This is a genomic window from Leucobacter sp. NPDC058333 (genome assembly GCF_042726155.1).
In the GTDB taxonomy this organism is placed as follows: domain Bacteria; phylum Actinomycetota; class Actinomycetes; order Actinomycetales; family Microbacteriaceae; genus Leucobacter.
Map to the genome: position 1 here is coordinate 827,361 of NZ_JBHXHV010000001.1, position 53,050 is coordinate 880,410.

Consider the following 53,050-nt stretch of genomic DNA (forward strand, 5'->3'; position numbering starts at 1 on the left):
GCCCCGCCCCCCCCTCCCCGCGTCCCCCACTCCCCAACACCCCCCCCACGTCTTATTCACCCAGCCCAGCCCCCCCCCCCGCCAGGGGTGGTCGAAGGGGGGAGGGTCGAAGGGGAGAGGGAGTGGGCGGCGCCGTGGCGCTCCTACGGGAGCCGCGTGCGGCCCTCGAACTCTACGATGAGGCCGTCGGCGAGGAGCGAATCATAGGCGCGGCGGGGCTGATCCGCGTCGCGAACGCCGCCCTCCATGGCCGCCGCGAGCGCTGCCGCAGGGTCGATGGGTTCGGTTGCGCGCCTGAGCAGCGCCATGATGCGCCCGCGCACCTGCCGGTCGCTGCCAGCGAACGCGGCCTGGCGGGGACGTTTTTCGGGAGCGTTGTCTGGGTATCCGGCGCCGCGCCACTCGCACCACGCTGCGATCGGGCACGCGTCGCAGCGTGGTGCGCGAGCCGTGCAGACGACCGCGCCGAGCTCCATTGCCGCAGCGTTGAAGATCGCGGCGGCGGAGTCATCCGCGGGCAGCAACGCCGCCATGTCATCGAGATCGCCGGGCGCCGGCATCCCCGCCGCGGCCCGGCCGTGCACGAGCCGGGCGAGCACGCGCCGCGTATTCGTGTCGACGACCGGGTGTCGCTCGCCGTACGCGAACGTCGTTACCGCGCGCGCGGTATACGGGCCAACGCCGGTGAGTGAGAGCAGAGTCTCGACGTCTGCGGGCACGACGCCGCCGTGCTGCTCGGTAATCTCGACCGCCGCGCGATGCAACCAGAGCGCGCGCCGCGGGTAGCCGAGCCGATCCCACGCACGCACCGCTTCGCGGGGCTCGTCTGCGGCGAGCGCCGCCGGCGTCGGCCATCGTTCCATCCACGCGAGCCAGCGGGGCAAGACGCGGTCGACCTGCGTCTGCTGCAGCATGAATTCAGAGACGAGGATCGCCCACGGCGTGACTTCCGGATCTCGCCAGGGCAGATCCCGGGCCGTCCGCGTGAACCAGTCGTTCAGCGCCTGGGCGAGGTCGGCGGGGGAGTGCGTTCGAACCATCGGCCCCAGTCTAGAGCGACGCAGAGAGGCGCTCGCGTTGCCCGTCGACTGAGTTCACTGAGTTCACTGAGTCGCGGCGAATTGCGGTGCGCAGCACGAAGAACAGCAGCACGATGGCCGCGGTGATCGACATGTGACCGAGCCCGGCGATGCCCGCGATCATTTTCGATGATTCGGCGCCGACCACCGTGAGTGACCCGTGCACGAGCATCATTGCCGAGGTGATGATGATGCCAGCGTGGTAGAGCCAGAGGAACCAGCGGTAGCGCCGAGTCGCAGCCGAAAGCTGGAAGATGCGCTCAAGCCCGAGCAGTATGAGGAACGGGAAGAAGCCCAGCGAGAGCAGGTGCGTATGCACGAGGCCGAGCTGGGTGAATTCGCCGGCTGGAAAGTCGTTGAGCTTCGTGAACTCACGGTAGAACAATCCGGAGGCGACACCGACGCCGCCGTAGACGAATGCAGATATGAGGAGATGATTGAGGGAGCGTTTCACCCCTCCAGCATTCTCGCGCGACGAAGCTGGCGCGTCATCACAAAGGACGAGATCGGCTCCGTGGGCTCGCGCGGGCGTGAAGCATCCCCCAGAATCAATGAGGACAGGTGCGCCGTGAGTGCGGCGCGGAGCGAGTGAAACGGGGTCGCGTGCAAGCGGACGAGCACGATCAAGCGCTGCGGATCGCGCGGGGCGGGTTGCACCTGCTGGTCGTGGTGCTCACCGGCGTCTCGCTCGTGCGCGCGCTCCAGGCCGCCACCGGCGCCGGAGGCAATACCGACGCCGAGACCGGCAACCCTCACGCGGCAGCCTGGACAGTCTGCGTCGCGGCAGCCGCGCTCCTCGCGGTGTACCTCGGCGGCCGGTGGGCGTCGCGCGCAGGCCGCCTGGGCGCGACGCTCTGGCTCTGCGCGCTCACGATTGTGTGGATTCTGGCCCTGGCGTTATCACCCGAATTCGTCTGGTTGTCGTTTCCGATCCTGCTCATCGGCGGTCACCTGATGCGCCCAGTCGCCGGACTGGGCTTTGGGGCAGTGGTGATTGGCGCGGCCGTACTGGTTCCCGCGGCTCACCGAGGCGGGGTCACGCTGCCCGAGGTGCTCGGGCCGGTGATTGGCGGCGTCTTCGCGCTCGGGATCGCGCGAGCGTACACCTCGGTCCTCGCCGATGCCGCGGAGCACCGTCGCCTCGTCGCCTCGCTGGTGAGAGCGCAGCAGCAGGCGGAAGAGCTTCAGGGTGAGCTGGTGATCGCGCAGCGCGCGGCTGGCGCACTGACGGAGCGAACTCGCATCGCGCGCGACATCCACGACACGATCGCGCAGGAATTCTCGTCGATCACTTTGCTCGCACGGGGCGCACTGCAGCGCGGGGAGACGTCAGAGACGCTCGTGCGCGTAGAGCGGATGGCGAGTCGCGGCGCTGAAGACGCGCGACGCATCGTTCGTGACCTGTTGCCCGCAGAGCTCGAGGTTTCGGCACTCGCGGAGTCGCTGCGGCGCCTCACGCGGTCATTCGCCGACGAATCGGGCGTTTCGGCTCACTGTGAGGCCGACGCCATCGGCCCGCTCGGCACCGGTGCCGAGATTGCACTGCTCCGCACGTTGCAGATGGCGCTCGGCAACGTCAGGCTGCACGCGCACGCCAGTCGCGTGGGTGTCGAACTGCGCGTCGTTGGCGACGCGGTTCGACTCGACATCGTCGATGATGGTGAAGGATTCGACGCCGGCGAGTGGGAGGTGCACCAGGGCGGCGGCTCGTCGGTCGGGCTGCGCGAGGCGCGCGCCCGGCTGCAAGAAATGGGCGGCGGCCTCGCAGTCGAGAGCACCCTCGGTGAGGGAACCGCGCTCTCGGCTTGGGTTCCGCTCACTCACGCCGGATCACCATCCGCCGACCCCATCGCGGGTGAACTGAGCGTAGGGGATCTGAGCGTAGGAGATCTGAGCGCGGGAGCGCAGTCATGATCACCGTCATGCTCATCGACGACCATCCGATCGTGCGTGCCGGGGTGCGCGCAGTGCTCGACACCGCAACGCACGTCACCGTCGTCGGCGAGTCAGCGAGCGGCGAAGAGGGAGTGGCCGCCGCCGCTCTGCTCTCACCGGACGTCGTGCTCTGCGACCTGCGACTCGGAGCCGGCATCGACGGAATCGAAACCACGCGCCGACTCCGAGCGCTCGCGGCCCCACCGGCTGTACTCATATTGACGACATACGACCGCGACGTCGATATTTTGCGTGCGATCGAAGCGGGTGCGGCAGGGTACCTGCTGAAGGATGCGCCGACCGTAGAGATTCTTGGGGCGCTCGCCGCAGCCGCGGCCGGGGAGACTGTGCTCGCACCAGAGCTCGCTCGCCGCGCGGGAGCGTTGCGGCATGATCCCGAACTTACGAAGCGCGAGCTTGAGGTTCTGAAGCTGGTCGCCCGCGGCGACTCCAACCGGGACATCGCCCGTGCGCTGTTCGTGTCAGAAACGACAATCAAGACGCACGTCGCCCACATTCTCACGAAGCTGGGAGTGGTGAACCGATCACACGCGGCTGCGGTGGCGCGCGAACGCGGACTGATCGAATGACACCTCACCTCACCTCAGCCCTGCCCTGCCCGCAGGTAGGCTGAGTGGGTGACGAATTCCCCCGCCGTTCCCGCCGTTCCAGCCGTGCTGCCCGCCCAGGGCGCCATTCTGCTCGTTGACAAAGCGGAGGGCTGGACGAGCCACGACGTCGTCGCGAAGTCGCGTCGCGCGCTCGGAACCCGCAAGGTAGGGCACGCGGGCACGCTCGACCCGATGGCGACCGGCCTGCTCGTGCTCGGCGCTGGCCCTTCGACGCGCCTGCTGACGCACCTCGTCGGGCTCGACAAGACCTACCTCACGACGATCCGGCTCGGATCGGCGACGGTCACCGACGATCGCGAGGGCGACCGCATCAGCACGGCCGACCCCGCCGCTGTCGAGGCGCTTACCGACGACCGCATTGCGCGCGCCGCCGCTGAGCTCACCGGTGCGATCGAACAGGCGCCAAGCGCCGTGAGCGCAATTAAGGTCGACGGCCAGCGTGCCTACGACCGTGTGCGCGCGGGCGAGACGGTCGAACTCAAAAAGCGTCCGGTGACGGTGTACGCCTTCGAACTCGGAGAACTGGTGCGCACGACCGACGCAGACGGTGCCCCCGTTGTGGATATCGAGGCAACGGTGCGGTGCTCGACGGGAACCTACATTCGGGCGCTCGCGCGGGATCTCGGGGCCGCTCTCGGGGTCGGCGGTCACTTGACGGCACTGCGTCGCACTCGCGTCGGCCCGTTCGATGTCGCTGATGCCGTCGAAACGGCCGCGCTCGCACAGGGTGACCCACTGCCGCTCCTCGCGCCGACCGTCGTCGCCACCACGCTGTTTCCGCGCCTTGATCTGACGGCTGAGCAGGCCGTTGATCTCGGAAATGGCAAGAAACTCGAGTTCACTGAGGCTGGTGACGCGGTGCCCGACGCTCCGCTGGTCGCGGCGATCGCCCCGGATGAGCGTCTCGTCGGCCTCGTTGAACTGCGACGTGGCCGCGCGCGCGTTGTCACGAACTTTCCGGTGGCCACGGAGCCGAGCGCATGATCCTCTGGTTTGCGGTCGCGGTGATCGCGTTGGCGCTTGTCGCGGCGGTGCTGTGTTTGGTCGAGGGGCTGCGGAAGCGCGCCCCCAACGACTACACGATGGGCGCAACGCTCGTGATCGCGTTGCTGCTCGTCGTCCAGGTCGTCGTGTCGATCGTCGCGCCGATCTCTGGAAATCTGCCCGTGGGCGATCCGCTCGAATTTTGGATGTATTTGATCGTGGCACTGCTGCTCGCGGTGGGCGCTGGCTTTTGGGCACTGGTCGATCGCACGCGCTGGGCAAACCTCGTGCTCGCGGTAGTGCACCTCTCGGTCGCGGTCATGACGTATCGCATGCTCGTCATCTGGGGATGAGTCCCCGGGGCTGTGCATACGATGAAGCGCACCCTTGGGTGAGCAATATCTGTCGTTTCGGGCACAGTTCCGACACGCCAGCGTGTCCTCCACCCTCAATACGTTATTGAGGGTTTAGACTCCTCAGCTTGACTTGAGCGAATCACAACGGTGTAATTATGTGAGCGCGGTTGCGAACACGGGCCGCTGAAGTCGAGGAAGGGACGGTACGTTGAGCGATACTTCGCACACGCCGGTACCCGGCAACTGGTTCGTTGATCCGGTATTTCTCGGCACCCCCGGGATCCGACGCGACGAGGAAGAGGCGCTCTCGTGGCAGACCGACGCCCTCTGCGCGCAAACTGACCCCGAGGCATTCTTCCCCGAAAAGGGCGGATCGACCCGCGAGGCGAAGCGCATTTGCGACGGCTGTGAAGTGCGGTCTGACTGCCTGGAGTACGCCCTCGAGAATGATGAGCGTTTCGGTATCTGGGGCGGTCTCTCGGAACGCGAGCGTCGCAAGCTGCGTCGCGAAGCGATCTGATCAAACCGCGGCTTGCCTCCGAGCTGCGCACATCTCTCGCACCTAGACTTGCCGGGTGATGCGCACCCGAGTTACCGCCATTCTGGTCGCCCAGCGGGGCGGAGACTGGCTCGATCAAACCATCGCCGGCATTACCGGCCAAACGCTGACGCCCGCGAATATTATCGCGGTGAACAACGGCGGCGCTGACGACGTCAGCGAGCAGCTGCTGTCGAGTGGTGCCGAGCGAGTTGTGGGCGTGCCTTCGCGTGTTTCGTTCGGTCAAGCGGTCGCCAGGGCAGTCGACACCCTCGCTCCGGCGGGCGAGTCCACCGACGAGTGGATATGGCTACTCAGTGAAGACTCCTGCCCCGAACCGGAGGCGCTTGAGCGCATCGTGAACAGCGTGCAGCGCTCACCATCGGTGGTCGTTGCGGGTCCCAAGCTTGTTGACTGGGACCACCCCGACCGCATCATCGAGCTCGGTCAAAGCCTCACGCGATACGGCTCGCGCTGGACCCTGCGCCGCCAGGAGCTCGATCAGCAGCAGTACGACCACATGCAAGACGTGCTCGGCGTCGGCCCGGTCGGCATGCTCGTGCGGCGCGATATCTGGGAGCAGCTCGGCGGCTTCGACCCCGCGCTTCCCGTCTACGACGATGGCCTCGACTTCTGCGTGCGAGCGCGCCTCGCGGGTCACCGCGTTGAGGTGTCGCCAGCGTCGCGGGTCCGCTTCGCGCAGAGCGGCGTTGCCGGGCCGCGTATTGACCGCCGCCGTTCGGTGCTGCGCCAAGCGCACCGTCAAGCACGCACCTCTCATCTGCATCGCCGTATTGCGTACGCGCCGGCGATCGTTGGATTCTTCGCGTGGCTCGGTCTGCCGATCTACGCCGTGCTGCGCGTGCTCTGGGCGCTGATCCGGGAGCAGCCCGGCTACATGCTCGGCGAACTCGTCGCCACTTTCTCCGTCTTCTTCCGGCCGCACGCCATCATCGCGTCGCGGCGCCGCATCAAGGCGCACTCGACCGCCGGCTGGTCTGCCGTGCGACAGTTGCGCATCGACCCGAAGAGCGTGCGCACCGCGCGCATGATTGACCGCGAGGCGATTCTCGCGTCGTCGGGGCGGCAGCGTCGCGAAATGCACTTCATTTCGACCGGCGGGCTCGCAGTGCTCTCTGCGGCGGCCGTTGCGGCGATTCTGCTCACGTGGTGGGCGTTCTCTCAGACCAGCCTGTTCGGCGGCGGGCTCGCGCCGCTGAGCCCGCTCGATCAGTTGTGGGCCAATACGCGCCCGGTCAACGGCGTTCCAGCCGATCCATTTACCTGGATGCTCGCACTCATCGGTTCGCTGACGTTCTGGAATCCCTCCCACGCCGTCGTCCTGCTGATGATCGTGTCGATTCCGCTCACCGCGCTCGGCGCCTGGATCTGGGCCGCGCAGCTCACAGAATCGAAGGCCGGTCGAGCGCTTCTCGCCCTGGGATTCGCGCTCAGCCCGGTGCTGCTCGGATCGCTCGACGCGGGTCGTCTGCAGACGTTGGTGCTCGCTGTCGTGCTGCCGTGGCTGTTGCTCGCGGCTTCGCGCTGCCGTGAATCGTGGAGCTGGGCAGGCACGGCGTCGCTGCTCGCCGCCGCCGCTCTCGCGGCCGCGCCGATCTTGATTCCCGCCGCCGTCATCATGCTGGTCATCGGCCTCTTTACTACGCTGCGCGGCGTCGCGCGCGTGCTGACGACGGCGCTCGTGCCAGCGATTTTGTTCGCGCCGAAGATCTTCACGAGCCTCCTCGCTGGTCGCCCGCTCGACATCCTGCTCGATCCGGGTATCAATGCACCATTCGAGCCCGGTTCGACCTGGCACCTGCTGCTCGGCTTCCCCGAATTCGGGCTTGAGGGCTGGGCCAACATCCTTGACGGCATCGGGCTGGGCGGGCCGCCCGCGACGTTGCTCATTGGCGTACTCATGCTGCCGATCGCGCTGCTTGCGCTGCTCGGCCTCTTCACCGGCCGCGTCGCGGTGACGCTGCTGCACTCGGTGCTCGGTGGTCTTGGCCTCGCGACTGCGATCGCCGCGGGTCAGCTGCACCTCACCGCGTCGGGGGATGCGAGCATCGCCGTGTGGACTGGCTCGGGCCTCGCCCTGTACTGGATCGCTTTGCTCGGCTTGGCGGCGGTCGGCGCGCAGGCGCTGCGCCGCGGGGCCGCGCCGGTCGTGGCCGTCGCGCTCGTCGCCGCGGTCGTCGCCGTCACCCCCGTGGCCTCCCAGCTGCTGCTCAACCGTGTGCCGTTCGCGTCTGCGACCGCGCAGATGCCCGCGCTCGTGCAGGCCGCGGGCGAGACAGACCCGGGCGTGCGCACGCTGGTGATCTCTGCCGAGGGCGACCACGCCGTGCGCGCCGAGCTCGTGACCGGTAGCGGTCTCAGGCTCGACGAGATTCGCACCGCGCTCACGACGCCTGAAGAGCGGGCCGAGGATCGGCAGATCGCCGAGCTCGTCGCCGGTCTCGCCAGTGTTGGCGGCCCAGACGTCACCGATGCGCTGAGCGAAGCCGGTGTCGGATTTGTGCTGCTGCCCGCGGGTGGCGACGACCTTGAGCGCTCCGAGCTGCAGCGGGTCTTCGACCAGCACCAGGCGCTCGCGAGCGCCGGTCTGACCGACCAGGGCCTGCTCTGGCGTGTGCAGCAGGCCGAAGAGCAAGACGCAGAGACCGGCGATTCTGGCACGCGCCTGGGTGGCACGTCGCTCAGCGGCACGACCATCTGGGCTGTGCAGCTCGCGGTGCTGTTCGGTGTGCTGCTGCTCGCACTGCCGACCGCCGAGGTCACGTGGCGCCCCGAGAAGCGGCGCCGACGCCCCTCGCGTCGCAAATCACGGGCGGATCGCGACCGCGGCGCTGCCCCGGTCGCAGCGCAGGGCCACCAGGGCGCTGCCCAGGTAGCCGAGCAGGGCAATCAGGACGCGCAGGGTGTGGCGGCTGAGCCTATTGCGCCCGCTGAGCCTGCCGCCGAGCCGCTTACTGCGTCAGCGGACGAGGCGGACCCGGTTGATCCGGCGCCTCGTGTGACTGACGCATCCGAGCCCGCTACTGATGACGAGACGAACGGAGAGCGCCGATGAGTGATCATTCACGTCTGCTGCGCGGCGGGGCTCGCGCGGTCACCGGCCTGCTCGTGGTCGCCGCAGCCGGCGCCGCCGTGTTGTTCGCTGGCACCGTAACGCTGCCAGCGGTCGACCGGAAACCGCTCGCGATGACCGTCGACACGACGCAAGACACCACTCGGACGCTGGTGTGCGCTGGCTCATTCTCCGAGCTCGGCGCTGACCCGACACGTCCGGGGGTCGCGATCCCGGTCGGCGACGCGACGACCGCGATTTCGGGCAAGCCCGCTGGCACTGCGACGCTCACGCGCAGCGAGGGTGGCGGGCTGCCGAGCGTCGTGTTCGCACCGATGGCGAAGCCGCTCGCGGCAGCGCAGTTCCAGGCGCTCGCAACTGAGAGCGCGCGAGGCGCGGCTGCGAGTAGCTGCGCCGAACCACTGAATGAGCAGTGGCTGCTCGGTGGCGCGTCGTCGCTCGGCTTCTCGACCACGCTCAGTCTTGGCAACCCCGGCACCGTGCCGGCCACGGTCGCCATCACTGTGTACGACGAGAACGGGGAGGTCGACGCGGTGCAGACCGCGGGCGTGCTGGTCGCGCCTGGCACGGTGCAGACTGTGTCGCTCAACGGCTACGCACCCGACCGTGACCGCCTCGCCGTTCGCGTTGAGAGCACGGGCGCACCCATCGCCGCGCACCTCGGTGTCTCGCAGAGCTCCGGGATCGACCCTTTCGGGCTTTCGGGTGTGACCCCGCAGACTGAGCCGAGCGAATCACTCGTGATCCCCGGCATTGAAAATGCCGACGGCGCCGACCGTGGCCCGAATGATTCCGGCGAGGGCGACGCGTTCCCCGTAGTCGTGAGGGCGCTCGCGCCCGGCGATACCGCCGGAACCGCGACAGTGACCGCGATCGACAAGAATGGCAAGAGCACCGAGGTTGGGAGCATCAAGCTCGCACCGAACGCCATCGGCGAGCTCAATGTAGCGACGCTTCCGGCGGGTGCCAATGCACTCGTACTGAACGCGGACGTCCCGATCATTGGCGGTGCGGTCGGCTCGGCCGACAACACCAAGGAGCACGACTTCGAGTGGTTCGAGCCGGCCCCGGTCATCGCGGCAGACGCGAAGGCCGCGGCGCCGGTGGTCAGCGGCGGACGGCTCGTTATCGCGAATACCGGCGACGCAGATGCGAAGGTGACGATCGAGAGCGCGAGCGGCAAGGGCAAGACGCAAACCTCTAAAGTCGGTGCCGGGGCAGCGGTCGTGGTGTCTGCGCCTGCCGACGCGCTGCTCACAAGTTCTGAGCCCATTCACGCGGGTGTGCGGTTCGTCTCGCCGACGGCAATCGCGGGCTACCCGGTTCTGGCCCCCGACCCGCGCGACGGCACCCTCACGGTCTACCCGCGCTAGCGCCCCGCGCCCGCTGCCCGCCCGCGCCCGCGGGCGTCGCTGAACACGAGGGTTAGCGCCGAGCGCGAGGGAACTTTCGGCAAGAAACCGTTCGTGCTCGGCGCAACCCCTCGTGTTCAGCGGCGGCGCGGCGCTCAGCAGCGGCGGCGCGGCGCTCAGCCGCAGCGGCGCGGCGGCCGCGACCGTCGACGCGTAGACTGGCGGTATGTTCGGACGTCGTCGAGTGCCGCGTGATCCCGCGCCGGTGTCGCCACAGGTGCCCTCGCGCAGAAGCGCCTCGCGGCACGGTCGGCGGCCAATTCGCTCGTCGATCACCGGGCCGTCGCTCGCTGATCCCGAGAGCCGCCTGCGGCGCTTTGAGATCGACGCCCGTGCGGCAGTCGCGGTTGTGAACGGTTATCTGCCCGACGAATTGCGCGGCGTGCACTTTGGATTTCAGACGGCTCCGACGGGCACGGGCGAGAGCCAGTTGCCGCTCCTCTACACGATTGACAGGCCGTCGAAGAGCATCCTGCTGTATCGCATGCCGATCCAGCGCGCGAAGAGTCTGCACGTGGACGATGCTGAGCATCGGCGAGCGTTTCTCGAGTACTGCGTGTATCGGGCTGTGTGCGAATATCTCGGCGCGGATCCCTGGGATCTGATTCCCGGCCGCTTCGAACACTACTGAGCACGGCGCAATCTGCCGAGGGGTGGGCCGCCGCACCGCGGCTCGAACTCCGAGTAAACGCGGCTCCCCGAATCCTGCGGCTTTCCCGACATAATGGGAACCATGAGCGCGCGCATCTTGGTGGTTGACGACGACAGGGCTCTGGCGGAGATGCTGGGGATGGTGTTGCAGGGAGAGGGCTTTGCGACCGAGCACTCGGCCGACGGCGCCGAAGCGGTCGAGAAGTTCCGTGAGATGCGCCCAGACCTCGTGCTGCTCGATGTGATGCTGCCGGGTCTCGACGGCATCGAGGTCGCCGAGAAGATCCGCGCCGAGTCGGGAACTCCGATCATCATGCTCACTGCCCGCACTGACACGCGTGACGTGGTGCGCGGGCTTGAAGCTGGCGCAGACGATTACGTCGTGAAGCCCTTCAACCCGGCCGAACTCATCGCCCGCATCAGGGCCCGGTTGCGCGAACCGCAGCAAGACAGCGTCGAATCACTACGCATCGGCGATCTCACGATCGACGTCTCTGCGCACGAGGTGCGGCGCGGGTCGCAGCCGATCCCGCTCACCCCGCTCGAGTTCGACCTGCTCGCCATTCTCGCCCGCAAACCACAGCAGGTATTCACGCGCGAGGTGCTGCTCGAAAAGGTCTGGGGCTATCAGTACAAGGCAGACACGCGCCTCGTGAACGTGCACGTGCAGCGCCTGCGGGCAAAGATCGAGCAGGATCCCGATCGCCCGACCATCGTCACCACGGTGCGCGGCGTCGGCTATCGCGCCGGCACTCCCATCGACTAGGACTCTGATGTCGAGCTCCCGCCGCTCGCGCATCGTCCTCGCGCTGCGCCGCATTCGGCTGCGCTGGTTGCGCGTCACCGAGCCACTGCTCGGCCCGTTCCGCGCGCGCTGGCGGCGCTCACTCATGGTGCGCACCATGACCGTAACCGGTCTGGTGACCGGGCTGATTGTGCTGACGGCTGGACTGTTCATTCTGGGGAGCGTGGCGAGCGATCTCTATTCCTCGCGACAACAGCAGGCCCTGCAAGACTCCGCGCGTGCAACGCTCGCGGCGCAGCGGCAAATCGATGCCTCTGATGCCGCGGATCGCGGGGCGCTATCAACACTCGCGGCCTCGGTGCGGCGCACCGTGCAAGATACCTCATCGAGCCAGATGGTCTATCTGCGTCGGCAATCGGGGCAGGATCCGTTCGCTGACGCGCCTCCGCCGTCGTTCACGAGCGCGATGCTCCCGGAGGCCGTGAGCACCGAGCTCGCACGGGCGGTTGAAGACGGCAGCGAGGCGCAGCACTGGCAGCCCGTGACGTTCACGGCTGAGGATGGCACGCCGTCCCCGGGCATCATTGTCGCGTCGAGCCTCGCCTTTCCATCTGGCGCGGGCACGTACGACCTGTTCATCGGCTACAACCTCGCCGACACTCAAGATACGCTCGCGTTCGTACAGCGGACCCTATTGATCACGGCTGCCGCGATGATGGCGTTTATTGGGATCCTCGTCTGGATCATGACGCGTATCGTGTTCCGGCCGATCCGATCGGCCGCGGCCGCCAGCCGCCGCCTCGCTTCGGGCGAGAGCGAGGCGCGCATGCCCCTGCAAAACGACGAGCACTTCGACGTGCTTTCAGAGGGGTTCAACGACATGGCCGAGACGCTGCAAATGCGCATTCAAGAGCTCGACCAGCTGTCAGAGATGCAGCAGCGATTCGTATCTGACGTGTCGCACGAGCTGCGAACGCCCCTCACCACCGTGCGACTCGCCAGCCAGGTGTTGCAGAGCAGCGCTCACGGGCTTGAGCCTGGGCAGCAGCGGGCCGTTGAGGTGCTCGGAGGGCAGATTGATCGGTTTGAATCGCTGCTTGAAGACCTGCTCGAAATCTCGCGGTATGACGCTGGCCGCGTGACCCTTGAGACCGAACCTACGAATCTGGTGACTCTCGCCAGCGGCGTTGTCGAGAGCCTGCAGCCGCTCTCGACCGGCATTATCGAGGTGCGTGCGCTCGGCGGGTACGCGCCGATCGATGTTGACGCACGGCGCATTCGGCGCATTGTGTCGAACCTCGTTGGTAATGCGATTGAGCACGGCGAGGGTAGACACATTGTTGTCACGGTTGATTCGAACGCCTCGGCGATCGCGCTCGCCGTGCGCGACTGGGGTGTTGGCATGCGGCACGAAGATCTTGAGCACGTATTTGATCGCTTCTGGCGGGCAGACCCGTCACGCAAGCGGACGCTTGGCGGTACCGGCCTCGGGCTCGCCATCGCGCAGGAGGACGCGGCCGTGCACGGCGGTATCGTCGAGGCGTGGTCGCGCATCGGCGAGGGCACGAACTTCCGACTCACGCTGCCGCGCGGTGATGGCATCACGAGCTACATGTCGCCGCTGCCTCTGGTGCCCGACGACGTCGTGAGCGAGCAGGGCGATCCGCAGGCGACGGGTGGCTGGCTGAGGCGTCCCGGGCGTTGGATTCGCAAGGAGGGCCGCAAGTGAAGCACTCGAAAATGCGCGCTCGGGCAGTGGCCGTTGCGGTCGCCGCGGCTGCCGCGCTCGTGCTGAGTGCGTGCAACGCGATTCCGAGGTCGGGGCCCGTGCAGGTCGGGCTCGATAACCTGCAGCAGGCGGAACAGCCGGTGCAGTTCAACGCGGTCGGTCCGTCACAGGGGTCGTCGCAGGAGGATGTCGTGCGCGGCTTCGTGCTCGCGGCGGTGTCGAGCTCGGACGACTATGCCACGGCGCGCGAGTTTCTCTCGCCCGACTACGCAAAGCAGTGGGACCCAAACTCCGATGTGCTCGTTGATGACGGCAGCCGCCCGTACACGACAAACAAGGATGGCTCGGGCACCCTCGAGGTCTCAGCCTCCGCGAAGGTCGACGACACCGGGCTCATGCTCCCCGTCGAGCCGGGCGAAAACACTGAACTGAGATTCGAGCTCGAACGCGTCGGCAAGGAGTGGCGCATTAGCTCTGCTCCGAACGGGATCATTCTGGACACCACCACGTTCACCACGATCTGGTCACCTCACCAGCTGTATTTCGTCGGGCCGGGGGAGATCCTCGTCCCGGAGACCCGCTGGTTCATGACGCGAGCCGCGCTGCCCACCGAGATCGTCGGCGCACTCCTCGAGGGGCCCGGAGCCCGACTGTCAGGAGTCGCGCACAGCGGCTTCCCGACCGGCACAGCGCTCGTGACGAACGCCGTACCCGTGGTTGACGGGCGAGCACGGGTTGACCTCACGGGCAACCTGCTCGAGGCGAGCCCCACGGCGATGGCTGAGGTGCGCCAGCAGCTGCGGCTCAGCTTGCAAACCGTGCAAAACGTCAACGGTTTCGATCTTTCAGTAGAGGGAACGCTGATTCGGCCAGGATCGGGCGAGACCGCGTCTGAACCGCGACTCGTCAACGACGTCACCGACCCGGCCGTGCTCGAAGGAGACAAATTCGGCATGATCGTCGCGGGCGAGTTCGTCGAGATGGAGTCTTTCGCGACCACGCTCGGTGGGTACGACCCCACCGCCATCACCCTCAACCCGAGTGGTACGGCGGCGGCCATCCGAAATGCTCAGGGGGTGACGCGCATCGACGATACCGGCGTCGTGCCCATCGACGAGCGGTCGGGTCTGCTTGAGCCCTCGTACGACGTTTTCAACTTCATCTGGACAGTGCAGGCATCGTCCCCGCAAACCCTGCAGGTGACGTCTCAGGACAACACCGTGACGCAGCTGGCGGCGCCGTGGCTCGCCGGGCGGTCACTGGTTGCGCTTCGCCTGTCACCCGACGGAGCGCGCGTCGCCGCGCTCGTGCGCGATGAGCACGGGAGCCAGGTGCTCGTGGCCGGGGTCGAGCGCGACAATGATGGAGTGCCCGTGCGCACAACCGACGAAGCCGATGTGCAGCTGTGGACGAGCGGCACCCCAGTCGATCTTGACTGGGTCGGCCAGACTCGCTTCGCTGTGCTCTCCGACGCGTCGTCGACGAGTCGGGTGACGATTGGCGGAGTCGGCCTGCTCTCGACCGAGCAGGGCTCCGTGCAGGGCGGTGTGCACCTCGCTGGCGGCGCAGCACGGTCACAGTTGCGCGTGCTCGGCTCGAAGGGCGACCTGTACGCGTCTCAGGGGAGCGGGTGGCAGCGCACGACGACCGGGGTGTCGGTGCTGGCGAAGCGGGGGTAGGGCGTCGGGCGTCGAGCGTCGGGCGCGCGTTCGGCAAGTGATCCGCGTTCGGCAAGCTCGTTTGCCGTGGATTGGTGTTGCTGAACGCGGATCACTTGCCGAACGCCGTGTGCTCGCCGGCCAAACGCCGCCCGAGCGCCGTGCACAAGGTAGTCCCGCGCTCGCCGCGGGCGAGTTCTCCACAGATTGCGTGAACGCCGCCCGCTCCCTGTACTCGCGTCCGATGCTTGAGTATGGCTATTTTCCAGTACGAAGCACTTCGCGAGATTGCACTCGACCTTGCCGCATTATTCTGGCCGACGGCGTGCGTCGTATGTGGCGCCGCTGACCGCGACTGTTGCCGGGCGTGCCTGGCAAGGTTGCGTGCCCCGCCTGCAGACTTCGAGATCGATCTCGGCGGGCTGCCCTGTCTCGTGCGCGGCCGTTACGCCGGAGCATTGCGCGCCGTGCTTATCGCGTATAAGCACGAAGGGCGGGTCGGGTTCGCGTCACCGCTCGGGCAGCAGCTTAGGGGTCCGCTCGTGAGGGTAATCGAGGGTGCAACGCAAATTGACGGAAACCCTCCGCTCATTGTCGCGGTACCGTCTCGTCCGGTCGGAGTGAGGAAGCGTGGGTACCGGCACGTCGAGTTGCTCATCGCAAAAGCACTCACGGGCGGCTTCGGCGGGCGCTTTCGCTGTCAACCGAGCCTCCATCCGAGTGACCACGCGGGTCGTCGGCGCGAGCGGGCAAAGTCTGTCCGGGCGCTGCGTACCACGAGGGGCCGGCGTGGGCAGGTGGGGCTGACGCCCGCGGAGCGGGAGCGGAATGCGCACCACGTTGCGGTGCGACGGTCGGCGATTGGGCGCGTGCGAGATCGTCGCGTCGTGCTCGTAGACGACATCATCACGACGGGTGCGAGCGTGCGCGCGGCACGATCTGCGCTCGAACTCGCAGGCGCGAAGGTGGTGGCCGTCGTGGCGCTGTGCGCGGCAGAGCGCCGAGACGCGCTGGGTGAATCCGAGGGCGTTACTGCGAAGTTGACGGCGAAATTGGACTGAGGTGGAAGTGCGCAGCGCGAGTGGAGTAGAGTTCGAGAAAGGCGTAACGGTGCGCCAGATGGCACACCCGCCCGAGTCTCCAGGGAGGTCACCATGGACGTGAACATCCGCGGCAAGAACGTCGGAATTACCGATCGTTTTGAGAACTATGTCGAAACGAAAACGGAAAAAGTGGAGGGGTTGCTGCCCCGGGCACAGGCGTTCGAAGTGAGAGTCTCTCGGCAAAGCGACCGGAGCCCTCAACACGGCGACCACGTCGAGATCACGCTCATCGGGCCGGGCCCCGTGATCCGTGCGGAATCCGCGGGTGGAGACAAATATTCGGCGTTTGACATCGCTTACGGGCGAGTGCTCGAGCGCATCCGTCGCATGAAAGACAAGCGCAACGACCGACGCGGCCGCGGCCGCGTCTCACTCGGAGATGCCGCAGCAAACGACTTCGACACGATCGACGTCACCCCCGCCCCGCTCGAGGTGCTTGAGGCAGTCGCGACCGGTGAGATCCGGACCGTTGAGGCCGACGAGCAGAACTACTCGCCGGTGGTCATTCGCACCAAGGAGTTCCCGGCAGAGCGCATGAGCGTCGAAGACGCCGTCGACCGGATGGAACTCGTGGGGCACGACTTCTTCCTGTTCATTGAAGAAGAAGCCGGAACAGCGAGCGTTGTTTACCGCCGCAAGGGGTGGAACTACGGCGTTATCTCGCTCTCAGACAACGAATAGGCAGTAACCGACTGACAGACCAGCACGCGCGGTTTCGCTCAATCAGCGGAACCGCGCGTGCTGCGTGTTGCGTGTGTGCTGCGTCGTGGGTGCGTGATGCGCGAACCGCGGCGCAAGAGCCAGCCCCACCGCACCACATTCACGAACGCCTCGAAGACGATGCCGATCGACATCTTCGAGCGCCCGTCGCTGCGTTCGATAAAGGTAATGGGCACCTCGATGATCGGGCACCCGAGGCGTTCCAGGGTCCACGCGGTCTCCACTTGAAAACCGTACCCCTGAGAATCCAGCGCATCCAGATCTACGCGGCGCAGCCATTCGACCTCGATCACGCGGAAACCGCTGGTCAGATCGTGCAACCGCGAACGCAGCAGCGTACGGGCGAACCAGGTGCCGCCACGCGAGATCCAGCGCCGGTATCTCGGCCAGTTGACGATGCGCCCGCCAGCAATCCAGCGCGTGCCGATGGCGAGACCCGCCCCAGTGTGTGCAGCCGCAATTAGCGCCGGCAGATCCTCCGCTCGATGAGAGCCGTCGGCGTCCATGGCCACCACATACTGATAGTCGCCCGAAATTGCGACCCCGAAGCCGTAGACATACGCCGTGCCCAGACCGAGCTTTCCGCCTCGGTGATGCACCCGCACGTTCGCGTCAGCGCGGGCCAGCTCTTCGGCCAAATCGCCCGTGCCATCGGGACTTGCGTCATCGATGATGAGCACGTCAGCGGACGGCAGGTGACGACGAATGCCGGCCACGGCCGCTGCGAGGGACGCGCGTTCGTTGAACGTCGGCAGCACCACGAGCAACTCGCGCGCGGATTGCGGCATGGCGTCCTTTCAATTCGGAGATGCGCGTCGCGCGACCCGGCCGTCGGCGCAGGCCATGAGACTCCGTTCCTCCATCTTGGCATCTCCCCAGCCGGGAATGAGCCTGCGATTGCTAAGCTGAGGAGTTGTCACAATTTGGCAACGGCGGTGATCCCGAATCATGGGAAATTTCACCGCGCAGAACGTACAGGAGAGACAACGTGGCGACAGTTCTCGAAAAGCTTCTTCGCGTCGGCGAAGGACGCATCCTGAAGAAGCTCGAGCGGCAGGCAAAGCTCGTAGCGAATCTGGAGAGCACCTTTGCAGAGCTCAGCGATGAAGAGCTGCGCGACGAGACCACAGAGTTCCGTGAGCGGCTTGAAAAGGGCGAAACCCTCGACGATCTGCTCCCGGAGGCCTTCGCAGCGGTGCGAGAGGCCGCGAAGCGGACGATTGGCCTGAACCCCTTCCCAGTGCAGATCATGGGTGGCGCGAACCTGCACCACGGCAATATCTCCGAGATGAAGACCGGTGAGGGCAAGACCCTCGTGGCGACGATGCCCGCGTACCTGAACGCGCTCGCGGGCAAGGGCGTGCACATCGTTACGGTCAACGATTACCTCGCGAGCTACCAGAGCGACCTGATGGGTCGTGTCTTCCGCGCGCTCGGGCTGACCACCGGTTGCATCGTATCGGGGCAAGATCCCGCGAAGCGCCGTGAGCAGTACAACGCAGACATCACGTACGGCACGAACAACGAGTTCGGTTTCGACTACCTGCGCGACAACATGGCGTCAGACGCCTCGGAGCGTGTGCAGCGCGGTCACTTCTTCGCCATCATCGACGAGGTCGACTCGATTCTCATCGACGAGGCGCGTACGCCGCTCATTATCTCGGGTCCCGCTTCGGGCGAGGCTAACCGCTGGTTCGCCGAGTTTGCGCGCATTTCGCGCAAGCTTGAGGCGGGCGTCGACTACGAGGTTGACGAGAAGAAGCGCACCGTCGGCGTCCTGGAACCGGGCATTGAAAAGGTCGAGGATCACCTCGGCATTACCAACCTCTACGAATCGGTAAATACCCCGCTGATTTCGTTCCTCAACAACTCGATCAAGGCAAACGCTCTGTTCACGCGCGACAAGGACTACGTCGTGCTCAACGGCGAAGTGCTCATCGTCGACGAGCACACCGGCCGTATTCTCGCCGGTCGTCGTTACAACGAAGGCATGCACCAGGCCATCGAGGCGAAAGAGGGCGTGCAGGTCAAGGCCGAGAACCAGATGCTCGCGACCGTCACGCTCCAGAACTACTTCCGCCTGTACGAGAAGCTCTCGGGTATGACCGGCACCGCCGAAACCGAGGCGAGCGAGTTCATGTCGACGTACAAGCTCGGTGTGGTGCCGATCCCAACGAACCGCTCGATGCAGCGTAAAGATCAGCCCGACCTCGTGTACAAGAACGAAGAGTCGAAGTTCGCGCAGGTCGTCGTCGATATCGCCGAGCGCTACGAAAAGGGCCAGCCCGTGCTGGTCGGCACAACGAGTGTCGAGAAGAGCGAATATCTTTCACGCCTGCTCGCAAAGGCCGGTGTGCGCCACGAAGTGCTCAACGCGAAGAATCACGCGCGTGAGGCCGCGATTATCGCGCAGGCGGGTCGACTCGGCTCCGTCACCGTAGCGACCAACATGGCCGGCCGCGGTACCGACATCATGCTCGGCGGCAACGCCGAGTTCCTCGCTGTGCAAGAGATGGCATCGCGCGGGCTGTCGACCGAAGACGATCCCGACGCCTATGAGGCCGCATGGGACGACGTGTTCGCGGCTGTGAAAGAGACGGTCAAGGGCGAAGCAGACAAGGTCGTCGAGGTCGGCGGGCTCTACGTGCTCGGCACCGAGCGCCACGAGTCACGACGCATCGACAACCAGCTGCGCGGTCGTTCCGGCCGACAGGGTGACCCGGGCGAGAGCCGCTTCTACCTGTCGCTCGGCGACGACCTGATGCGTCTGTTCAACTCGGGCGCCGCCGCTGCGCTGATGAATCGCGACAGCTTCCCCGACGATCTCGCGATCGAGTCGAAGGTGGTGTCTCGCGCCATCCAGAGCGCGCAGAGCCAGGTCGAGCAGCGTAACGCCGAGATTCGCAAGAACGTGCTGAAGTACGACGATGTGCTGGATCGCCAGCGCAAGGCGATCTACAGCGATCGTCAGCAGATTCTCGACGGCGAAGAGATCGAACCGCGCATCGATGCGTTCCGTGAGCAGACGATTGACGCGATCCTCGACTCCCACGGGCACGACAACGAGTGGGACTTCGACGCACTCTTCACTGACCTGCGCCAGGTGTACCCCGTAGGCCTCACGGTAGACGAGCTCGTTGCCGAGGCTGGTGGATCCCGCCGTGTCGAGCGTGACTTCCTGCGCCGAGAGATCCTCTCCGACGCTGAGGTTGCATACGAAAAGCGCGAAGAGACGCTCGGTTCCGAGGCGATGCGCGAACTCGAGCGACGCGTCGTGCTCGCGACGATCGACCGCCGTTGGCGCGATCATCTCTACGAGATGGAATACCTCAAGGAGGGCATCGGGCTGCGCGCGATGGCACAGCGCGACCCGCTCGTCGAGTACCAGCGCGAGGGCTTCACCATGTTCGAGGGCATGATGGGACAGATCAAGGAGGAGTCCATGGGGCTGCTCTACAACCTCGAGGTGAAAGTGCGCCCCGCCGAGGGGCCGCAAGATCACGTGCACCTCGAGGGTGGCGGGCTCGATGCAGCGCAGTCCACCGATCAGACGAAGCTCAGCTACAGCGCGCCTGATGAAGACGGCACGCCCGCTGTCAGCGGTGTCGAAGCGCAGGAGTCAGCCGCAGCGAAGCCTGCAAAGCAGGCACGCGGCGCGTTCGGCCAGCAGTCTGGCAACGGCAGCACGGGCAACAGCAACAGCAGCACGGGCAACCGAGCCGATCGTCGCTCCTCGAAAAAGAAGTAAGGCGCTCGCGCCCTCCAACTTGATCCGTGATTCGCTTCGGCGAACCGACTGAGAGAAATTCATGGCAAACGAGACGAACCCCCGTCCCACAAAGAACGAGCGTCGCGCGCAAGCGCGCGTCGAGGCCGCGGCGGCGCGCGAGCAGGAGAAGAAGCGCGAAAAGCGCAATCGTCTCTTCCTGCAGGGTGGCATCGCCCTCGGCGTGATCGCCGTGCTCGCAATCGTCGCCCTCGTGCTGACACAATCGGTCAAGCCGGCGGGCCCTGGCCCGGAGAACATGGCTTCGGGCGGCGCAGTCTTCACAAAAGACCTGAAGGTCGTGAAGGGACCGGCGCTGCAGGCTGGCGACAAGCGCGTCGCCCCCGAGGTCAACCGCGATGAGCTGCCCATCGACGTGACGGTGTACGCAGACTACATGTGCCCCTACTGCGGTCAGTTCGAGCAGCAGTACGGCACGATGCTCGAGAACTACGTCGGCTCGGGTGATGTGCAGCTCAACATCTACCCGCTGAACTTCCTCGACAACGCGTCGCTCGGAACAAAGTACTCGACCCGCGCGGCGAACCTCTTCTCGTGCGTTGTTGAGCAGCAGCCCGACTACGCGTTCAAGTTGCACAATGCGCTGCTCAGCGCCGATGTACAGCCCGCAGAGAGCACCAGCGGCCTCACTGACGACCAGCTCATCGAACAGGCAGAGGCTGCGGGTGCTGAAGCAACGACTGAGCTGCGCCAGTGCGTGAAGGATCGTAGGTTCGCGAACTTCATCTCCGCAAACTACAAGCAGGTGAGTGAAGTGGGCATCCAGGGCCTTGAAAAGGGCGCTCAGCTGTTGGACGCCGACGGTGTGACGCTGCAAGACGCCGATAAGCCTCAGCGCCTCGTCAGCACGCCGACCGTGATCGTGAACGGCCAGCAGTGGAACCAGAACCGTGACGGCGAGCTCGAAGCGTACCTGCTGAAGCTCAAGGCCGAACTCGAAAAGAAGGACTCGTCAAACAAGTCCGACGACACCGAGTAAGCTAGTCCGGGGCGGTGAGCAATCACCGCCCCACACGCCGCCTTAGCTCATCTGGTAGAGCAGCGCCCTTGTAAAGCGCAGGTGGTCGGTTCGAGTCCGACAGGCGGCTCCAATAAACACCTGGTCATCGGCCAGATCGCAATTCGCAACTGAGGCTCAATTTGTCCGCGTGGGGCAAATCTGGGGCAGAGGCAAATACGAAACGCCCCCACCGTCAGCTCGGTAGAGCCGCGGTGGGGGCGTGTTCTTTGTCGGTGGTGCGGCGTATCGTGCTGCGCATGAGTAGACCTGCACCGATCCGTATCGACGCTGACACGTGGGCGATCATGCGTGAGCCCGTTGATCGTCCGGTGGCGATGGTGCATCGCGTGACGGACGTATCGGGGGAGGCGCGGTTCCTGGTGTTGAAGTGGAATGTCGACCCGGCTAAGCGTCGCCTCACGGGCCTGTATCCCACGTTCGAACTCGCTGAGGCGTCGGTGTTGTACCAGTTGCCGAAGATGCCTGATCCGAGCAAGCCGCCGAATGGTGGCGGGAGGCTGCCGTAGCGAGTGACAACGTCGCGGCGTACGATGCTGCCATGTGTGCTTCGTATGGGCTCGGCGGGCCCGGCTCTCTCCCGCTCGACATGGAACCGTTGAGCGAGCCCGGGAACCTCACGCTGCTCGAGGAGTGGATGGAGCAGCGCGGCGGCGGGGCGAAGATCACCGGCAAGAACGCCCTCAACCTGAACCCGATCATCCGTGCAGACGGCGACGGACGCCGACTGGATCTCGCGTGGTGGTGGCTGTGGCTTGACGGGTCCGGGCCGGTGAAGTTCTCCGCCTTCAACTCGCGCGACGACAAGCTACTGCGCTCCTGGAAGCGCCCATTCCAGCACCGCGCGATCCTCCCCGCGACTTGGTACGTCGAGAAAAAGGGCCGCTTCCATCTGCCCCACCATGAGGGATTCGGGATCGCCGCGCTCACGTCGACGGTCACACGGGACGACGGCACCGAGCTCGTCACCTATGCGATGGTGACGCGCGACGCTGTCGGCGAGGCGGCGGAGTACTGGCCGCGGATGCCGCTCGTGCTGCCGCGCGACATGCACGATGAATGGCTCGACCCGGAGCGCGCCGGCGACGCCGAGCTCGTTGCCGAGGTGCAGCACGGGTCTGACGAGATCTCGCGCGCGCTGACTGCCGCCTGAAACGACGAAACACCCCCTCTCCCGGGCCGTAAGGCTCAGGAGAGGGGGTATTCGTGCGAATCAGCGAAGGTTCAGAGCTTCGCGCATTGTCGTCCTCATGTGTCGTTCTGCTGCGGCTATCTCTTTCGGATTACGGTCACGAAGAGCCTTTGCAGTCGCGTCAAGCGACCGCGCAACTTTGTCGGGTCCAAGAACTTCGATTGGAGAAAGGATGCTCGGCGCGTTTAGTTCGCTCTCTTCCAACCTCAGTCCGAGGGCGTCTAGTTTCTCACCGATTTGCTGGCTTCGACCGTCGACAGCGATGCCCTCTTCCAGCGCACGATGTACCAATTCGACAGCTTCTTCATGCTCGGCTTTCACATCATCGAACTCGCTCAAAATAACTTTGAGCGACAACAACATCGTCAGCGCATTTACGTAGGCCTCAAAGCGCTGCTCGCGAACCCACTTATTGTGTTCACGACGTGACGATAGCCATGCGCCGATTAGAGTGCCCGCTGTCACGAGCGCAGCGGCTCCGAGAACTGTAAACAAATCATGCGGCGACGGAAACTCTTGCATCCGTCAAGGTTAGACGTTGCCCTGGAAACGTGAGCGGTTCTTATCCATTGATCTTCGCGTAGCGAGGCTCGTAGTGTGGGCGGGCTGAGTTGCCGAGCATCCACTTTTCGATGTTCGGCCAGCGGTCGCCGAGCCACTGCGCGATCTTCTGATAGAGCAGGACCGCGGCGGCCGTGATTGCGGCCTGGATGAGCGCGAGCGTGCTCGTCCCGCCGTACCCGGCCTCAGCGAATACGCCGTCGGCCCACGCGATCACGCCCGCGACGACGGGTACGAGAGCGACGAGGCGCACGATGAGCACGCCGACGAGGGCGGCGATGAATGTTCGGGTGGTCTGCGGGGTCATCTTGTCCCTTTCCGTGGGTCGATGGTGTCTTCGATGTTGGATACGCGAGAGCTCAGGTCGGCGTCGCCGGATTCCATGAGGTGTTGCAGGCCCGACAGTTTTTCGTCTTGCCCGTTGAGCTGGCTCGCCTGGCGTTGCTGTTCGGCCTCAACTCGTTGCAGCGCATCATTCATGGAGGTGCCAGTGTTGGGGCGCACCTCGTGGTGGATCTCGTCGAGCAACTTCAGCTTTGCCGGGAGTGCGGAGAGCGCGTTCACCGTCGCGACGAACTTAGTGAACGCCGGCCACAGCTTCACGACGGCCGCGATGAACGCGATCGCTGCGGCTGCCCAGATGATCGCCTTCACTACGGTGAGGTTGCCGAAGATAAGTTCGAGCTGGTCTTCAATCATCGGTGCCGCCGAACGATCAGCTCCCGAACCACGACGATCAATCCGAGGATCGCCAGTACCACGCCCGCTGCGAGGAGCACTGACGCTGCGATGCTCACAGCTTGTACCAGGTGCCGTCGTGCCAGTACTGCCCCTTGCGGGCGCCGGCGGCATCGTTCGCGACCGAGAGCGGGATGCCGTTCATGAGCAGCATCTTGTTGAAGTCGGCGACGCGGTACTGGTCGACGACGCCGCTCGGGTTGTAGCGTGCTGCGGCGAGGTCGGCGGAGTCGGTCTGCTGGATGTGCCGGATCGTGCGGTTGTCGATGATGTAGACGTGCCCGCTGCCGCGGGAGGCGATGACGCTCTGTGACATGAGGAGTCTCTTTCTGGTCGGTGCGGCGGCCGGGTTTGGTGCCGTGAGGTTGGTGCGGGGGCGGAGGTAGCCGACGAGCCCGCGAGTGATGAGCCGCGCCCGCGACACCGGTCCCGGATTCTGGGTAAGGACTGGCAAGAGTTCACCCTCGGGTGGGCCGGTCGCGATCGCGGTGTGCGATCCCGGGTACCAGGTGTTGCGTTCCCAGAACGCGATGTCGCCTGCCCGGATGCCTTCGATGCCGTTGTGCTTCGTGAACAGATCCGCAAGCCGTGGCGCGTACGGGAAGCGGTTGAACACGGAGACCGTGTCGTCGTCGGGCGCGTACCCGTCGCCGGGCTGCCCGCCGAGCTCGTACAGGATCGCGAGCCACAGATCATGGCACTGTGCCCCGTAGGCTGCGTCGAGGTCGATGTAGCGGCTCTCGACGGTCGGTATCCAGTTGATGAAATCGAATGATGCCGAGAGTGCCATCGGTTCCCCTTTCGTGGGCTACAGGGTGAGTACGCCGGGCATCGGTGAGGTGATGACGGCGTTGATCGCGGCTTCGAACTTGGCTGCGATGTGGCGCTGTCCGAGGTCGTTCGGGTGGATGCGTGGCGTCCCCGTGTCCTGGGTGGAGATCATCGTCGCGAGATCGAATCCCGGTCGCAGGTCGACGACGTGCACGTTCGGGAACTCGGCCGCCACGGTTTCGACCATCGCCCGGTAGAGGGTGTCCGCGTTCGTCGCCATACCGTTGCGTGGTGGTTCTTGGGCGACGAAGATCTGCGGTGGGTTCGGGTCCGGGATGATCACGCCGTGGATGAAGCCGTGCGATGCCGACCCGGTTCCGGGCCACTCGATGCGCAGCGACTTCGAACCGGTCGTGCCGGCCGCGGCGTTCATGCCTGTGACGCGTATCGCGATTGGGGTGAGCGTCGTGATCGTGGCATCCACGACCGACGTGTAGGCGGGGCGGGTGCCGTTGAGTGCGATCGTTTTGAGTGTGACCCCGTTGCACTTCGCGACGAGATCACCCGCCGCGCCCGAGGTGCCGGCGAGGGTGAGTATCCAGGCTTCGTCCCCGGTGACGGTGAACGACTTCGAGCTGCCCGCGACCGCGTTGCTGCGGCGCAGCGCGCCCCCGTAGCAGGCAGTGGAGATCACCGACGTGACATCCGCCCACGCCCCGGTCTCGGTCCCTGCGGACGCGGGGAGGATCTGCGCGGAACTCACGAGCGCGATCACGGATCGCAGCATGAGGCCCCAGAAGTCGACGTTGGGTTGCGTCAACCAGGTCGCACCGAGCCCGAGCTCGTTCATGTAGTTCTCGATCAGCACCACCCCGCGCGCGGCCGGCGTCCACGTCCGGTCGATCGTGACACCGTCACGCGTGTCACCCCACGACGGGGCAAGCAGTGCGGGGAACGTGTCGAGGATCGGGGTCGAACCGCGGCCCCATGCCTTGACGTTCCCGAATCCGCAGCGACGTGCGAGCACGAGCGGGTACTCGCCCGCGTTCGGGGTCGTGTACGTGCTCGGCACTTTCGTGAACGAGTGCCCGATCGACCACAGCGGGGCCGATTCGACATTCGGGTTCGGTTTCGACGCGGCGATCGCGTCGCTGACGTCTTGCACGGTGGCCTTCTCAGCGAGCGCGGTCGCGACGGTGGCAGCGTCTGCCTTCTCGCTGAGGCCAGTCTGCATGGTGTCCATGCGGCCGTTGAGTGCGGTCATGTCGATCGAGGCCGCAGCCTGCTCGGCCCGGTTCGCCTCGCTCGTCGCGGCCGAGGCCGACTCGGCCGCGGTATCTCGTGCCGCGTTCGACTCGTCGACGGCGGCAGTGATCCCAGCGAGGCCACCGAGAGCCTCCGCGACGGCGGTGCCCTCTTCGATTGCGTCGACCGTCTCGTCGCGCATCTGCTCCACCGTGGCCAGCCACAAGGGCGGGGCGAACACCGAACCGCCCACGTCGCCAGACTCCACGACGGGGAGCGCCCGGTATTCGACCTCGCCAGTGTCGGGCACTGCGGCCCACCACTCGAACGTGCGGCCGCCGAGGATCTCCCGGATGCGCACCGCCGTGCCGGTCGGGTTCGCCGGCATGGAGAACGGGCGACCCGCCAGATCGCGTAGCTCGCCCTGCACGACCTGCGCGGTCGCGGTCGACTGGGTGACGAGCAGCTCGCCCGTGTCGATGCGGGCGGCTTGCGTGAACTCGATACGGCCCGACTCGATGCTGCCTGCACTGTCGGCGATGCGGCCGGTAATTGTCGTCATCATGCGCCCGTTCCCCGGGAGACCCGGCTAGTACTGATCGCTGTAGTTCAGCGTGAAAGAGAGATTCTTGACGCGGCCCGCATCCGTCGCGGTGCCACCGTCCGCGCTCCGATACCCGTAGAGGCGAAGCTGGAACTTCGGGTTCGCCCCTGCGGGAATGCGCACGGATGCTGCGGCGGCGAACGAGTCGCCGTTGAATGCGGCCGGGATGAATGGGTTGTTGCTGACGTTCGCGACGTCGGCCGCGATGAGCGTCGATCCTTGCCAGAGTTCGAGGCGGAGGTAGATCCCGAGCGCGGACGTTGACGCATCGCCCGCCCACTCGAATGTGCCGGACCCGATCAGGGTCGCAGCGCGCCGGCCACTGAGTGGGCCGGGCATTTCGAAGTCGAGCGTCTCTGGCCCTTTCTGTCCGAAGCCCGTGCCGTACGTGAGCTTCAGTGCGGGCGGTGCCACCTGATACGTGGAGCGGGCTTGGATTTCCGCGATCGCTTGGAGTGCGGAGTCGATCGCTTCCTGCTGCTTCAGGAGTGTGCGCGCAATTTCGGTGCCGGTGGGCCGCTGCGTGTCGGCGAGTGACTTCTGCATGCGACGCAGTTCGGCCGGGAGTCGCTTGTCGTCGGGCGTGTAGATCCTGCTCACCATGCGGTCTCTCCTGCCACTACAACTCCGAACCAGTCGTCGTCCGCGCCGCCCGATACTTCGAGCACGCGGCGCGCGTACGAGCCGTCAGGGATCAGCCAGTGGTCAGCAACCTCGACCGTGCACCAGTCGCCGTGCCGGAGCCCGACCGCCCGCTCAGCGCGCACATCGAACGACCAGTACTGGACCGGAGCCTGCCCCTCAGTGAGTCGGCGCTGCGCCCACGCGTCAAGCGTCGACTGCTTTGACACCGACGAATGCGATGAGTCCCACACCTCCGACAGCGGGAAACCAGCGTTGATGAGTTTCGTGCCGGTCGCGCGTGCGGCCATGACGCGGTCGTCGCTTTTGCCGCCCATGAATATCGCGGTCTGCACCATGAACTCCGGGGACACCTTCACGGCGAGCCCGCGCAGGTCCGGCTCTTCGCCGCCCGACTGCCACGTGTGCCAGAACGCCGACGTCAACTCCTGCACGGAATCGCGAGCGGTTACGAACGACCACGACAGGCGATCGTTCGCGTCAAGCTGCGGCACCCAATCCCACTCGACACCACCCTCGAGCTGCGAGATATCCTCGACCGCATCCTGCACCGGCTTACCCTCAACAGCCAACCAAGACTTCTCCCGGCTGCCCGAACGGTCGGCCTCCCACACCACGGGGACCGCGCCGCCGGGGTGTGCGAATGCTTGCTGGTAGAGGCGTTTCATCATCGTGCCGTAGTCGACGTTCTCGATCGTCGTGTCGCGTGCCGCGATCGGGTAGCCCTCGCTATCGACGAGCGGCCACCAAACAGGCGGCAGCACATGCCGACGCGAGTACAGCGTTTCAACGCCCTGCCCGGGCATCTCGACATGGTTCAGGCCGTCGGTGTCCGTGTCCCCAGTAGGGATACCGAGAATGCCTGCTGCGTGCACACGGCCGTCGTCCTCCGAGAGCGAGATCGCGAACTTTCGCGGCTCCATGTACGGCCACCACGCACGACCGATGTAGCCCGGCAGCGTGACCTTCACATCATCCGGGCGACATACCCCGGTCGACCATGACGCCTTCGAGAACTCAAGCTCGGTGACCGGCTCGCCCGTCACAGTCTCGTGCAGAATCGCCCGCATGGTTAGCCCTTCATGGCAATGATCTGCGCACCGAACGTGCGCGCTACAGACCCGTGATTGTGGAGGGCGACAGTGCACCCCTTCGAGGTGATGCCGCCGACCGTTGCACCGAACTTGTCACTGTTGCCCCACGGGGTCACCGTCACTGTGGGAGTGCCGGAGAAAGTCCCATCGGGGAACTTCACCTCGACCTGCACCGACGCTCCCGCAGCGACCGAGCGAGTCGAGATCGTGTCGAGAAACATCTCGGGCAGCGGCGGGATTGCGCGCACCCATGCGGTGCCGACGCGCTGATACAAGGTGCTGCCGACGGTGCCGAACTGGCCGGGCACCGCAAGGAACGCGTCACGCTCCGCAGTCGTACGAAACGGGATGACCCCGCCCGCACACACCGTCGTCGCGAACGTCTGCGCCGGCACAGCTTGCGAGGTGTTCGCGTTCCCGGCCGAGACGCGGAACGTCGCGAGCTCCACCGCACCTACCGGCAAGGCGGGCTTCTGCGGGATCGCAGCAGCGAGCCCCTGCGCGACGAACACCGCTGCGACGGGCTCGCCTGCCCCGACGTCGGCGGGCCGCGAGTACACGACGTCGATGCGGGCGTTCGCATTCGGCGCTGGTGACGTGGGGACGGGCTCCAAATCGACCGACGCGCCAATGAGTACCGTGCGTTCTTCGACCCGGACCACGACATGCGGGTGCACGTCATACGCCCAGTCGCTGCGCCCAACAACGAGGTTCGCACGTGAGGGCAGTACGCCCGGGCGGGGTGCACCGACAGTGTCACGAACAATCACCCCGGCGAGCGCCGCACCGACCTCGCCACCGTTCCAGTCGTAATCGTTCGAGGGAAAACCTGGGATCGCCATTTACATAGCTCCAATCCTGTAATCGGCCCACATCTGCGGATCGCCAACGCGACCCTCGACGTCAAACCTGAACTCGTGTGTCTCACCGGGAGGAATCTCGAACCACTGCCGAGACGTCATCCACCGCGTCACTTCTGAACCGCTCATCTCGGCACGCCGCACGCGCGAATCCAGCGTGACGCTGTCGGTCTCGGCGACCTGCCAATCGAGCGAAAGGCGCCGGCCCGCAGTGATGTCGCGTACCGACACCGCCTCGAAACCGCCCGACACCCGGATGATCGGGTGCATAGGGATATGTTCGAGCGGGTTCGCCACAATCAGACGCCCACCGGCTGCGACGGTGCCGAAGTTCCAGGGGAACCTCTGCGGCAGACGCACACCGCCAGAGACCTGCGGAAGCGAGGCCGGGCCGACCGTCAGCCACGGCCCGTACCGGCGCGGGTCCGGGGCGACCATGTCGATCGTGAAGTCGACGACGCGATCGCCATGATCCGGGAGAGGGGTCATCGAGTCGATCTCGACGTCTCGCTCCCAAATGCCGGCCGAGGTCGCCACCCGCATCGTTCCCACGCCAGCGGCAAGCGCAGCGGTGAGACGATCACGTGTGGCGACCATGTCGGCGTAGTCCTCGCCGAGGACGAACCCCGAGAGCGTGATGGGCCGCTCGGAACGAGGGATGAAGTTCCGGCGCGCGAAGCGGCCGTGCGCCCCAGGGATCGGGTCGCCGCCGCCTCGCGCATCGGTGAGCCCGTCCCACCCTTCGAGGTTCTCCCAGACGAGCCCACTGTCGGCCTCGTCAGCGCCGCCGAACGTGAGACCGCACAGCTCGATCCATGCAATCTGTTCAGCCAACGAGCACCCCCTCGATTCCACGACCGATCTGCTTTCCCACGAGGGTGGGATCGCGTTCGATCATGTTGATGTCGTTCTGCACAGTGACCTGCGTCATACCGCCACCACCCGTACCCGATTGAGCTGCGAGCGCGGCAGCGAGACGCTGGAACTGTGGACCACCCAGTGGGATCACGGCCTCGTCGTGACGGCCCTCACCGATGAGCGCAACCGTGCCGCCCGTCCCTGACTGGACGATGCCGCCCTGTGCGAGCTTCGGAATCGAGGGAATCTTCGGAATCCCGACCTTCCCGGTGATGCTGTTGACGCCACCGATCATGCCGTTCACGATGTCGATCAGCCCGTTCAAGGCAGCCTTCGCCATGTCCTTGATGCCGTTCCAGATCCCGGAGAAGATCTGCACGATCCCGTCCCACGCCTTTGACCAGTCGCCTGTGAACACACCAGTCAAGAAGGTGATCAGGCCGCCGAGAACATCGGTGATCATCTTCACCGCGGGGACCAACACTGACGAGATGATCTGGCCCACTCCCTCGAAGACCGGCATGAGCGCCTTCAGCACTGGTTGAATCGGCTTCAACGCCGCCGTTGTGAGCATGACGAGAAGATCGATCAGCGGCTTCAGAATCGGGCCGATGAGTTCGAGCATCGGCTTGATCATCTCGAGAATCGGGGTGATCAGTGCCATGACGGCGTCCATGAGCTGCGCGATTATCGGGGCCATCTGCTGGAACAAGCCAGTCAGGGGAGGCAGGATCTCGGACAGCAGCGGAGTGAATGCAGCGAGCACCTCGCCGAGGATCGGCACGAGCGCCGTAAGCACGTCGCTCACGATCGGCATCAATGCGCTGAACAGCGACATCGCCACCGGCACGAGCTCCTGGAACAGGCGCACGAGCGGCGTGAGTAGCGGTTCAATCAGTGGCATCAACTGCTGCATGATCTGCGCGAAACTCTGCCCGATCATGGTGAGCAATGGCGTGAGCGCGGTAACGGCCTGCATCAGCGCCTCGCCAAGGAGCGGGATCACTGGTGCGATTGCTTCGAGCACCGATGTGACCACGGGGGCAAGTGCGGTCAGCGCCGCGCCGAGCACGCCACCAATCACTCCGGCAAGCGGGCCCGCGACCTGCATCAACGCGCCAAGCATGTCCGCCAAGGGCTGGACCGCGGGCAGCAACGCGGTGACGCCCGCGACAACCCCATCAACCAGCGCTGTGAAACCTCCCTGGATTGCAGGAGAGGAGAGCGCGTCGGCGATCGTTCCCAGCACCTGCCCGACCAATGGGCCAAGCGTTGCGAGCGTCGTCGAGATCAGCGGCGCAAGTTGCACGAACATGTCACCGATCGGTCCCAACGCGAGCGCAAGCCCCTGCGCACCGGCGGCTGCACCCTGGAAGATCGTGGTGAGTGTGCCTTGGAATGCTGGCCCGTTGACGACGGTTGCGATGCGGCCCATCACGTCGGCGAGTGTCGCCAGCCCGCCGCCACCAGCAGCCACGGCGGCATTGTTGATGCCGGACAGGATCGATCCGGTCGAAGCAAGCACGGAACCGATCTGCTTCAGGGCAACGATTCCGTTGTCGATCCACGTGAAAATGTCGCCTGATGCGATCGACTTCGCAATGAACGCATCGAACTGCGTCGTAATGTCGGCAACCCACTGCGCGAGACGCGGAAGGTACGAGGCTCCCACCTGGCCAAGGCCAGCGAGGATGCTCGCGAAATTGCCGGTCGATCCGGCGGCGATCTCGATTGAGGCGTTCAGGTTGCCAAACATCGACGCGAACACCTCGGGGGTGAACGATGCCGCGAGACCATCAGAGAGTGCAGCGGCCCAGTTGCCAAGCGATTGTGCGGTGCCTGCGAGTTCAGTATTCAGGGCCGGTAGAACGGAGTCAGAGAGCGCACGCACGTTATCAGCGGCCTGGCCCCAGAAGTTGTCCTGGATGATCGGGCCGAGCGCCTTCCACCCATCAGCAAGGTCACCGATGTAGTTGCCTGCGCCTGCGAGCGCGACCACCAATGTGCCGACACCGATCGCGACGCCGCCGAGAATGCCCGGCAGGGCGAGCGCGGCCGTGGCTGCCTGCGCGATACCAGCGCCGACGGTGAAGAGTCCACCGCCAGCGCTCAGTGCAACCGATCCGAGCGAGCTGACCGCGAGCATGACGCCCGTGATCGCTGGCACCGAACGGTCAAGATTCTGCAGCGTGTCACGCATCCGCGTCAGATACGTGTTCACAACACGGGCACCCGAAAGGGCTGCGATAGCCGTCGCCGCCTTCGCGAGCGACCGCGTCGTCACCGATACGTTGATCGGCACCTGACGTGGGCGTTGCAGTACCGCGAGCCGCGTGCGTGCGACCGCGGTGTCGAGGTCGAGATTCGCCGTTACCTCGTCCTTCTCGACATCACGCTTGAAATCCCGAGCCTCCTTGCGAGCATTGCTCGTGTCGGCGACGACATTGAGATTCAGGTCGACCGTTCGCTCGATACGGTCAAGCACCTTCTGCAGATCGCGGCGAAGACTCGTTGAGTCAGGGAGAACGCGAACACCGACACGTCCCACGCTTTTTACGCCAAGTGCCATGCGGTCACCTCCTGGAGAAGTTGCTCGCGAAATCTCGAATACTCGAGAACCGCTTGGCCTTCACCCGCTGATCGGCAGGCGTTTTGATGAGCTCGACCGATCGCTGGCCGCGCTTCTTCGGGAAGCTCGCTAGCTTCAAATTTCCGAGCGTCGCAAGTAGCGAAGCCTCGGGAGTCCAGTGCAGCCATGAGGGCGCACCGTCACTGAGCTTCGGCGGATGCTCCTCGAGCCACGCGGCCCGAAACCTGGAATGCGGGTCGCTCATGAGCCCCTGAATACGAACGAGGATCTGTGAGGCGGGGAGTAGCCCGACCCACAGATCCTCGATCTTGAGCGCGTAGAACTGTTGAAAGTCCGCGGTCAGCTCGATCTCGAACTCGTCGAGATACGCGCAGACCGCCGCTATTCCCCCAGTTCGCGCTGGTACTTCCCCACGAGCGCGCCGAAAATCTCTTCACTGTCGCGGAGCCCAGTCGACCACGCGATGTACTCGTCATGGTCGGCTGCGATCGTCTCGAAGAAGTCATCGGCGTCTGCGAGGAAATCAAACAGTGCAGACGCAGCGGCCGCATCAGTCGTGTCGACGTTGCCCTCGTCGTCCACGAAATCCATGAGCTGTACTGCGAGCTTGTTCAGATTCGACTTGTCGCGCTGCCGGAACGCCGCTGCGGGCTTGAGCCGGGGGACGCTCGAAAGCAGTTCCTGCTCGGCGAGCAGTGCGTCGTGCTTCTCGGCGGTCTTTGATGTCTTGGTGGTGGCCACGGTGGCCCTCCTTCGGGTGTGTCGGGTTCGGGTGTGAAGCTGGCCGGGGCGACCCGATAACGCCCCGGCCAGCGGTTTGTGTTAGGCCGCGGTGCCGGTGGCCCAGTCGGTGCCGTTCCAGTACGCCTTCTGCGCGTTGCCGTACTCGATGTACTGGCCGGTCGTCCACGCGGCCGTCTGGTCGAGCGCACCAAGGGCGCGCAGCTCGGCGATCGTCGCCGGGACTTCTGCGCCAGTGGGAACAAACGAGCCAGGCGTGCCCGGTGTCACACCCGTTGGTGCCTCGCCGTCCCATGCGTCGGGGCCGTAGAACGCGAACAGGCCAGGCTTGTTGTTCGGCCCCGAAGGGAGAACGCCCGATGCTGGAGCCTGGAATGATGCCGCGAACGGCAGCTCGAAGAAGTTCTCAACGTCGAAACTGGGCGCGTCGCCGAACGTGAAGTTCTGGTTCGGGATGTAGAAGCCCAGGTTGCCGGTGTCGTCCTCGGCGAGGATCACCATCGCGAGGTTGATACCTTCCTTCGTGGCCCCGATGACGCTGCCCTTGCCGTCAGCGGTATCCCAGCCGTTGTAGATCTTCTGCACGGTGGCCTTGTCGCACTGGATGCTCGACCCAGCCGCGGACCACGTGATGCCCTCGTAGATCGTGACGAGGTTGCTGCGCAGCCAGGAGCGCTTCGACTGGGCGTCGCCGCCGTCCACCGACAACTCGATCGTGTTCTCAGACGAGGTGTGCCCGAGGTTGTCGAAGTCGCCGACGGTGTCGGCTTCGCGGGTGAATGCGGTGATGCCACCTTCGGGCAGCGGGGTATTCGGGGGAGCGGTGAACACCGTTCCGAACCCGGGGATTGAAAAGGACTCTTTGATTGCCAAGGCTTTCTCCTTGCTGGATGCCGCGCAGTGGCGGCGAATGAGTATTTAGGTGCGGGCGAGCACGTCGAATGAACCGGCGTACTGCTGGATAGAGCGGTTGCCGACGACTGTCGATGCGACACGAGAGATCAGCGAGGTATCAGCGACGAGCACCACGTGCCCGTGCGGCGACGTTTTGCCCCGCCACGACCGGATCTCCGCATAGACCGCCTCGACGCTCTCAAACACGGTTTCTGTGTCGTCGAGGATGTTGACCGCGAGGGACAACGGCCACCGTTTCGGGCCGTTACCGACCTGGCCGTCACCAGAGACCGCGAAGATGATCGCGGGAAATGTGATGCCTGGATCTTGCTCGGACGCCACATGCCAGTCAGGGAACGCGCTCTGCAGGCGCTCTGCAATGAGTGAGTCGGCGTCAATCACCCGGAACCCCCAATGCTGTTGAAGGCGCCGTACATGATCCACAGGCCAGGCACCCAGGTCTTGCCGTCTCGAGCGAGGTGACCGAACTCGATGTTTTCGGCCTCGGGATGATCGAGCGCGATGAATCGGTCGGTCACGCCTGACTTTCCCCGAATCTTTGTTGTCGAAATGTTCGACGGCAGCGAGCCGTGACTCGCAGCGCGAGAGCGAGCTGCCGACTCGACGCGCGCGGCAACCGAATCGAGGGCGTTCGACTGCCCGACCTGCTTCGCAGCCTCAACGCCGGCGTTCTTATAGACCCGCGCCATTGGGGCTCACCCGCTTCAATCGCACTTCCCAGTGCTGCGTCCTTGCGGACCCGTCAAACCACAACGGATCGCCGATCGGCTCCCACTTGGCGCCGTTGTAGGTGACCAGCGAAAGCACATCACCCGGCCATTCACGCGAAACGACGCGGTGCACCGTCTCGGTGGTCAGGCCGAGGTCTGCGGCCTCGGATGCTGAAAGCGCGCGCACGACGCAGCTCACGTCGACAGGTGCGCCGAAAGCGACGAGCGAGGACCCGTGAGGGGTCACTCGTCGTTTTCGGCGCTGCACGGTTACGATGTGGGGCGTGCGGTCGAGGAGCCCCATCAGAAACCACCCCAGCCGAGCGGCTCCGACATCGAATCGCACGCCGGCCAACCAATCTGAAACTGGTTCGCCGGGTCGACGCCATAGCGACGCCGCGCGTACCCGTCCATTTCGCCGGCCGCGGAGGAAAGCCCAACGCGAACGCCGAGCATGAGCAGTTCGTCATCCAACGGTTTCAGGCGGCCGGACGCGACCGCCCAGTCGACCGAGTACGAATAGACCCCGTCCGACTCCTGACGCATGCCCTCGGGATTCCGAAGCACGCGCGCGACCATGTCAGCCTCAATGCGAATGACCACACCGCGCAGCCACGTACCTTCAGCGGCGCGGGTGAGCAGGTCAGGCACGTAGCCGATGAGCATCTGCTCCGCCCGCTCGAGCAGCTTCGGGAGGAACTCTCCCTCGGCGGTGCTGAGCGAACGGAGCAGCGACGCCTCGACATCAGCCTTCGTAGCGAGCGGATCAGCCATGATGACTCCTCTCGTCAGAGCGACTAGTCGGCCTTCGCCTTTCGGGTGCGGGCCGGCTTCTGGGGCTCAGGCTGGGTGGCGTCGACGCGGCGCCACCCTTGGGCGAGCAGACGCTCCGCCGTCTCGTTGGAGACGGTGACGCGTGTTCCCTCTGTGGACTCGAGCTCGTTCATCACGGGGTCGCCGGACCCTTCGTGTACTTCACGAATGCATCGGTCTCCGGGATCAGCCACCCGAAGATCGCCTCGACGAGGTACGCCTCGAGGTTGTCCTGGAAGAGGTGGTAGGTGGTGTCTCCGTCGACGATGGTCGCCTGATCCGTGCGGCGGATCGTCATCTGCTCGGCGAAGCCGTACTGCAGCGACGCCCAGTTGCCACCGAACGCGACCACGTTCGAGCCGGCCGCGACGCCGCGCTTGCCGTTGACGATGTTCGAGTACGCGGTGGGAAGACCCATCACGTTGTCGATACCCGCCTTGAGATCCCATCCGGCCGAGAACACCGGGCGACCCTGCGCGTCAACGGCGCCGGCGAGCTCGGTGCGGATCGACTTGTGAGCGGCGAAGCCGTCGAACTCGGCGTACGGGCTGTCGCTGTTCACGACCAGGTCGTAGCCCGTGAGCAGATCCTTGCCGATACCGCCAGCGGAAACGGCAGTGGTGCCGAGCGCGACCGAGTTCGTGGTGTCGGCGAGCGACTCCATACCAGCGATGTCGCCGGTTACCGCGTTGGTGCCGTGCAGTACCGCGAGATCGACAGCGCGCGTGATCGAATTGCCGAGGTCCGCCTGGATGTTGGCGAGGATGTTCGCAGGGTTCCGCATGCGCAGCTCCTTGGAAACGATGCAGATCGCAGCGAGTTTGATCGGCTTCGCCTTCTTCGGCGAGTACGAGCCCGACGAGACAGGCTTGCGCTCGCCCTCGCCCACGACACCGGCCTCGATAGTGCCGGTCTGGGTGAGAGTGGCGATGCCGTCGAGAGTGACGGGCACGCTCTTCGCGAGGCGAGTCACCACCGACTGAGCCTGAACCGCGGTGATGATCTCGCGGGCGATCGGCTCCGGGATGAAGCCGGGAGTCTGGGCGACTCCCTCGAGGGTGATTGCAGCCACGGGCTGCTCCTTTCGGTTAGGTCGCTACTCGAGCGACGTGAAGAACTCCTCGGCCTGAGCTGCCTTCGCTGACTCATCCGAGAGTTGCCCGCCCGCACCCTGAGCGGGATTGGGTTCGGGCTTGGGGGATTCGGGTGTTCCGCGCAGTGCCGCCAGGGCATCCAGTGCGGTAGTGAGGGACTCCTCGTCGGTCGCGTTAACCAACTCGGCTACGTTCGACGGCAGCCCTCGTTCGGCTGCGAGTCGGTCACGTGTGCGACCGAACCGCTCGCGCTCGAGGTCCGCGGTCGTCGTCTGCGCGAGTTCGTCGCTCGCAACTCGTGCGGCTTCGGCGTCGGCGGCAGACTGGGTGAGCTCCTCGACTCGAGCGGTGAGCGTTGCCACTTCGTTGGCGAGGGACTGCTTTTCGGTGCGCCGCTGTGCCGCTTCTTGGCGCAGCGTTGCGATGTGGGCTTGCGCCCACTCGGGCAGTTCCTCGATCTTGTTTTCAGGCATGGTGACTCCTGGTCAATCGCCCTCCTGGGGCGTGCGGAACCTCGCGCGGATCGCGGGAGGTGGTGGGGCGTGCAGGGGTCGAACCTGCTTCGCGCGTTGGCAACCGATTTACAGTCGGCATCCGGCACCGGCCGGTACGCCCCGGAGCCTGGCGATACGTGACCGCCAGGCGTATAGTTGTTCGAGTAGGGCCTCCCCGTGAAAGCGCCGAAATAATGCGCCGTCAGAACTCGCGGGCTCGGGCCCTACACTTCTGTCCGCAAGTCGATCTCGGTGAGCCGCGCCCGTGACCAGACCCAGAGCTTCCGAATCGAGTTGCGGGCGTTGCGGAGGTTGTAGACCTCCAACTGCCGACGCAACTTCTCGGTCAGTGGACGATCGTCGAGGTCGACAATGAAGCGGTCTTTGACGACCCCGTGGTTCTCGCGGGCCGAGTACACGGCGTCTCGAATGAGCCGTTTCACGGCGTCGTAACTCGCGCGCTCGGGCCGCTTGACCTCGACCTCTACGTCACCGCGAGACGTCCACCGGAAGTCATTCGATGACGTGCGATCTGCGTTGCGGCGGATTAGTTCGAACGTCTCCGTCGCGCCGAATTCGTGGAAGAACCGAACCTCGTGGGGCGCGAGTTCTGTCACCGCCTCTTCTGGCAGCCCAAACTCGCGCTGCTGTTCGACGAGAGCGTCCTGGTGACGAATGTTCGGCACTGCCTTCGCGAGCTCGTTGGAGTGCTCGAGCAGATACTTCCGGAGCTTGCGGAGCTGATCAGGAGACTCGACGTTGTCACGGTTCTGCAGATCATCGTCAGAGATCGCGTCTTGCGCGCGCTCGTAGAGCTTCTGCAGCGCCGCCGCCGTCTTGCCCCCGTCCCACAGAGGCGAGTAGACCGGCACCGCGATGCAATCGCAGTGATCGTGATACGCGTCACCGAACTTCCCGATGTAGTCGCCGTCGAGCGCCTCCGCCTTTCCGTCGTAGACGGCCCCACGGGCGGCGAGCATGACGCAAAATGCGCAGTTCTCGACGCCTGTGAGCATCCTCGCCCAGCCGCCCGGTTGTACGGCTAGCTCCCGCAGGTCGCGGCTATCGCGCTCGCGAGTGCGTTCGACCTCCCGCGCGAGCTTCTCCTGCCCCTGGCGCTGGGATGCGGCTCGTTCCGCCTGCATGTCCTGCCAGGCGCGCACCGTCGCTTCGTCGGCTTCGGCCGCTTCCCTGATGATTCGGCGCGCACGATCCTCGGTATGCCGCACTGCGACCGCACCGACCCTTGCCCCGAGCGCGTCGGGATGTTGTTGAAACGCGCCCTGCTCGTCGAGGCTGGCGAGTACCGCACGCATCGACCCCGTGCCATATCCAGGCCCATTCGGCAGGTACACGTCGCCCGTGATGCCTGCGCGGCGTGCTTGCCCAGTCAGGAACTCGTGCGCTGTGTCACGTGCGCTGCGTCGACGCTCCCAGATCAACTTCGTGACCCGGTCGGCGAGGGCATCCCGCGCCCCGACACGCTCCTCGTCGTTCGCATCTCCAACGGGCAGGCGTCGCGCGTCGGCGCGCATGAGCGTCATGACGTCCGAGAGCAGACCGCGCGAGATCCTATCCAGGGCCCGGCGGTATGCCCCCGCCCGCATCAGCTACCGACCGCCCGAAGCAGTGACGCCGCCGAGTTCCGCTCGGCCTCGTCAGCGATCCGCTTCTCCTCGGGGGTAAGGCCGATCCGGTTGCGGGCAACCGCTGGCGGGATGATGCCCGCGGTGACGAGTGTCGATGCAGCCGCCGCGACTGACTCGAGAGTCATTGTTGCCGCGGGGCGCCATTGCGTTTCAAGCAGATCGGACTCTTTGTCGGCGACTCCCTCGATGTCGTCAGCGATGCGCTGCACGTCCTCCCAGGAGTCATCGAACAGTGCCTGCTTTTTCTCGGCCTTGCGCACGTGGCGGTTGTCGACCGCGTTAAGTGCGCCCTCAGACGCCGGGTTGGCGTCGGTTCCGATGCCGAGCGACATAAGTGACATCCCCGATGACGCTGACACGAACCCCGCGTAGAGCCGCAGTACCGACGTGATGTCCTGCAGGTTCGCGCCCTGCAACGTGCCTACCTTCGCGTCCTTCGGTCCGAGAAGGATGCGCCCGATGTACGTTTCCCACTGGGTCTTCTGCTTGCCGTCAGGGTCTTTGAAGTCGTTCGCGGCAGCACCGAGCATGTACTTTTGCGGGAGCGCGACTGTTTCGACCGCGACCTGTAGGTTCGTGATGGAACGCGATGCAGCGTCGGTGTAGCGAATGACGTCCTGCATCTCGGATCGTCCCATATCGTCGCGGAGACGGGCTCGATTGACGAATGGCACGACGGGGATTCGCTGCGTCCCGCTGTCGAGGCCCTTCTCGAAGAGATAGCGGCCGTTGGACTTGCGGTAGATGTAGTTCTTGCCAGGAACGTAGTGGACGACCGCGGGGGATTCCTCGTCGCTGAACCGCTGCACGGCCTCCGATACGACGCCCGTTGCCCGGTCTTTCGAGACGGTGAATCCGAGCGCGGAATGCCCGGTGATGCGTGCGAAGCCCTGCGGGCCACCCCCACCCACGACGACATACCCGCACCCCTGAACCAGGGCCTCGGTGTGTACGAGCGGCGCGGTGAGGTCCATGCGGTTGGCCTGCCACCGGCGCCAGTACCGCTGGTTCGCTTCGGCCTGTCCGGCGATCGTGAAGCCCTCGATCGTGAGACGTTCCTCGAGCGCCTCCACCAGGATTCGCGGCCAATCGACGACAATCTCGAGCACTCGCATTTCCGGCGGCAGCGTCACACCAAGCGCGTCGAGTCGTTTCTTGCCGTCGAAGTATGCCTCGTTGCGCGTGAAGTTCGCGGGCATCACTGGGCCTCGCATCAGCTTCTCGAAACTCACCAGCCCACCGTCCATCCTGTTTCTCGTCCGCGCTCTTCCCACTCGGGAGAGGCGAGCACGATGCGGCGCACCATTCGGGCACCGATCGCGCAGATTCCGGCGTCGATCTTTGATGTCGACGCCTCTGATTCCTTGCGGGGGTAAAGGCGGCCTCGGTATTCACCGCGGCGAATGTTGCCGATGTGGCGGGAGGTGTCCCAGTTGCCGTCGTGCGTGAACGCGCCGTCCTGCACTTCGGCGAGGAACATCTCGGTCGCTTCCGAGAACTCGGACGAGTGAGAGCGCATGTCCCACGCGATCGGCTGAGGGTCGGTCCCGCGCGACTTTGCGTGAACGATCAGGTCGTCTCCGTAGAGCTCTGGCCACGACACCTTCACGAACGACTCCCACTCGCGCACGTCGGCAAAGAAGGCCGCCACGGTGAAGCGGTCGAACGCGCGCTGAACGGCGATCGACACTTCGCCCGTGTTCACGGGCGCCTCGGGTGTCGGCTGCCACACGCCGAGCGTGAACACATGGCCGTCGAAGATGCGGCATCCGACGAGCGCCGTAGCATCCCGCGAGCGCGACCCGTCGAAGAAGAGCACGACCTCGTCACCGTCAGTGATCTCGGGAAACGTGTCATCGCCAGGCTTCGGGCCAAGCGCCGCCCACTCCTCGAGAGTGAACATGGCGTCGGCTGCAGCGTTCGGCTGATTCAAGTAGAACCGGCGAGATCGGGACACTGGGTAAGCCGGCGACCAGATGCGCTGCATGATGTCGTGGATCTTCACCCACGGCAGACCCTCGTAAACGAACTCGAGTGCGGCGCGCAGCGACTCCTCGTCAGCGAGATCAACATCTGGCGGGGCGACGCGTGCGTCGTACAAGATCTGCTGCCGGCGCGACGTGAGGCGATCGGGGTGGCTGGGGTTGTTGAGCCACTCCTGCTGCTGCACCCAGCCCTCGAACGTGGATTCGGCCACGGACGCGACGCCGGGAAGCCAGGCGTTGCATGTCTCCATGAGCCGGCCGCCGGTCTTACCGAGGTTCTGATCCAGCGTCTCGGCGAGATCCTTGCCCCCGTTTGAGCCTGTCCAGTGCTCGGTCTCATCCGCGACTGCGAACGTGAGCTCGGAGCCCTCAGCGGCGGACGCCGAAGAGGTGATCTGCTGCAGTCTGCCACCGTCAGGTGTCTCGACGTACGTCTTTCCGACGTCGAGTCGGTAATTGCGGGCGAGCGGGGTTCGCTTGTTCGCCATTGCGCGGATCATGCGCATCGTGTTCGCGGTCTGATCTTGCGACGTCGCCGCCACGTGGACAAGCGGCATCGACACTGGCATGCCGACAACGCCGCCCGGTACATCGTCATCGAACGCGGCCACACGGGCGGGCCCGAGGAGCTCGAACAGTGCGAGCATCGCCGCGAACGGTGACTTGCCTGAGCCCTTCGCGAGTCGGCGCACGGCACGGTTGAATACCCAGTTGCCGTGCTCGTCGACCGCGTAGAAAAACACGAGGAACATTGCCTGCGACGGCACCAGCCGGACCGGCTGCCCCGCCTGCGGCCCATTGGGCTGCAGCAGGTTCCGCTCAATCCAAGTGATCGCTTCGTAGCCGAGCGTGTACAGCGGCAGGCTGTCGTCGATCAGGTCAGGCGGGAGCACCTCAGCGCCGAGCGTGCACAGACGCTCGCGTGGAGCTATGAGCGAAGACGTTCCTTCCATACCTGCATGTCCTCCACGTTGCTCGACTCGGCCGGCGCACCGCTGGCACGCTGCAGCTCAAGCGCCACGCGACGGCGATCGCCCTCGGTGACGAGCAGCGTCGTCATCGCGCTGTAGATCGCTGTAAGCATCTGCCCGGAACGCTTGCCCGACTTCTTGTAGTAGGTGAGGTCATCCATCAACGAGTAGGCGAAAGCCCAATCGGACGGTTCGTAGAACGCCGACTGCCCGGACTTCTTCAAAGCGGCCCACATGCGCTTTGCGATCGGATGCCAGTCGCGGTCAGCAGCAGGCACTCGAACCTTCTGAGCACCAGGTGCCCGTGTCACGGTGTCGCCCCAGATTTCGTCCTTCGAACGATGACCGTTGAGCGAGTCTTTCCGCTTCGGAATCGGGCCACGCTCACCCATAACGACCACCTCCGCTGCAACTCAATCGACTTGGAAACTCGGGCAGAATCCGAGACGGTAAACCGCTAGGAGCGGGTGAGGGGGTGGGGAGGGGGTCAGGCTGGGGTCGACTCGGTAGGCGGCTCGATGACCACGGCTGCGTCGATCGAGACGTGCAGCTCGTGCTTGCAGTCGAGCGTGATGACGACGCTGGCCTCCTTGCGGCCTAGGACGATGCGCCCGCTAGGCCAGCTGCGGTGCACGTTCTCGAGCTCTGCGTCGATGGTGAGGCGCGTGATGGTCCCGGTGGCGGTGAGCCTGTGATCGGTGACCGTGATGGTGCGGCCGAGAACGCTCGTGTTCAGGTCCTCTGCGCGGATGGGTGCTGGTACTTGCCCCATGCAGGTGGTTGCCGCCATGGTGTCTCCGTGTTTGTCGTGGACTACGCGAGTCCGGGGTGTGCGGTGCGTTGGGCTGCACCGCCTGTGCGGCGGTGCGTGAGGGCGCGTGAGCCCCAGTCCTGCGCGTACCAACGGATGATCAGCTCGTCAGTGGTGGGGCGTCGGCCGAGGTCGTGTGCCCGGCGGATGCACTCGGCTCCGCCTGGGTCGCACCTGATGAGTTCGGTTGCCCCGATGCGGGCGGCTGCCTGTTCGCGTTCGTCTGGGTCGCCGAGAGTGCGGATGATGTAGGCGGTGCCGTTAGTCATGTGGGTGACGTAGTCTTCGAGGCGCATGCGTTCGCGTGATGCTGCGACGGCGAAGCGTTGTTCGTGGTCGTGGTCGCGTGGGCTTCCTGCTTCTTGCGCGAGGAGATCCCAGTCGATGATGAGGTCGCCGGGGCGGGCAAGCGTTCGGGCTTGCGTTGTCTTGCCGCTGCATGGCGGTCCGTAGATGAGGGCGACCTTGCGCATGCTGTGGGCGCTCCTATCCGAGTCCGGGGTGTTGCTCGGCGGGCCGAAGTCGGGGTATCCGCTTCACGACGCGTCTGCCTTTGTGCACGGCACGGCCACCCTCGGCGCGTGACTTTCGCCAGTGACAGGGTGCGCAGAGCGTCTGCAGGTTCGAGGGTCGATGATCATCGCCAGGGTCGATGTGATCGACGTGAGTACCGTGTCGTCCACATTGCTGGCATCGGTGCCCGTCGCGTTCGAGGATCGCGGCGCGGATCTGCGGCCAGTCTTTGGGCAGGCGGTCGCGGCGGTTCGAGGTTTCCCAGGGCATGTGCGCCTTTGCTGCTTCGGGTCAATAGGATGACCTCATGGCAAAAGTTGAGACAGGCTGTCGCGATTGCAAGAAGTGCACGAACTCGGCTTACGCGAACGCAGGTCGCAATACTGGGCGTGCCGGAGCCGCGGTGCTGACGCTTGGCATCAGCGAGATCGCGATGGGCGGTACAAAGAACTGCCGGATCTGCGGACACAAGCTGTCTCTTCACAAGGGCGCCGATTACGTTCAGATGCAGCCGCAGCAAGTGCAGGTTGTAAGTCAACAGCCCCCGCCCCCTCAGGGGCCGCCGCCGGGCTGGTATGCCGATCCATACGGTCAGCCCGTCACTCGGTGGTGGGACGGTTTCCAGTGGACCACACACACGCAGTAGCCGGGGTCGCGATTCGTGATGTGGTGGAGTAGGCGCGTAGCGTCGCCTCGTTCTTAAGTCGCCAGACGGCTCAGTCCTCAGCCCAGTTGCTTTAGGGCGTCACCTACCTTGCTGTTCGGCTGCACGTTTAGGGAACCTGCCCTGGTACCAGCCAGCGACCTCCACCAGTTCCCATCCAAGGATTCGAACCTCGGTTACTCGGGTCAGAGCCGAGCGTCCTGCCGTTAGACGAGATGGGACCGCACGGATGAGCCAACCTGCTCACCTAGCTGAGGAATGAGCAATGGGCCGGTACCGCGTGATTCGCGTTCCGGCCCATTTGCTCACTTTGAATCTAAGGTAAACCCCCCTCATGGCCGCAAGAACCACATGTTTGGCGGCGTGTCGCCTTTATTCGTGCGGTTTCGTGCGTCTCGGATGATGGATTCTCGCCACCATTTCAGGAGGGCTTTGTGCTCGACGACGCGACGGCCGCGATCGTCCCAGCCCATCTCGAGGCCGCGTTTGCGCCACTTGCGGATCGTCTGCGGGTGACGTCCGACGCGTTGCGCGGCCTCTTTGTAGGTGTAGACCTCGCGATTGTGAATCACGGGCTGTCTCGCTCCCGAATCTCGATTTGTTCGACTGGTGCGCCGTCGCGATCCCAGCTTGCTTCGCAGACGTCGCATTCGTAACCGGCGAGCCCTTTTGCGTCGAAGACAGGTGCGATGGTCGACTCTTTGCACATCGGGCACGTTAGGTCAGGCCGGTACGCCTTGAACTTGGGTTCGGTCTCCGGGTACCGCTGTCGCATGTCGCGGATGAGTTCGATGAGTGATTCGGGTGCGTCGTTCAGGGTGCCGTCGTGCGCGATCTGGTGGGTGCAGGCGATGAGCCATCGGCAGATCTCCGCCGAGAGTCCCATCGCTTCCTGCGGGGTGCAGACGGGCAGCCCTTGCGGTTCGTCGCGGCCGGTCCACATGCGGGTGCGCAGCGGCTTCGGGGAGCTGCCCCCGATCTTCTCCGCAACCTCACGGCCGAAGATGACGAGGGTCGCATAGAGCAGGTCGGCGTCGTCGGCAGGATTGATGTGGAAGGGGAGTCGCGCCTTCTCAGACGACCCCGACACTCGTACCGCGGCGGTGTCCTGTGCGGCAAGCGTGGACTCCGCGAGCGCCCGCATGTGCAGCAACAGCCACGGCACCTGTTCGAGGTGCCACTTGAATGACCCCGACCACGTACGCTCAGTCTGCATCTGAGCCCCCCATTTCGACCCAATCGGTCACCCAATGGATCAGGTAGCACAGCCCCGCCACTAACACGAGAATCGTGGCATTAATTCCGAGGACAACGAGGCCGCTCGCGAGGCCGGATTCAACGCCTTCCACTCCGGTGAAGTATCCGGCAATGAACCAGATTGTCAGCCAGATCAAGATGAACGTAGACCTGGCGACTAGCGAACGAGTTCTTCGGCTCATCGCCCTTCACCTCGCAGCACCGGATCGAAATCCCTGCACGCGCAGTGGTGTGCGATGCACTCTCGCTCAAAGTGCTCTTCGAGCCAGTGCGAGCAAGTGCAGAACCTCAATGCAAGCTCGGCGAGCTTCGCTTCGTCTACCTCGACCGGGGCGGCGAGAGCGGCAGCGGCGAACCGGACTCCACGAACGAACGCGATCTCCTTGGTGACGCCAAACTCCGCAACCGGGTTACCCCCTGCGGCGCTCTGCCGCACAAGCCGCTCCGCCTCGGCGATCAGCTTCTCGCGGTCGCCTGTTACCGTTGCCTCGCACGGGAGCTCTCCGTCAAGGATGTCCATCGCGCTCAACCCAGCACCACAGTTCCTGCAGATGCCCATGTGGTCGCGCGCGTGCTCACCTACTCCGCCTGTTAGCGTTGCCGCATGATCCTCGGACTCGACATGACCTAACTGCCGAACTCGTGCCATCCACTCGCCGAGCATTTCCTGCCAAAGATCGAGTGATGCGCTGTCGCCAGACGTTTCTCTCCCCTCGTGCGAGTTGATCCCGTCGACGATTTTGAAAATCTCATCCACAGTTCCGGTCACCTCGAAGAACGCTCCGGGTGTTAGCTTCGCGGCCTGCTGCTCCTCGGCATCGTGGTGCTCCTCCGCTGGATCGGAGGACACCGACACTGAGCGAGCCGCGAGAGCATCTTCGAGCACACCAGACACCTCGCAAGCGATTTCCAACAACGGTGCATCTTCTGGCACGCCCACCCACTTCGCTAGTGACTGCATAAGCTTGCGCTCCTCGCTCGGCTCCTGCACTGTAAACGCTGCAATGAGAGCGGCCTTCGCATGAGCGCGGAACTTGTCCACGATGTGCGGGAACGTCGGATCAGGGTTCGCGTTTCGCCCCTCGACTGCTTGCTCCCAAGTGAAATAGTCAGGGCTTCGCCACTCGTCGTAGCTCGCCCTAGCTGCGGCTTCGATCTGTTCCTCGGTCGCGCCACCCTGTACGGGTGTCTTCTGGTTCGTCATTGGGGGTCTCCGGTCTGCGCGAGAGTGCGCGCTGTTGTGAATCTGAGTTGTTCTTCCAGTTGCAGGGGAACGTAGGTGCCCTCGATACCCGAGTTCCGCAGCGATGCGGCAGCGTCCGCCCCGTAGGCGACAAGAGCGCTCGGTGCGCCGCTGTTAGCCGGTGCACGCTCGCCGTCTGGGAAATGGAAGTGCAGTCGGCCGTGCAGGAAGAGCACCGCGGTCGCTCGCTGCCAAACCTGAGCAACGAAGCCCACTGTCTCGGTGCGCGCAAAAACGAGGGCGATGCCGTCGCCGTGGTCAGCGAGCTTAGACAACCAGGTCCACGCCGCATGGGAGTAGGGCGGGTTGAGCCACACGCGACCGTGCCATGCTTCAGCGAGTCCGTCGCGCGGGAGTTCGATGTGCTCAGCGGCGGTCGGCCAGGGTCGCGGCGATGGGGCGGCGCACGGGTCAAGGTCGAACGGCCCCAACGCCTCGACGATCTCTGGCGGTGTGAGCCACGTCGTCGTCTGCGCGCGCGGTGAATGGTGGGAACCCATCGCCCGCTTTCTCGGGCCGATTTCAGTCGTCATGGTGGTGTTCTCCTTTGGTGGTGTGAGGTCTTCCCGGGTCGCCCCGAACCGGGCAAGAGCATCGAAATCAGTGGTGGTCAGCGGCGGATGGGCGGTCATCCTGCGACCCCCGCGAATACGTGATCCCATGCGTCGCGCTCGGCGGGTGGGGCGAGCAGCGCACCGAGGATCGCGGCAGCCATGAGAGGCGGGACCGCGTTCCCGATCGCGAGGTGCCGTTCCGACTGGGTGCCGAGAAGCACAAGATCGGGCGGGAACGATTGCAGGGCTGCGGCTTCCTCGACTGTGACGCGGACACCTGCCAGTTGCCCATCCTTGATTCCCACTACGCCCGAATGCCCGCCGACGTCTTGCCGAGAGCCGTCTGCGAGCTGCCTGCCGATGAGCATCCCGCCCGCACTACGACGTGTAGCCACCACTGTCGGCGCAGGCCGTTCCATGGTCCACTGTTCAAAGTGCTCTCGCACGAGTTCGGATTTCACCGCGCGGCCTTGCTCACCATGGTTGTGATGCCCCCTGCTTGTGAGTCGAGGGTCAGCCGCGACGGTCGTTGCTGGGACGCGAGGATCTACGCCTCCCGGCCCCTGCCATTTGCCAAGCTCTTGAGCCTTTCGCAGGGTCTTGCGTGCACCCGAACCGCCGTCGAGAGGATCGGGTCCGCCTTGGCGTCCGCTTCCTCCCGTCACCGTGACCGATGGACGCTCAGTCATGCCCCACCCGAGCGCCTCCGCCATACTCACCCACTTCTCGACTCCCGGATCGAGGCGGCCCGGGTCGGTCGAGTAGTAGCGGGAGTGCGTCGGTGTGGGTGGTTCAACCTTGCCGTCGCGTCGGGCCATGAGGATCGCGCGTTTACGGGTCTGCGGCACGCCATATTGTTCGGCCCGCATGATCCCGGTCCACACCGAATACCCGTATGAGCGGAGCACCGCGGCGTAAGCGTTCCAGATGGGCAGCACTTCGGGCACTTGCTCGAGCGCGACCAGGCGCGGCCGGTGCCGATGAATGTGCGCGAGCGGAGTGAGTACGAGCGCGGTTCGCGGGTCGAGCGTCTGTGTGAGGTGATGCAGAAGTCCGGGGTAGATGTACGTCTCGCGAGCGATCGCGTCAAGCACGTCGTTGAGCGCTTTCCGCCCGTCTCCCTTCCCTGCCATCGAGAATGTCTGGCAGGGCGGCGACGCAATATAGAGATCGTGCTGCGGCACAAGCTCGATCGGGTGGAAAAGCCCCGACCAGACGTCGCGGTAGATCGTGCGCATCCCGTTCGCGGTACGCAGCCGGATCGCTGAGGGTGCGATCTCGACGCCGTACTCGCGAATCCCGAGCCAATTGCAAGCGACACCCCAGCCGACGCCTGCGAACACGTCGAGCGCGGTCGTGGCGCTCATTTCGCTGCCCTCTCGTCGGCGCGGAACGCTGCGAGGCAGTTCGTGCACGTCGCCGCGGTCGAAGCGACGATGGTCGCGCCGGGGCGCCCGCAGTAAGCGCCGCGGCCGATCGGTGCTTGCATACACGTGCGCTGTGCGGCACTCACAGCACGACCTCGCCCGCATCGTTGATGAGTAGCGCGTGCTCCATGCGGATGCCGCTGGCGGCGGCGTCTTCCGCGATGAGCGCGTCGCTGCGGTCGGCTGCTTCGATGAGTTCGTTCGCGAGGTCGCGCGCTTGCTTCGCCGAGTAGATCGTGCGCTTTTTCAGCTGCCGGAGCTCGACGAAATACTGATCGTTCACTTCTACGTCTGCGACTTCGATCGTGGTGAGTTCTCTGATTGCCATGTTGATCGCCGCCTAGAAGGGTTGTTCGTCGTCGAATCCGCCGCCGAATGTCGGCTGTGCGGTGTTCTGCTGCTCTGCGACCTGCTGAGCCCAGGGGTTGTCCTGCGCGTATCCGCCGCCCTCGGTCTGCCCGTACGCGGGCTGCTGGCCGTTGCCTGTTTTCGCCCAGCCGCCACCGGCGGGGCCGTCGCCGCGTGAGACCGATGCGGTCGCGAATCGCAGGGAGGGTCCGATCTCTTCGACTTCGAGGTCGAGCGAGGTGCGCTGCTGCCCTTGGTTGTCGGTGTAGCTGCGTTGCGTGAGACGGCCCTGCACGATGACGCGCATACCCTTCGTGACGCTCGCGGCGATGTTGTCGGCGTACTCGCCATACGCGCGGCACCCCACCCACAACGGCTCACCATCGGCCCAGTCGCCTGACTGGCGATCGCGGACTCGCGGGGTGGATGCGATGCGGAATGTTACCCACGGCTTCCCGGCCTGCGAGACGCGGGGCTCCGGGTCTGCGACGACGTTGCCAACGACTGTGATGAGTGGTTCTCCGGCCATGATCTATACCTCTCCCGGCTCCATGAGGGCCGTGTCTTCGTGTTCCTTCTGGACGATGCGTGCGTATTGCCCCTCAAAACGGAGGGTTCGTGTTGCTTCTTCGCCTTGGCGTGTTTTCGCGAGGATGAAATCGACGTCGGATGTCTTCACGACTCGGCCGCCGATCTTCTTCTCGCCGCGGTGCATGAGGATCACGCCGTCGGACGCGTTCTCAAGTCCCGATGAACCACGCAGGTCGGTGATGATCGGCCGCGGGTTGGGCCGGTTTGTGGCGTTGCGGTTGAGCTGCTCGAGGATCAGCACCGAGCAGTCGAGCTCGCGGGCGAGCTGCTTTCCCGCGTTCGCCCAGTCGTTGAGATCCTGCTGTCGACTCACCGACTTCGGACCCGATGGGATCAGCCCGAGATAGTCGATGACGATCAGTCCGAGATCGCCTTTCCGATGCAGCGCACGGGCGAAACCGGTGATGTCTTCCCAGTGCGCGCCGGGACGGTCGTACACCTCGAGGTTGAGTTTCTGGATCGCCTTTTCTGCCGCGCGAACTGACGCCCATCCCTGCTCGGTGAGCTGATGGTGCAGCAAGGCCGATTGGTGGATGCCCTGCATCATCGAGATCATCCGCTTGAGCAGATCCTTCTCACTCATCTCGAGCGACACATACCCAACGCGTTTCCCGAGCTCAGCCATGTGCATCGCAAGCTGCAGCCCGAAGATCGACTTACCACCGCCCGAGCGAGCCGCCACCGTGTACAGCGCACCGGGACGAACGCCGCCCATCATCGCGTTTAGCGAGGGCCAGGGTGTCGAGGTGAAGGGCGTCTGGCTGCGCATCTCTTCGACGAGCTCTCCGAACACCGACCCGATCGGACGTGATTGGCGCAGCACATCGTCACGCAGGTTCGCGATGATGCCTGCCGCCTTCTCAACGATGTCGCCCTCCGCGTCACCCGAGGCAGCGATCGACGAGATCGCGATCGACGCCTCGTGCAGTTTCCGGCGTTCCCCGTGACGGCGCACGATCTCGGCATATTGCATCGCCTGATAGCCGCGCGCTTCTAGCCCGTTGACCTCGTGCGGGTAGTTGGCGTCGAACTCGTGCGTGCGGCCGGATGCGATACGCCGGTCGTTGACTGTGATCGGCGACACCGTTCCGCCGCCGTCGGCAACCTCGCACATCAGGGAGTACAGAGCCGCTGCTCGAGGCACGGCGAAGTCTCCTTCGCGTACGATCTGACGTACCTCCCAGATCCTCGACGGCTCCGAGAACACGGCGCAAAGCATGAACGCTTCCGTCTGCGGGTCGTACTCGATCGAGTCGTTCACGACTCATCCCGTCTGCGCTCGATGAGATAGCCGCCGTGACCGGCAAAGGTCGACAGCGTCGCGATGAGATCGTCTACCGACATCGGTTCCGCGATGCCTTCCCCGGCCTCGAGGTCCGCACGGGACCGCAGATGCTCAACTAGTGCCAAGACGACGGCCTCGGCTTGCGGCACCGTCAACTGAGTCCTGGTGCCCGCGACGGCGAGCCGGAGGCTACTCTCGGGCACTCCGTCGGTGACATTGGATAATGCGGTGCATGCTCCGATTGGCCCCTGCACGTCGTCACCCCAGAGAGTCCGGGCCTCCTCCTTCACTGGTGTTGCGACTCTGATCGTTGTCTTTAGCGCCGTCTCGTGGGGCGGCACCTCGTGGTGAGTGGTCATGCTTCGATTCCGTCCTCGATGATTTGAATGACGTTCGCGGGCATCACCGGGTAGGTGCTGCGCCGGTAGTGCTTGGTGATCGCGGCCTTCACGTCGTCGAATGCGAACTCGTACGGCTGCAGCGCTTCGAACCATGCGGTTGCCTCGCCCGGGCCTCGCTCGCGCTGATCGTTGGCCGCCGCCCACAGCAACAGCCGCAGGCAGTCATCTGGGGAGCTGACGCGTGCACGGCGATCTGCGGCCTCGGAATCGGTGGGGCTGAGTGCTTGCCCGATCCGAGCCTGATCGCCTGCCGTGCGCCCCGCAGCGGCGCGCTCCGCGTGCGTCATGCCCTCACGCTCCGATAGCACGCTGACCACCGTCCTCAGTGCCCGGCTGTGCCTGCATGTAGCGTGCCGCCATGCGCTCGACCGCAGTCCCGCCCGCGGCGCCCGCGCGCTGGGGGAGTGGGCCGTTCTCCCACGCCTCGGCATTTAGCCAAGACGCCGGATACTTCGTGTACGCGTGCACCCTGTTCGGGTCATCCCGGTAAGTGAGTGCAGCTGCGAGGAGAGTCTCGTGAGAGACCTTCTTCAGCGCGGTCTTATAGGCGGTGCGGGCGCGGCCTTTGTCCTTCTTGAGGGGGTAAGCGTTCCACCACTCGTCGAATGAGTGCGCACTCTGCGCATGCGCATTTGCGCATGTATCTACCTCAGAACTATCTACCTCTATAGAGAGGAACGAATCGCCCTGATTCCCGTTAGGCGCAGGCTCAGATTCCCGGTTGGCTTCGCCCCATTCGGGAGCGTCGCCCGTTAGGGTTTCGTCCTCGTCGAGAGGTCGCGACATTAGCCGGTACCCATCCGCCTGCCGGTAGCCGAGTTTCGTTGTGCGGCGCACGCGCTCGACCACCCCGAGCTCCTCGAGTTCGCGAAGTGCCGCCCGCAACGGCTTTCCCGTGCAACGTGCCTCACGACCCAAGGTCTCCTGGGACGGAATGTTTGCTCGCAGTCCAGCTCGGGAGGCCAATGCGGCGTAGACGAGAATCGCGCGCGCTGTCACCCTTTCGTCGCGGATCATCCACGTCGGGATTGCTGCGAATCCTTCAGCCATTTCCCTCACTCCTTTCTGTGTTCTGGGGGCGGTCATGTTTGCCGCCCTCGTCGTCGAGCCACCAGGTGCGGCCCCCGAGATCCACGAACGGAACCTCGCTCTCGTGCCGACGCTCGTGCCTGCTGATCGCCCACCCGGCCGGAGCTGTCGCCCCGTTGTGTGCGATGCCGTGGCATTGCCCCGTGTTGTGGTTCCCGGTGCCGCACATCGCGAGCAGGTTCGCGAGGTTGTGGCGGCCGCCGCGGCTGAGGAATCGGCGGTGGTGGATCTCCGTCGCCCGCCTCCCGCAGCCGCCCTCGCACATGCCATGCGAGCGGGCCTCGAGCTTCTTGACGTTGGCCGCCGGCATTGGCCCCGTCTTCCTGTTGCTCACGAGAACATCCCCGCTCGCTGTACGCGAAACTCGTGCACGCCTTCCCACCGCATCCGCGTCATCGACCGGAGCGACTCAAGCGTGAGCATCCCCGTCTTCGGGTCGCGCGCGTCGACGCGCCACGTGTCAGCGCCGTCATCCACCCGCACCGGGTCGCCCACCACGACGACGCTGAGGCGCCGCTCCGGCATCACAGCCGCACCCCGAACTTCTCCGCCGTACGATCAACGACCGCCATAGCGTCCGTGCCGCCGATGTCGCGAGCCTGGCGTCGTGCTTCGAGCAGTACGCCCTTGGTCAAGTGCTCGCGCGCCTCGGCGAGATCCGCGACCGCGTTCGCCTGAGCGGTGCGCGCAGCCCGCGACTCCTCCTGCGCCTTGTCGCGGTCGGTGATGAGCTGCGCGATCTGCACCTCAGACCACTCGACCTGTTCCTCTTCTGTCTGCATGGTCCTCATGCCCTTCTCGGATTGCTCGCGAGCTGGTAGGTCGCGAGCACCAATTTCGATTGCGTTTGCAGGCTGCTCTTGCGGGAATCCACGAGATCCGCGAGCCCTTTCGCGTAG

Annotated in this window: 64 protein-coding genes and 3 tRNA genes (1 of these 67 running past the window's edge); 19 read left to right on the forward strand and 48 right to left on the reverse strand. The window is 65.1% G+C overall.

The features are described from left to right. Positions 1-143: 143 nt before the first annotated feature. Together ACFWHR_RS03715 and ACFWHR_RS03720 are read right to left on the reverse strand one after the other, a co-directional pair. Positions 144-1,040, reverse strand: coding sequence for an A/G-specific adenine glycosylase (locus tag ACFWHR_RS03715; RefSeq protein WP_382446924.1), 897 nt, complete (start codon positions 1,038-1,040; stop codon positions 144-146). A 10-nt stretch (positions 1,041-1,050) separates the two neighbouring features. Continuing rightward, positions 1,051-1,533, reverse strand: a complete 483-nt coding sequence (locus tag ACFWHR_RS03720) for a DUF2871 domain-containing protein (protein ID WP_382446925.1) — start codon at positions 1,531-1,533, stop codon at positions 1,051-1,053. Between the two features lie 149 nt (positions 1,534-1,682). On the opposite strand from ACFWHR_RS03720, the gene ACFWHR_RS03725 reads away from it, so the two are divergent. The 13 genes from ACFWHR_RS03725 to hpf all read left to right on the forward strand — a co-directional run bounded on the left by ACFWHR_RS03725 (position 1,683) and on the right by hpf (position 16,597). Next, complete coding sequence (locus ACFWHR_RS03725; protein WP_382446926.1) at positions 1,683-2,993, forward strand: sensor histidine kinase; 1,311 nt, start codon at positions 1,683-1,685, stop codon at positions 2,991-2,993. Further along, positions 2,990-3,604 (forward strand): response regulator, encoded by a 615-nt coding sequence (locus ACFWHR_RS03730; RefSeq protein ID WP_382446927.1) that lies wholly within the window; start codon positions 2,990-2,992, stop codon positions 3,602-3,604. Before ACFWHR_RS03725 ends, ACFWHR_RS03730 begins: the two co-directional genes overlap by 4 nt. Positions 3,605-3,652: 48 nt before the next feature. Further along, the gene (gene truB / locus ACFWHR_RS03735; protein ID WP_382446928.1) at positions 3,653-4,630 is read left to right on the forward strand and encodes a tRNA pseudouridine(55) synthase TruB; all 978 of its coding nucleotides are present in this window, start codon (positions 3,653-3,655) and stop codon (positions 4,628-4,630) included. Further along, positions 4,627-4,983 (forward strand): hypothetical protein, encoded by a 357-nt coding sequence (locus tag ACFWHR_RS03740; RefSeq protein WP_382446929.1) that lies wholly within the window; start codon positions 4,627-4,629, stop codon positions 4,981-4,983. Before truB ends, ACFWHR_RS03740 begins: the two co-directional genes overlap by 4 nt. Before the next feature lie 211 nt (positions 4,984-5,194). Continuing rightward, entirely contained in the window at positions 5,195-5,506 is a 312-nt protein-coding gene (locus ACFWHR_RS03745) for a WhiB family transcriptional regulator (protein ID WP_382446930.1), read from the forward strand. 58 nt (positions 5,507-5,564) lie between these two features. Further along, the gene (locus ACFWHR_RS03750) at positions 5,565-8,600 is read left to right on the forward strand and encodes a glycosyltransferase (RefSeq protein ID WP_382447751.1); all 3,036 of its coding nucleotides are present in this window, start codon (positions 5,565-5,567) and stop codon (positions 8,598-8,600) included. After that, the gene (locus ACFWHR_RS03755; RefSeq protein WP_382446931.1) at positions 8,597-9,991 is read left to right on the forward strand and encodes a DUF5719 family protein; all 1,395 of its coding nucleotides are present in this window, start codon (positions 8,597-8,599) and stop codon (positions 9,989-9,991) included. The genes ACFWHR_RS03750 and ACFWHR_RS03755 overlap by 4 nt, the downstream gene beginning before the upstream one ends. A 205-nt stretch (positions 9,992-10,196) precedes the next feature. Beyond that, entirely contained in the window at positions 10,197-10,661 is a 465-nt protein-coding gene (locus ACFWHR_RS03760; RefSeq protein ID WP_382446932.1) for a metallopeptidase family protein, read from the forward strand. A gap of 102 nt (positions 10,662-10,763) precedes the next feature. After that, entirely contained in the window at positions 10,764-11,447 is a 684-nt protein-coding gene (gene mtrA, locus ACFWHR_RS03765) for an MtrAB system response regulator MtrA (RefSeq protein WP_382446933.1), read from the forward strand. Between the two features lie 7 nt (positions 11,448-11,454). Beyond that, the gene (gene mtrB, locus ACFWHR_RS03770; protein ID WP_382446934.1) at positions 11,455-13,155 is read left to right on the forward strand and encodes an MtrAB system histidine kinase MtrB; all 1,701 of its coding nucleotides are present in this window, start codon (positions 11,455-11,457) and stop codon (positions 13,153-13,155) included. Further along, entirely contained in the window at positions 13,152-14,834 is a 1,683-nt protein-coding gene (locus ACFWHR_RS03775; RefSeq protein WP_382446935.1) for an LpqB family beta-propeller domain-containing protein, read from the forward strand. Before mtrB ends, ACFWHR_RS03775 begins: the two co-directional genes overlap by 4 nt. Positions 14,835-15,610: 776 nt before the next feature. Further along, positions 15,611-15,874 (forward strand): phosphoribosyltransferase family protein, encoded by a 264-nt coding sequence (locus ACFWHR_RS03780; RefSeq protein WP_382446936.1) that lies wholly within the window; start codon positions 15,611-15,613, stop codon positions 15,872-15,874. Positions 15,875-15,967: 93 nt separating this feature from the next. After that, positions 15,968-16,597 (forward strand): ribosome hibernation-promoting factor, HPF/YfiA family, encoded by a 630-nt coding sequence (hpf, locus tag ACFWHR_RS03785; protein WP_382446937.1) that lies wholly within the window; start codon positions 15,968-15,970, stop codon positions 16,595-16,597. A gap of 38 nt (positions 16,598-16,635) precedes the next feature. On the opposite strand, the gene ACFWHR_RS03790 is transcribed toward hpf, so the two are convergent. After that, positions 16,636-17,424, reverse strand: coding sequence for a polyprenol monophosphomannose synthase (locus ACFWHR_RS03790; RefSeq protein WP_382446938.1), 789 nt, complete (start codon positions 17,422-17,424; stop codon positions 16,636-16,638). A gap of 200 nt (positions 17,425-17,624) precedes the next feature. On the opposite strand from ACFWHR_RS03790, the gene secA reads away from it, so the two are divergent. The 5 genes from secA (at position 17,625) to ACFWHR_RS03815 (ending at position 22,594) form a co-directional block, all read left to right on the forward strand. After that, complete coding sequence (secA, locus tag ACFWHR_RS03795; RefSeq protein WP_382446939.1) at positions 17,625-20,384, forward strand: preprotein translocase subunit SecA; 2,760 nt, start codon at positions 17,625-17,627, stop codon at positions 20,382-20,384. Positions 20,385-20,445: 61 nt separating this feature from the next. Next, a complete protein-coding gene (locus ACFWHR_RS03800; protein ID WP_382446940.1) occupies positions 20,446-21,402 on the forward strand; it encodes a DsbA family protein in 957 nt (318 codons plus the stop codon). 36 nt (positions 21,403-21,438) lie between these two features. Further along, a tRNA-Thr gene (locus ACFWHR_RS03805) sits at positions 21,439-21,514 on the forward strand. Between the two features lie 166 nt (positions 21,515-21,680). Next, on the forward strand, positions 21,681-21,950 hold the full coding sequence (locus ACFWHR_RS03810; protein ID WP_382446941.1) for a hypothetical protein: 270 nt from the start codon (positions 21,681-21,683) through the stop codon (positions 21,948-21,950). 32 nt (positions 21,951-21,982) lie between these two features. After that, positions 21,983-22,594 (forward strand): SOS response-associated peptidase family protein, encoded by a 612-nt coding sequence (locus tag ACFWHR_RS03815; RefSeq protein ID WP_382446942.1) that lies wholly within the window; start codon positions 21,983-21,985, stop codon positions 22,592-22,594. Between the two features lie 60 nt (positions 22,595-22,654). Here the strand turns inward: ACFWHR_RS03815 and ACFWHR_RS03820 are convergent, their stop codons facing one another. The 28 genes from ACFWHR_RS03820 to ACFWHR_RS03955 all read right to left on the reverse strand — a co-directional run bounded on the left by ACFWHR_RS03820 (position 22,655) and on the right by ACFWHR_RS03955 (position 43,562). Then, positions 22,655-23,155 (reverse strand): hypothetical protein, encoded by a 501-nt coding sequence (locus tag ACFWHR_RS03820; RefSeq protein WP_382446943.1) that lies wholly within the window; start codon positions 23,153-23,155, stop codon positions 22,655-22,657. A gap of 40 nt (positions 23,156-23,195) precedes the next feature. Beyond that, complete coding sequence (locus ACFWHR_RS03825) at positions 23,196-23,501, reverse strand: hypothetical protein (RefSeq protein ID WP_382446944.1); 306 nt, start codon at positions 23,499-23,501, stop codon at positions 23,196-23,198. Then, a complete protein-coding gene (locus ACFWHR_RS03830) occupies positions 23,498-23,893 on the reverse strand; it encodes a hypothetical protein (RefSeq protein ID WP_382446945.1) in 396 nt (131 codons plus the stop codon). Before ACFWHR_RS03830 ends, ACFWHR_RS03825 begins: the two co-directional genes overlap by 4 nt. 94 nt (positions 23,894-23,987) lie before the next feature. Beyond that, complete coding sequence (locus tag ACFWHR_RS03835; RefSeq protein ID WP_382446946.1) at positions 23,988-24,722, reverse strand: hypothetical protein; 735 nt, start codon at positions 24,720-24,722, stop codon at positions 23,988-23,990. An 18-nt stretch (positions 24,723-24,740) separates the two neighbouring features. Then, entirely contained in the window at positions 24,741-26,513 is a 1,773-nt protein-coding gene (locus ACFWHR_RS03840) for a hypothetical protein (protein ID WP_382446947.1), read from the reverse strand. Positions 26,514-26,537: 24 nt separating this feature from the next. After that, entirely contained in the window at positions 26,538-27,155 is a 618-nt protein-coding gene (locus ACFWHR_RS03845) for a hypothetical protein (RefSeq protein WP_382446948.1), read from the reverse strand. After that, positions 27,149-28,264, reverse strand: a complete 1,116-nt coding sequence (locus ACFWHR_RS03850; RefSeq protein ID WP_382446949.1) for a hypothetical protein — start codon at positions 28,262-28,264, stop codon at positions 27,149-27,151. The genes ACFWHR_RS03845 and ACFWHR_RS03850 overlap by 7 nt, the downstream gene beginning before the upstream one ends. Positions 28,265-28,266: 2 nt before the next feature. Next, a complete protein-coding gene (locus ACFWHR_RS03855; RefSeq protein ID WP_382446950.1) occupies positions 28,267-29,130 on the reverse strand; it encodes a hypothetical protein in 864 nt (287 codons plus the stop codon). Beyond that, positions 29,131-29,982: a hypothetical protein gene (locus ACFWHR_RS03860; protein WP_382446951.1), complete on the reverse strand. Its 852-nt coding sequence runs from the start codon at positions 29,980-29,982 to the stop codon at positions 29,131-29,133. It lies immediately after the preceding gene. Next, positions 29,975-32,575, reverse strand: a complete 2,601-nt coding sequence (locus tag ACFWHR_RS03865) for a hypothetical protein (RefSeq protein ID WP_382446952.1) — start codon at positions 32,573-32,575, stop codon at positions 29,975-29,977. Before ACFWHR_RS03865 ends, ACFWHR_RS03860 begins: the two co-directional genes overlap by 8 nt. A 4-nt stretch (positions 32,576-32,579) precedes the next feature. Continuing rightward, positions 32,580-32,840, reverse strand: a complete 261-nt coding sequence (locus tag ACFWHR_RS03870; RefSeq protein WP_382446953.1) for a hypothetical protein — start codon at positions 32,838-32,840, stop codon at positions 32,580-32,582. A 137-nt stretch (positions 32,841-32,977) separates the two neighbouring features. Next, complete coding sequence (locus ACFWHR_RS03875) at positions 32,978-33,337, reverse strand: hypothetical protein (RefSeq protein WP_382446954.1); 360 nt, start codon at positions 33,335-33,337, stop codon at positions 32,978-32,980. An 81-nt stretch (positions 33,338-33,418) separates the two neighbouring features. Continuing rightward, complete coding sequence (locus tag ACFWHR_RS03880) at positions 33,419-34,210, reverse strand: hypothetical protein (RefSeq protein ID WP_382446955.1); 792 nt, start codon at positions 34,208-34,210, stop codon at positions 33,419-33,421. Positions 34,211-34,255: 45 nt separating this feature from the next. Then, on the reverse strand, positions 34,256-34,633 hold the full coding sequence (locus ACFWHR_RS03885; protein WP_382446956.1) for a hypothetical protein: 378 nt from the start codon (positions 34,631-34,633) through the stop codon (positions 34,256-34,258). Then, on the reverse strand, positions 34,630-34,941 hold the full coding sequence (locus ACFWHR_RS03890) for a DUF5403 family protein (protein ID WP_382446957.1): 312 nt from the start codon (positions 34,939-34,941) through the stop codon (positions 34,630-34,632). Before ACFWHR_RS03890 ends, ACFWHR_RS03885 begins: the two co-directional genes overlap by 4 nt. Continuing rightward, a complete protein-coding gene (locus tag ACFWHR_RS03895) occupies positions 34,925-35,266 on the reverse strand; it encodes a hypothetical protein (protein WP_382446958.1) in 342 nt (113 codons plus the stop codon). The genes ACFWHR_RS03890 and ACFWHR_RS03895 overlap by 17 nt, the downstream gene beginning before the upstream one ends. Next, complete coding sequence (locus tag ACFWHR_RS03900; protein WP_382446959.1) at positions 35,266-35,736, reverse strand: Gp19/Gp15/Gp42 family protein; 471 nt, start codon at positions 35,734-35,736, stop codon at positions 35,266-35,268. The genes ACFWHR_RS03895 and ACFWHR_RS03900 overlap by 1 nt, the downstream gene beginning before the upstream one ends. A gap of 23 nt (positions 35,737-35,759) precedes the next feature. Beyond that, positions 35,760-35,912, reverse strand: coding sequence for a hypothetical protein (locus tag ACFWHR_RS03905; RefSeq protein WP_382446960.1), 153 nt, complete (start codon positions 35,910-35,912; stop codon positions 35,760-35,762). Further along, the gene (locus ACFWHR_RS03910) at positions 35,909-36,847 is read right to left on the reverse strand and encodes a phage major capsid protein (protein WP_382446961.1); all 939 of its coding nucleotides are present in this window, start codon (positions 36,845-36,847) and stop codon (positions 35,909-35,911) included. Before ACFWHR_RS03910 ends, ACFWHR_RS03905 begins: the two co-directional genes overlap by 4 nt. Before the next feature lie 24 nt (positions 36,848-36,871). Then, positions 36,872-37,342: a hypothetical protein gene (locus tag ACFWHR_RS03915; RefSeq protein WP_382446962.1), complete on the reverse strand. Its 471-nt coding sequence runs from the start codon at positions 37,340-37,342 to the stop codon at positions 36,872-36,874. Between the two features lie 60 nt (positions 37,343-37,402). Then, a tRNA-Tyr gene (locus tag ACFWHR_RS03920) sits at positions 37,403-37,485 on the reverse strand. 102 nt (positions 37,486-37,587) lie between these two features. After that, positions 37,588-38,907 (reverse strand): hypothetical protein, encoded by a 1,320-nt coding sequence (locus ACFWHR_RS03925; RefSeq protein ID WP_382446963.1) that lies wholly within the window; start codon positions 38,905-38,907, stop codon positions 37,588-37,590. 62 nt (positions 38,908-38,969) lie between these two features. Continuing rightward, entirely contained in the window at positions 38,970-40,244 is a 1,275-nt protein-coding gene (locus ACFWHR_RS03930; protein ID WP_382446964.1) for a phage portal protein, read from the reverse strand. Further along, the gene (locus ACFWHR_RS03935) at positions 40,241-41,950 is read right to left on the reverse strand and encodes a hypothetical protein (RefSeq protein WP_382446965.1); all 1,710 of its coding nucleotides are present in this window, start codon (positions 41,948-41,950) and stop codon (positions 40,241-40,243) included. Before ACFWHR_RS03935 ends, ACFWHR_RS03930 begins: the two co-directional genes overlap by 4 nt. Next, positions 41,926-42,360, reverse strand: coding sequence for a hypothetical protein (locus ACFWHR_RS03940; protein WP_382446966.1), 435 nt, complete (start codon positions 42,358-42,360; stop codon positions 41,926-41,928). Before ACFWHR_RS03940 ends, ACFWHR_RS03935 begins: the two co-directional genes overlap by 25 nt. Positions 42,361-42,455: 95 nt before the next feature. Continuing rightward, positions 42,456-42,758: a hypothetical protein gene (locus tag ACFWHR_RS03945; RefSeq protein ID WP_382446967.1), complete on the reverse strand. Its 303-nt coding sequence runs from the start codon at positions 42,756-42,758 to the stop codon at positions 42,456-42,458. 23 nt (positions 42,759-42,781) lie between these two features. Continuing rightward, positions 42,782-43,252, reverse strand: coding sequence for an AAA family ATPase (locus tag ACFWHR_RS03950; protein WP_382446968.1), 471 nt, complete (start codon positions 43,250-43,252; stop codon positions 42,782-42,784). 13 nt (positions 43,253-43,265) lie between these two features. After that, positions 43,266-43,562: an HNH endonuclease gene (locus ACFWHR_RS03955; RefSeq protein WP_382446969.1), complete on the reverse strand. Its 297-nt coding sequence runs from the start codon at positions 43,560-43,562 to the stop codon at positions 43,266-43,268. A 235-nt stretch (positions 43,563-43,797) separates the two neighbouring features. Here ACFWHR_RS03955 and ACFWHR_RS03960 point away from each other — a divergent pair, with 235 nt between their 5' ends. After that, a complete protein-coding gene (locus ACFWHR_RS03960) occupies positions 43,798-43,938 on the forward strand; it encodes a DUF2510 domain-containing protein (protein WP_382447752.1) in 141 nt (46 codons plus the stop codon). Positions 43,939-44,106: 168 nt separating this feature from the next. Here the strand turns inward: ACFWHR_RS03960 and ACFWHR_RS03965 are convergent. From ACFWHR_RS03965 to ACFWHR_RS04045, 17 genes are all read right to left on the reverse strand, one after another. Continuing rightward, positions 44,107-44,177, reverse strand: a tRNA-Gln gene (locus tag ACFWHR_RS03965). Between the two features lie 111 nt (positions 44,178-44,288). Continuing rightward, the gene (locus tag ACFWHR_RS03970) at positions 44,289-44,528 is read right to left on the reverse strand and encodes a helix-turn-helix domain-containing protein (RefSeq protein WP_382446970.1); all 240 of its coding nucleotides are present in this window, start codon (positions 44,526-44,528) and stop codon (positions 44,289-44,291) included. Then, positions 44,525-45,172, reverse strand: a complete 648-nt coding sequence (locus tag ACFWHR_RS03975) for a hypothetical protein (RefSeq protein WP_382446971.1) — start codon at positions 45,170-45,172, stop codon at positions 44,525-44,527. The genes ACFWHR_RS03970 and ACFWHR_RS03975 overlap by 4 nt, the downstream gene beginning before the upstream one ends. Further along, complete coding sequence (locus ACFWHR_RS03980) at positions 45,162-45,395, reverse strand: hypothetical protein (RefSeq protein ID WP_382446972.1); 234 nt, start codon at positions 45,393-45,395, stop codon at positions 45,162-45,164. The genes ACFWHR_RS03975 and ACFWHR_RS03980 overlap by 11 nt, the downstream gene beginning before the upstream one ends. Beyond that, positions 45,392-46,417: a hypothetical protein gene (locus ACFWHR_RS03985; RefSeq protein ID WP_382446973.1), complete on the reverse strand. Its 1,026-nt coding sequence runs from the start codon at positions 46,415-46,417 to the stop codon at positions 45,392-45,394. The genes ACFWHR_RS03980 and ACFWHR_RS03985 overlap by 4 nt, the downstream gene beginning before the upstream one ends. Further along, complete coding sequence (locus ACFWHR_RS03990) at positions 46,414-46,989, reverse strand: DNA N-6-adenine-methyltransferase (RefSeq protein WP_382446974.1); 576 nt, start codon at positions 46,987-46,989, stop codon at positions 46,414-46,416. The genes ACFWHR_RS03985 and ACFWHR_RS03990 overlap by 4 nt, the downstream gene beginning before the upstream one ends. 95 nt (positions 46,990-47,084) lie before the next feature. After that, the gene (locus tag ACFWHR_RS03995; protein WP_382446975.1) at positions 47,085-48,377 is read right to left on the reverse strand and encodes a DNA cytosine methyltransferase; all 1,293 of its coding nucleotides are present in this window, start codon (positions 48,375-48,377) and stop codon (positions 47,085-47,087) included. A gap of 142 nt (positions 48,378-48,519) precedes the next feature. After that, complete coding sequence (locus ACFWHR_RS04000; RefSeq protein WP_382446976.1) at positions 48,520-48,765, reverse strand: hypothetical protein; 246 nt, start codon at positions 48,763-48,765, stop codon at positions 48,520-48,522. Between the two features lie 12 nt (positions 48,766-48,777). Continuing rightward, on the reverse strand, positions 48,778-49,314 hold the full coding sequence (ssb, locus tag ACFWHR_RS04005) for a single-stranded DNA-binding protein (RefSeq protein WP_382446977.1): 537 nt from the start codon (positions 49,312-49,314) through the stop codon (positions 48,778-48,780). Positions 49,315-49,317: 3 nt separating this feature from the next. Next, positions 49,318-50,637, reverse strand: coding sequence for a replicative DNA helicase (locus tag ACFWHR_RS04010; protein ID WP_382446978.1), 1,320 nt, complete (start codon positions 50,635-50,637; stop codon positions 49,318-49,320). Beyond that, the gene (locus ACFWHR_RS04015) at positions 50,634-51,020 is read right to left on the reverse strand and encodes a hypothetical protein (RefSeq protein ID WP_382446979.1); all 387 of its coding nucleotides are present in this window, start codon (positions 51,018-51,020) and stop codon (positions 50,634-50,636) included. Before ACFWHR_RS04015 ends, ACFWHR_RS04010 begins: the two co-directional genes overlap by 4 nt. Beyond that, complete coding sequence (locus tag ACFWHR_RS04020; RefSeq protein WP_382446980.1) at positions 51,017-51,349, reverse strand: hypothetical protein; 333 nt, start codon at positions 51,347-51,349, stop codon at positions 51,017-51,019. Before ACFWHR_RS04020 ends, ACFWHR_RS04015 begins: the two co-directional genes overlap by 4 nt. 4 nt (positions 51,350-51,353) lie before the next feature. Beyond that, positions 51,354-52,112 (reverse strand): hypothetical protein, encoded by a 759-nt coding sequence (locus ACFWHR_RS04025; protein ID WP_382446981.1) that lies wholly within the window; start codon positions 52,110-52,112, stop codon positions 51,354-51,356. Next, a complete protein-coding gene (locus tag ACFWHR_RS04030) occupies positions 52,105-52,485 on the reverse strand; it encodes an HNH endonuclease (protein WP_382446982.1) in 381 nt (126 codons plus the stop codon). Before ACFWHR_RS04030 ends, ACFWHR_RS04025 begins: the two co-directional genes overlap by 8 nt. Beyond that, on the reverse strand, positions 52,482-52,676 hold the full coding sequence (locus tag ACFWHR_RS04035; protein WP_382446983.1) for a hypothetical protein: 195 nt from the start codon (positions 52,674-52,676) through the stop codon (positions 52,482-52,484). Before ACFWHR_RS04035 ends, ACFWHR_RS04030 begins: the two co-directional genes overlap by 4 nt. Then, positions 52,676-52,933, reverse strand: coding sequence for a hypothetical protein (locus ACFWHR_RS04040; RefSeq protein ID WP_382446984.1), 258 nt, complete (start codon positions 52,931-52,933; stop codon positions 52,676-52,678). The genes ACFWHR_RS04035 and ACFWHR_RS04040 overlap by 1 nt, the downstream gene beginning before the upstream one ends. Positions 52,934-52,938: 5 nt before the next feature. Beyond that, a protein-coding gene (locus ACFWHR_RS04045) for a hypothetical protein (protein WP_382446985.1) crosses the window boundary here: on the reverse strand, positions 52,939-53,050 show its 3' end. It continues 329 nt past the right edge of the window; 112 of the gene's 441 nt are visible here — the last part of the coding sequence; its start codon lies off the right edge, out of view; the stop codon is at positions 52,939-52,941.

What these genes read in the sequence shown, in the direction of transcription:
- ACFWHR_RS03820 (WP_382446943.1), bottom strand. Translation starts at nt 23,155, where the DNA reads ATGCAAGAGTTTCCGTCGCCGCATGATTTGTTTACAGTTCTCGGAGCC.
- ACFWHR_RS03790 (WP_382446938.1), bottom strand. Translation starts at nt 17,424, where the DNA reads ATGCCGCAATCCGCGCGCGAGTTGCTCGTGGTGCTGCCGACGTTCAAC.
- ACFWHR_RS04020 (WP_382446980.1), bottom strand. Translation starts at nt 51,349, where the DNA reads ATGACGCACGCGGAGCGCGCCGCTGCGGGGCGCACGGCAGGCGATCAG.
- ACFWHR_RS03825 (WP_382446944.1), bottom strand. Translation starts at nt 23,501, where the DNA reads ATGACCCCGCAGACCACCCGAACATTCATCGCCGCCCTCGTCGGCGTG.
- ACFWHR_RS03850 (WP_382446949.1), bottom strand. Translation starts at nt 28,264, where the DNA reads ATGCGGGCGATTCTGCACGAGACTGTGACGGGCGAGCCGGTCACCGAG.
- ACFWHR_RS03730 (WP_382446927.1), top strand. Translation starts at nt 2,990, where the DNA reads ATGATCACCGTCATGCTCATCGACGACCATCCGATCGTGCGTGCCGGG.
- ACFWHR_RS03985 (WP_382446973.1), bottom strand. Translation starts at nt 46,417, where the DNA reads ATGACGAACCAGAAGACACCCGTACAGGGTGGCGCGACCGAGGAACAG.
- ACFWHR_RS03800 (WP_382446940.1), top strand. Translation starts at nt 20,446, where the DNA reads ATGGCAAACGAGACGAACCCCCGTCCCACAAAGAACGAGCGTCGCGCG.
- ACFWHR_RS04040 (WP_382446984.1), bottom strand. Translation starts at nt 52,933, where the DNA reads ATGCAGACAGAAGAGGAACAGGTCGAGTGGTCTGAGGTGCAGATCGCG.
- mtrA (WP_382446933.1), top strand. Translation starts at nt 10,764, where the DNA reads ATGAGCGCGCGCATCTTGGTGGTTGACGACGACAGGGCTCTGGCGGAG.
- ACFWHR_RS03715 (WP_382446924.1), bottom strand. Translation starts at nt 1,040, where the DNA reads ATGGTTCGAACGCACTCCCCCGCCGACCTCGCCCAGGCGCTGAACGAC.
- ACFWHR_RS03955 (WP_382446969.1), bottom strand. Translation starts at nt 43,562, where the DNA reads ATGCCCTGGGAAACCTCGAACCGCCGCGACCGCCTGCCCAAAGACTGG.
- ACFWHR_RS03760 (WP_382446932.1), top strand. Translation starts at nt 10,197, where the DNA reads ATGTTCGGACGTCGTCGAGTGCCGCGTGATCCCGCGCCGGTGTCGCCA.
- ACFWHR_RS04025 (WP_382446981.1), bottom strand. Translation starts at nt 52,112, where the DNA reads ATGGCTGAAGGATTCGCAGCAATCCCGACGTGGATGATCCGCGACGAA.
- ssb (WP_382446977.1), bottom strand. Translation starts at nt 49,314, where the DNA reads ATGGCCGGAGAACCACTCATCACAGTCGTTGGCAACGTCGTCGCAGAC.
- ACFWHR_RS03830 (WP_382446945.1), bottom strand. Translation starts at nt 23,893, where the DNA reads ATGATTGAAGACCAGCTCGAACTTATCTTCGGCAACCTCACCGTAGTG.
- hpf (WP_382446937.1), top strand. Translation starts at nt 15,968, where the DNA reads ATGGACGTGAACATCCGCGGCAAGAACGTCGGAATTACCGATCGTTTT.
- ACFWHR_RS03990 (WP_382446974.1), bottom strand. Translation starts at nt 46,989, where the DNA reads ATGACGACTGAAATCGGCCCGAGAAAGCGGGCGATGGGTTCCCACCAT.
- ACFWHR_RS03980 (WP_382446972.1), bottom strand. Translation starts at nt 45,395, where the DNA reads ATGAGCCGAAGAACTCGTTCGCTAGTCGCCAGGTCTACGTTCATCTTG.
- ACFWHR_RS03960 (WP_382447752.1), top strand. Translation starts at nt 43,798, where the DNA reads ATGCAGCCGCAGCAAGTGCAGGTTGTAAGTCAACAGCCCCCGCCCCCT.
- ACFWHR_RS03950 (WP_382446968.1), bottom strand. Translation starts at nt 43,252, where the DNA reads ATGCGCAAGGTCGCCCTCATCTACGGACCGCCATGCAGCGGCAAGACA.
- ACFWHR_RS03935 (WP_382446965.1), bottom strand. Translation starts at nt 41,950, where the DNA reads ATGGAAGGAACGTCTTCGCTCATAGCTCCACGCGAGCGTCTGTGCACG.
- ACFWHR_RS03895 (WP_382446958.1), bottom strand. Translation starts at nt 35,266, where the DNA reads ATGGGGCTCCTCGACCGCACGCCCCACATCGTAACCGTGCAGCGCCGA.
- ACFWHR_RS03855 (WP_382446950.1), bottom strand. Translation starts at nt 29,130, where the DNA reads ATGGCGATCCCAGGTTTTCCCTCGAACGATTACGACTGGAACGGTGGC.
- ACFWHR_RS03925 (WP_382446963.1), bottom strand. Translation starts at nt 38,907, where the DNA reads ATGACGCTCATGCGCGCCGACGCGCGACGCCTGCCCGTTGGAGATGCG.
- ACFWHR_RS03750 (WP_382447751.1), top strand. Translation starts at nt 5,565, where the DNA reads ATGCGCACCCGAGTTACCGCCATTCTGGTCGCCCAGCGGGGCGGAGAC.
- ACFWHR_RS03845 (WP_382446948.1), bottom strand. Translation starts at nt 27,155, where the DNA reads ATGGTGAGCAGGATCTACACGCCCGACGACAAGCGACTCCCGGCCGAA.
- ACFWHR_RS03945 (WP_382446967.1), bottom strand. Translation starts at nt 42,758, where the DNA reads ATGGCGGCAACCACCTGCATGGGGCAAGTACCAGCACCCATCCGCGCA.
- ACFWHR_RS03900 (WP_382446959.1), bottom strand. Translation starts at nt 35,736, where the DNA reads ATGGCTGATCCGCTCGCTACGAAGGCTGATGTCGAGGCGTCGCTGCTC.
- mtrB (WP_382446934.1), top strand. Translation starts at nt 11,455, where the DNA reads ATGTCGAGCTCCCGCCGCTCGCGCATCGTCCTCGCGCTGCGCCGCATT.
- ACFWHR_RS03865 (WP_382446952.1), bottom strand. Translation starts at nt 32,575, where the DNA reads ATGGCACTTGGCGTAAAAAGCGTGGGACGTGTCGGTGTTCGCGTTCTC.
- ACFWHR_RS03755 (WP_382446931.1), top strand. Translation starts at nt 8,597, where the DNA reads ATGAGTGATCATTCACGTCTGCTGCGCGGCGGGGCTCGCGCGGTCACC.
- ACFWHR_RS04035 (WP_382446983.1), bottom strand. Translation starts at nt 52,676, where the DNA reads ATGCCGGAGCGGCGCCTCAGCGTCGTCGTGGTGGGCGACCCGGTGCGG.
- ACFWHR_RS03915 (WP_382446962.1), bottom strand. Translation starts at nt 37,342, where the DNA reads ATGCCTGAAAACAAGATCGAGGAACTGCCCGAGTGGGCGCAAGCCCAC.
- ACFWHR_RS03890 (WP_382446957.1), bottom strand. Translation starts at nt 34,941, where the DNA reads ATGGCGCGGGTCTATAAGAACGCCGGCGTTGAGGCTGCGAAGCAGGTC.
- ACFWHR_RS03975 (WP_382446971.1), bottom strand. Translation starts at nt 45,172, where the DNA reads ATGCAGACTGAGCGTACGTGGTCGGGGTCATTCAAGTGGCACCTCGAA.
- ACFWHR_RS04000 (WP_382446976.1), bottom strand. Translation starts at nt 48,765, where the DNA reads ATGGCAATCAGAGAACTCACCACGATCGAAGTCGCAGACGTAGAAGTG.
- ACFWHR_RS03840 (WP_382446947.1), bottom strand. Translation starts at nt 26,513, where the DNA reads ATGATGACGACAATTACCGGCCGCATCGCCGACAGTGCAGGCAGCATC.
- ACFWHR_RS04015 (WP_382446979.1), bottom strand. Translation starts at nt 51,020, where the DNA reads ATGACCACTCACCACGAGGTGCCGCCCCACGAGACGGCGCTAAAGACA.
- ACFWHR_RS03835 (WP_382446946.1), bottom strand. Translation starts at nt 24,722, where the DNA reads ATGGCACTCTCGGCATCATTCGATTTCATCAACTGGATACCGACCGTC.
- ACFWHR_RS03995 (WP_382446975.1), bottom strand. Translation starts at nt 48,377, where the DNA reads ATGAGCGCCACGACCGCGCTCGACGTGTTCGCAGGCGTCGGCTGGGGT.
- ACFWHR_RS03815 (WP_382446942.1), top strand. Translation starts at nt 21,983, where the DNA reads ATGTGTGCTTCGTATGGGCTCGGCGGGCCCGGCTCTCTCCCGCTCGAC.
- ACFWHR_RS03870 (WP_382446953.1), bottom strand. Translation starts at nt 32,840, where the DNA reads ATGAGCGACCCGCATTCCAGGTTTCGGGCCGCGTGGCTCGAGGAGCAT.
- ACFWHR_RS03940 (WP_382446966.1), bottom strand. Translation starts at nt 42,360, where the DNA reads ATGGGTGAGCGTGGCCCGATTCCGAAGCGGAAAGACTCGCTCAACGGT.
- ACFWHR_RS03810 (WP_382446941.1), top strand. Translation starts at nt 21,681, where the DNA reads ATGAGTAGACCTGCACCGATCCGTATCGACGCTGACACGTGGGCGATC.
- ACFWHR_RS03740 (WP_382446929.1), top strand. Translation starts at nt 4,627, where the DNA reads ATGATCCTCTGGTTTGCGGTCGCGGTGATCGCGTTGGCGCTTGTCGCG.